Source organism: uncultured Phenylobacterium sp., from assembly GCF_902826855.1.
Lineage (GTDB): Bacteria > Pseudomonadota > Alphaproteobacteria > Caulobacterales > Caulobacteraceae > Phenylobacterium.
In genome coordinates, this window is the sequence record NZ_CADEGK010000007.1 from 1 (window position 1) to 51726 (window position 51726).

Annotated in this window: 53 protein-coding genes and 1 other RNA gene; 22 read left to right on the forward strand and 32 right to left on the reverse strand. The window is 68.8% G+C overall.

Features of this window, described 5'->3' with window-relative positions:
• Window positions 1-2003 (reverse strand): M20/M25/M40 family metallo-hydrolase (locus QZV94_RS02030; protein WP_293676131.1); only part of this gene is annotated, 2003 nt, incomplete at its 3' end.
• A 109-nt stretch (window positions 2004-2112) separates the two neighbouring features.
• Window positions 2113-2814, reverse strand: a complete 702-nt coding sequence (gene ctrA / locus QZV94_RS02035) for a response regulator transcription factor CtrA (RefSeq protein WP_293676132.1) — start codon at window positions 2812-2814, stop codon at window positions 2113-2115.
• Window positions 2815-3093: 279 nt separating this feature from the next.
• Between ctrA and QZV94_RS02040 the strand changes: the two genes are divergently transcribed.
• From QZV94_RS02040 to QZV94_RS02050, 3 genes are all read left to right on the forward strand, one after another.
• Entirely contained in the window at window positions 3094-3495 is a 402-nt protein-coding gene (locus QZV94_RS02040; protein WP_293676133.1) for a hypothetical protein, read from the forward strand.
• A 71-nt stretch (window positions 3496-3566) separates the two neighbouring features.
• Window positions 3567-4904 carry a flagellar protein export ATPase FliI gene (fliI, locus tag QZV94_RS02045; protein ID WP_293676134.1) on the forward strand — a complete coding sequence of 446 codons (1338 nt, stop codon included), beginning with the start codon at window positions 3567-3569 and terminating at the stop codon, window positions 4902-4904.
• The gene (locus QZV94_RS02050) at window positions 4901-5311 is read left to right on the forward strand and encodes a flagellar export protein FliJ (protein ID WP_293676135.1); all 411 of its coding nucleotides are present in this window, start codon (window positions 4901-4903) and stop codon (window positions 5309-5311) included. The genes fliI and QZV94_RS02050 overlap by 4 nt, the downstream gene beginning before the upstream one ends.
• A 21-nt stretch (window positions 5312-5332) precedes the next feature.
• On the opposite strand, the gene QZV94_RS02055 is transcribed toward QZV94_RS02050, so the two are convergent.
• From QZV94_RS02055 to QZV94_RS02090, 8 genes are all read right to left on the reverse strand, one after another.
• On the reverse strand, window positions 5333-5698 hold the full coding sequence (locus QZV94_RS02055; protein ID WP_293676136.1) for a DUF4282 domain-containing protein: 366 nt from the start codon (window positions 5696-5698) through the stop codon (window positions 5333-5335).
• A 149-nt stretch (window positions 5699-5847) separates the two neighbouring features.
• Window positions 5848-7941: a flagellar biosynthesis protein FlhA gene (flhA, locus tag QZV94_RS02060; protein ID WP_293676137.1), complete on the reverse strand. Its 2094-nt coding sequence runs from the start codon at window positions 7939-7941 to the stop codon at window positions 5848-5850.
• Between the two features lie 5 nt (window positions 7942-7946).
• Window positions 7947-9314, reverse strand: coding sequence for a sigma-54-dependent Fis family transcriptional regulator (locus QZV94_RS02065; RefSeq protein WP_293676138.1), 1368 nt, complete (start codon window positions 9312-9314; stop codon window positions 7947-7949).
• A 26-nt stretch (window positions 9315-9340) separates the two neighbouring features.
• Complete coding sequence (gene fliN / locus QZV94_RS02070) at window positions 9341-9679, reverse strand: flagellar motor switch protein FliN (RefSeq protein WP_293676139.1); 339 nt, start codon at window positions 9677-9679, stop codon at window positions 9341-9343.
• A gap of 3 nt (window positions 9680-9682) precedes the next feature.
• Window positions 9683-10333 (reverse strand): flagellar assembly protein FliH, encoded by a 651-nt coding sequence (locus QZV94_RS02075; protein ID WP_293676187.1) that lies wholly within the window; start codon window positions 10331-10333, stop codon window positions 9683-9685.
• A complete protein-coding gene (gene fliG, locus QZV94_RS02080; RefSeq protein WP_293676140.1) occupies window positions 10330-11358 on the reverse strand; it encodes a flagellar motor switch protein FliG in 1029 nt (342 codons plus the stop codon). Before fliG ends, QZV94_RS02075 begins: the two co-directional genes overlap by 4 nt.
• Window positions 11358-13004, reverse strand: coding sequence for a flagellar basal-body MS-ring/collar protein FliF (gene fliF / locus QZV94_RS02085; protein ID WP_293676141.1), 1647 nt, complete (start codon window positions 13002-13004; stop codon window positions 11358-11360). The genes fliG and fliF overlap by 1 nt, the downstream gene beginning before the upstream one ends.
• Window positions 13005-13114: 110 nt before the next feature.
• Entirely contained in the window at window positions 13115-15253 is a 2139-nt protein-coding gene (locus QZV94_RS02090) for a serine hydrolase (protein WP_293676142.1), read from the reverse strand.
• 171 nt (window positions 15254-15424) lie between these two features.
• Here QZV94_RS02090 and QZV94_RS02095 point away from each other — a divergent pair, with 171 nt between their 5' ends.
• Window positions 15425-16174 carry a PEP-CTERM sorting domain-containing protein gene (locus QZV94_RS02095; protein WP_293676143.1) on the forward strand — a complete coding sequence of 250 codons (750 nt, stop codon included), beginning with the start codon at window positions 15425-15427 and terminating at the stop codon, window positions 16172-16174.
• A gap of 3 nt (window positions 16175-16177) precedes the next feature.
• On the opposite strand, the gene QZV94_RS02100 is transcribed toward QZV94_RS02095, so the two are convergent.
• The 7 genes from QZV94_RS02100 to QZV94_RS02130 all read right to left on the reverse strand — a co-directional run bounded on the left by QZV94_RS02100 (window position 16178) and on the right by QZV94_RS02130 (window position 20966).
• Entirely contained in the window at window positions 16178-16939 is a 762-nt protein-coding gene (locus QZV94_RS02100; RefSeq protein WP_293676144.1) for a C13 family peptidase, read from the reverse strand.
• Window position 16940: 1 nt separating this feature from the next.
• Window positions 16941-17441, reverse strand: a complete 501-nt coding sequence (locus tag QZV94_RS02105; RefSeq protein WP_293676145.1) for a PaaI family thioesterase — start codon at window positions 17439-17441, stop codon at window positions 16941-16943.
• The gene (locus tag QZV94_RS02110) at window positions 17441-17932 is read right to left on the reverse strand and encodes an SspB family protein (RefSeq protein WP_293676146.1); all 492 of its coding nucleotides are present in this window, start codon (window positions 17930-17932) and stop codon (window positions 17441-17443) included. The genes QZV94_RS02105 and QZV94_RS02110 overlap by 1 nt, the downstream gene beginning before the upstream one ends.
• 78 nt (window positions 17933-18010) lie before the next feature.
• Window positions 18011-18372, reverse strand: a transfer-messenger RNA (tmRNA) gene (gene ssrA / locus QZV94_RS02115).
• Between the two features lie 17 nt (window positions 18373-18389).
• Window positions 18390-19328 carry a hypothetical protein gene (locus tag QZV94_RS02120; RefSeq protein ID WP_293676147.1) on the reverse strand — a complete coding sequence of 313 codons (939 nt, stop codon included), beginning with the start codon at window positions 19326-19328 and terminating at the stop codon, window positions 18390-18392.
• A gap of 39 nt (window positions 19329-19367) precedes the next feature.
• Window positions 19368-19916 (reverse strand): acetolactate synthase small subunit, encoded by a 549-nt coding sequence (gene ilvN, locus QZV94_RS02125; RefSeq protein ID WP_293676148.1) that lies wholly within the window; start codon window positions 19914-19916, stop codon window positions 19368-19370.
• A gap of 33 nt (window positions 19917-19949) precedes the next feature.
• Window positions 19950-20966, reverse strand: coding sequence for a DUF4262 domain-containing protein (locus QZV94_RS02130; protein ID WP_293676149.1), 1017 nt, complete (start codon window positions 20964-20966; stop codon window positions 19950-19952).
• A gap of 151 nt (window positions 20967-21117) precedes the next feature.
• On the opposite strand from QZV94_RS02130, the gene QZV94_RS02135 reads away from it, so the two are divergent.
• The 5 genes from QZV94_RS02135 to QZV94_RS02155 all read left to right on the forward strand — a co-directional run bounded on the left by QZV94_RS02135 (window position 21118) and on the right by QZV94_RS02155 (window position 25282).
• The gene (locus QZV94_RS02135) at window positions 21118-21432 is read left to right on the forward strand and encodes a DUF6665 family protein (RefSeq protein WP_293676150.1); all 315 of its coding nucleotides are present in this window, start codon (window positions 21118-21120) and stop codon (window positions 21430-21432) included.
• 62 nt (window positions 21433-21494) lie between these two features.
• Entirely contained in the window at window positions 21495-22025 is a 531-nt protein-coding gene (locus QZV94_RS02140; RefSeq protein ID WP_293676151.1) for a DUF1993 family protein, read from the forward strand.
• A gap of 112 nt (window positions 22026-22137) precedes the next feature.
• Complete coding sequence (locus tag QZV94_RS02145; protein ID WP_293676152.1) at window positions 22138-22470, forward strand: DUF6665 family protein; 333 nt, start codon at window positions 22138-22140, stop codon at window positions 22468-22470.
• A gap of 120 nt (window positions 22471-22590) precedes the next feature.
• Entirely contained in the window at window positions 22591-23142 is a 552-nt protein-coding gene (locus tag QZV94_RS02150; protein ID WP_293676153.1) for a biliverdin-producing heme oxygenase, read from the forward strand.
• Window positions 23135-25282 (forward strand): histidine kinase dimerization/phosphoacceptor domain -containing protein, encoded by a 2148-nt coding sequence (locus tag QZV94_RS02155; RefSeq protein ID WP_293676154.1) that lies wholly within the window; start codon window positions 23135-23137, stop codon window positions 25280-25282. Before QZV94_RS02150 ends, QZV94_RS02155 begins: the two co-directional genes overlap by 8 nt.
• On the opposite strand, the gene QZV94_RS02160 is transcribed toward QZV94_RS02155, so the two are convergent.
• The 3 genes from QZV94_RS02160 to miaA form a co-directional block, all read right to left on the reverse strand.
• On the reverse strand, window positions 25283-26062 hold the full coding sequence (locus QZV94_RS02160; protein ID WP_293676155.1) for a VOC family protein: 780 nt from the start codon (window positions 26060-26062) through the stop codon (window positions 25283-25285).
• 97 nt (window positions 26063-26159) lie between these two features.
• Window positions 26160-27950 carry an acetolactate synthase 3 large subunit gene (locus QZV94_RS02165; protein WP_293676156.1) on the reverse strand — a complete coding sequence of 597 codons (1791 nt, stop codon included), beginning with the start codon at window positions 27948-27950 and terminating at the stop codon, window positions 26160-26162.
• Window positions 27951-28130: 180 nt separating this feature from the next.
• Window positions 28131-29060, reverse strand: coding sequence for a tRNA (adenosine(37)-N6)-dimethylallyltransferase MiaA (gene miaA / locus QZV94_RS02170; RefSeq protein WP_293676157.1), 930 nt, complete (start codon window positions 29058-29060; stop codon window positions 28131-28133).
• Between miaA and serB the strand changes: the two genes are divergently transcribed.
• Entirely contained in the window at window positions 29059-29955 is an 897-nt protein-coding gene (serB, locus tag QZV94_RS02175) for a phosphoserine phosphatase SerB (protein WP_293676158.1), read from the forward strand. The genes miaA and serB overlap by 2 nt on opposite strands.
• A gap of 54 nt (window positions 29956-30009) precedes the next feature.
• Window positions 30010-30696: an HAD family phosphatase gene (locus tag QZV94_RS02180; RefSeq protein WP_293676159.1), complete on the forward strand. Its 687-nt coding sequence runs from the start codon at window positions 30010-30012 to the stop codon at window positions 30694-30696.
• Here the strand turns inward: QZV94_RS02180 and hflC are convergent.
• Window positions 30662-31552 (reverse strand): protease modulator HflC, encoded by an 891-nt coding sequence (gene hflC, locus QZV94_RS02185; protein WP_293676160.1) that lies wholly within the window; start codon window positions 31550-31552, stop codon window positions 30662-30664. The genes QZV94_RS02180 and hflC overlap by 35 nt on opposite strands.
• Window positions 31549-32553, reverse strand: coding sequence for an FtsH protease activity modulator HflK (gene hflK / locus QZV94_RS02190; RefSeq protein ID WP_367253747.1), 1005 nt, complete (start codon window positions 32551-32553; stop codon window positions 31549-31551). Before hflK ends, hflC begins: the two co-directional genes overlap by 4 nt.
• Window positions 32554-32815: 262 nt before the next feature.
• Here hflK and QZV94_RS02195 point away from each other — a divergent pair, with 262 nt between their 5' ends.
• A complete protein-coding gene (locus QZV94_RS02195; protein ID WP_293676162.1) occupies window positions 32816-33994 on the forward strand; it encodes an Mrp/NBP35 family ATP-binding protein in 1179 nt (392 codons plus the stop codon).
• Here the strand turns inward: QZV94_RS02195 and QZV94_RS02200 are convergent.
• The 4 genes from QZV94_RS02200 to QZV94_RS02215 all read right to left on the reverse strand — a co-directional run bounded on the left by QZV94_RS02200 (window position 33987) and on the right by QZV94_RS02215 (window position 38626).
• Entirely contained in the window at window positions 33987-35366 is a 1380-nt protein-coding gene (locus QZV94_RS02200) for an MFS transporter (protein ID WP_293676163.1), read from the reverse strand. The two genes, QZV94_RS02195 and QZV94_RS02200, sit on opposite strands and share 8 nt — an antisense overlap.
• 38 nt (window positions 35367-35404) lie before the next feature.
• On the reverse strand, window positions 35405-36829 hold the full coding sequence (locus QZV94_RS02205; RefSeq protein WP_293676164.1) for an MFS transporter: 1425 nt from the start codon (window positions 36827-36829) through the stop codon (window positions 35405-35407).
• Between the two features lie 146 nt (window positions 36830-36975).
• A complete protein-coding gene (locus QZV94_RS02210) occupies window positions 36976-37881 on the reverse strand; it encodes an SDR family NAD(P)-dependent oxidoreductase (protein ID WP_293676165.1) in 906 nt (301 codons plus the stop codon).
• Between the two features lie 133 nt (window positions 37882-38014).
• On the reverse strand, window positions 38015-38626 hold the full coding sequence (locus QZV94_RS02215) for a glutathione S-transferase N-terminal domain-containing protein (RefSeq protein ID WP_293676166.1): 612 nt from the start codon (window positions 38624-38626) through the stop codon (window positions 38015-38017).
• A 90-nt stretch (window positions 38627-38716) separates the two neighbouring features.
• Between QZV94_RS02215 and QZV94_RS02220 the strand changes: the two genes are divergently transcribed.
• On the forward strand, window positions 38717-39364 hold the full coding sequence (locus tag QZV94_RS02220; RefSeq protein WP_293676167.1) for a TetR/AcrR family transcriptional regulator: 648 nt from the start codon (window positions 38717-38719) through the stop codon (window positions 39362-39364).
• A gap of 30 nt (window positions 39365-39394) precedes the next feature.
• Here the strand turns inward: QZV94_RS02220 and QZV94_RS02225 are convergent, their stop codons facing one another.
• From QZV94_RS02225 to QZV94_RS02235, 3 genes are read right to left on the reverse strand one after another with little or no spacing between them, the layout of a single operon-like run.
• A complete protein-coding gene (locus QZV94_RS02225; protein WP_293676168.1) occupies window positions 39395-40366 on the reverse strand; it encodes an HlyD family efflux transporter periplasmic adaptor subunit in 972 nt (323 codons plus the stop codon).
• A 5-nt stretch (window positions 40367-40371) separates the two neighbouring features.
• Window positions 40372-41121 carry an ABC transporter ATP-binding protein gene (locus QZV94_RS02230; protein ID WP_293676169.1) on the reverse strand — a complete coding sequence of 250 codons (750 nt, stop codon included), beginning with the start codon at window positions 41119-41121 and terminating at the stop codon, window positions 40372-40374.
• Window positions 41118-42260, reverse strand: coding sequence for an ABC transporter permease (locus QZV94_RS02235; RefSeq protein WP_293676170.1), 1143 nt, complete (start codon window positions 42258-42260; stop codon window positions 41118-41120). Before QZV94_RS02235 ends, QZV94_RS02230 begins: the two co-directional genes overlap by 4 nt.
• 273 nt (window positions 42261-42533) lie before the next feature.
• Here QZV94_RS02235 and QZV94_RS02240 point away from each other — a divergent pair, with 273 nt between their 5' ends.
• The 4 genes from QZV94_RS02240 to QZV94_RS02255 all read left to right on the forward strand — a co-directional run bounded on the left by QZV94_RS02240 (window position 42534) and on the right by QZV94_RS02255 (window position 46252).
• On the forward strand, window positions 42534-43334 hold the full coding sequence (locus QZV94_RS02240) for a hypothetical protein (protein WP_293676171.1): 801 nt from the start codon (window positions 42534-42536) through the stop codon (window positions 43332-43334).
• A 74-nt stretch (window positions 43335-43408) separates the two neighbouring features.
• Window positions 43409-44689 carry a nucleoside transporter C-terminal domain-containing protein gene (locus QZV94_RS02245; protein WP_293676172.1) on the forward strand — a complete coding sequence of 427 codons (1281 nt, stop codon included), beginning with the start codon at window positions 43409-43411 and terminating at the stop codon, window positions 44687-44689.
• Window positions 44690-44748: 59 nt separating this feature from the next.
• Window positions 44749-45381 carry a glutathione S-transferase family protein gene (locus tag QZV94_RS02250; RefSeq protein ID WP_293676173.1) on the forward strand — a complete coding sequence of 211 codons (633 nt, stop codon included), beginning with the start codon at window positions 44749-44751 and terminating at the stop codon, window positions 45379-45381.
• A 58-nt stretch (window positions 45382-45439) separates the two neighbouring features.
• Window positions 45440-46252 carry a hypothetical protein gene (locus QZV94_RS02255; protein ID WP_293676174.1) on the forward strand — a complete coding sequence of 271 codons (813 nt, stop codon included), beginning with the start codon at window positions 45440-45442 and terminating at the stop codon, window positions 46250-46252.
• A gap of 16 nt (window positions 46253-46268) precedes the next feature.
• Here QZV94_RS02255 and QZV94_RS02260 read toward each other — a convergent pair whose 3' ends face one another.
• From QZV94_RS02260 to QZV94_RS02270, 3 genes are all read right to left on the reverse strand, one after another.
• Entirely contained in the window at window positions 46269-46625 is a 357-nt protein-coding gene (locus QZV94_RS02260; RefSeq protein ID WP_293676175.1) for a GFA family protein, read from the reverse strand.
• A gap of 91 nt (window positions 46626-46716) precedes the next feature.
• On the reverse strand, window positions 46717-47136 hold the full coding sequence (locus tag QZV94_RS02265; protein ID WP_293676176.1) for a DUF2147 domain-containing protein: 420 nt from the start codon (window positions 47134-47136) through the stop codon (window positions 46717-46719).
• Between the two features lie 53 nt (window positions 47137-47189).
• Window positions 47190-47657, reverse strand: coding sequence for a PaaI family thioesterase (locus QZV94_RS02270; RefSeq protein ID WP_293676177.1), 468 nt, complete (start codon window positions 47655-47657; stop codon window positions 47190-47192).
• 104 nt (window positions 47658-47761) lie between these two features.
• On the opposite strand from QZV94_RS02270, the gene QZV94_RS02275 reads away from it, so the two are divergent.
• The 5 genes from QZV94_RS02275 (at window position 47762) to QZV94_RS02295 (ending at window position 51704) form a co-directional block, all read left to right on the forward strand.
• Window positions 47762-48058, forward strand: coding sequence for a hypothetical protein (locus tag QZV94_RS02275; RefSeq protein WP_293676178.1), 297 nt, complete (start codon window positions 47762-47764; stop codon window positions 48056-48058).
• Window positions 48059-48071: 13 nt separating this feature from the next.
• Complete coding sequence (locus QZV94_RS02280; protein WP_293676179.1) at window positions 48072-49220, forward strand: acyl-CoA dehydrogenase family protein; 1149 nt, start codon at window positions 48072-48074, stop codon at window positions 49218-49220.
• A 3-nt stretch (window positions 49221-49223) separates the two neighbouring features.
• Window positions 49224-49463 carry a DUF3253 domain-containing protein gene (locus QZV94_RS02285; protein WP_293676180.1) on the forward strand — a complete coding sequence of 80 codons (240 nt, stop codon included), beginning with the start codon at window positions 49224-49226 and terminating at the stop codon, window positions 49461-49463.
• A 72-nt stretch (window positions 49464-49535) separates the two neighbouring features.
• Window positions 49536-50567 (forward strand): alpha/beta fold hydrolase, encoded by a 1032-nt coding sequence (locus QZV94_RS02290; protein WP_293676181.1) that lies wholly within the window; start codon window positions 49536-49538, stop codon window positions 50565-50567.
• A gap of 60 nt (window positions 50568-50627) precedes the next feature.
• A complete protein-coding gene (locus QZV94_RS02295; RefSeq protein ID WP_293676182.1) occupies window positions 50628-51704 on the forward strand; it encodes a Glu/Leu/Phe/Val dehydrogenase in 1077 nt (358 codons plus the stop codon).
• Window positions 51705-51726 lie beyond the last annotated feature (22 nt).

The following is a 51726-nucleotide window of genomic DNA, read 5'->3' on the forward strand; positions in this document are numbered from 1 at the left end:
GGCAGAGGCGTGGCCGCCGCTGCCATCACCGGCCGCCGCCAGGCCCAATGCGTGCGGAGCGCCTTGGCCCCGCCGTCGGCGCCCAGGACCGTGTCGGTCCAGACGCTGCGGTCGTCGTCCTGGGCGAAGCGCCAAGCCTTCCCGCTGTCCTGATCCAGGTGATAGCCCACGTGGGTCACCGCCGGATAGCGCGGCGTCCACGGGTCGGCGGACCGGACGACCAGGGTCAGGGCCAAGCCGGCGGCCAGGACAAGGATGCCGATGTACCGTGACGGCGAGCGGCCCGGGTCCGGCTGCGCCAGCGGCCAGAGAACGAACGCCGCCGTCACCATCTGGAGGCCGAACACCGGCATCAGGTCCATCGCCTCGAAAGCGAAGTGGGACAGCCCGCCTTGCCAGCCCAACCCGACCGCGGCCAGCACCGTCAGCAGGGCCAGAGGCAGGAGCGCGCGACGCGCGCTCAGCGAGGTGGCTGCCGCGCCGACGGCGCCGACCAGGAGCGGCCAGGCCAGGACGTAGGCCGCGGCGGGCGCGGCGATCTGAACCGCCGCCGCCAGCACCCAGCCAAGGATCAGGATCCCGGCCCAGGCCCCCTTGCGGTTCACCGGCTTGCCGTAGGTGAAATAGCCGACCGCGCCGGCGACGAGGCCACTCACCGCGCCGATCAGATCGTACCAGTGGAAGATCGAGCAGGCGAGGCCGGCAGCGATCGGCAGCAGCACCACCCACCGCCGGTTCCGCGACAGCTCGGCCGCCGCGATCAGCATGACGCCGAGCGAGATCAGCATCACCGCCCACTCCCAGCGCGTCACCTGGGCCAGCAGGAAACGCTGCTCCAGGAACCCGACCTCCGCTCCGGTGAGCCGGCGCGCGAACTGCAGCACGGCCACGGCCCCGAAGCCCACGAACAGCAGCGCGCCCATGCCGCGGGCGATGTCCTTGGCCTCGAACTCGCCGGCGTGGCGCGCCCAGCGGACGGCCAGGGCGATGAGCAGCGCAATCACGCCCAGCAGCACCCAGCCGCCCCACGCCGGGTAGGCCGCCACGACGTCGCCGAAGAGGCTCGAATAGACCAGCGAGGGCGAGCGGCTCGGCAGTTCTGTCGAGAAGGCCACTTCGGAGGCGATCGCCAGGACCTGCGTCCCCATGTCCTGCAGCGAGCCGCGATCCAGGTTTTCCGGCGTGGATGTCGCGCTGTGGTAGTCGAACTGGCGGCCAATGATGGCGTAGTTCAGCCCTGCGATCCCGGCCTTCAGCGACTCCGTCAGGTCGGTGTCGTTGGGCATCTCCTCGTAGAGCAGCACGGACAGCGATGACGACGCCGGCCGCTGGGCGGTGCGCTGGAAGAGGCGGATCAGGTCGCCGTTCTGCGGACTGGTTTGGAACATCTGCACGCGTCCGCTGGATCCTCGCGCCTCCAGGTTGATGACCAGCCCGATGCGGGTGGCGAGGGGATCGCGGCGGAAGAAGTGGTTGGCGCCCAGGAGGCCTGCTTCCTCGCCGTCGGTGAACACCACCATCACGTCGCGGGCCGGCGTCCCGCGGGCCTTGATGGCGCGCACCACCTCGAGGGCCGAGGCTACGCCCAGCATGTCGTCGGCGGCGCCAGGTGAGCCGGGCACGCTGTCGTAGTGGGCCATCAGCGCCAGCGCCGGGGCGCTGCGGTCGCGGCCCGGCAGGACGCCCACCACGTTCTCGATCGGACCGGCGACAATCGTGTTCGGGGCCTGCTTCCCGGTCCATACGCCCACGCCTGGTCGCACCTGGGGGCTCAGGCCCAGGCGCAGCATGCGGCCGACCAGGGCGTCGCGGACGTTGGCGTTGTCGGGGGAGCCCACCGGGTGGGGCGCAGCCGCCATGAAGTTCACGTCTGCGAACGCGCGCTCGCCGGCGAACTCCACCGCCGGCGCGCCGGCCGGCTGGGATTCGGGCAGCTGCTGGTCGACGAAGGCGATCCAGGAGCCGGCGACCAGCGCCGCCAGCAAGGCCAAGAGCCGACCCATGTCCGTCCTCCGCGCGCGATCCGCGAGAGAGGCTATCGCGCGTCGCCGGAAACGAAAACGCCCGCCGGTGAAGGCGGGCGTTGCGTTAGCTTCAACCGGATCGGGAAGATCAGGCGGCGACGGTCGCCATGCTCTCTTGCGGGTCGCGCAGGACATAGCCCCGGCCCCAGACGGTCTCGATGTGATGCTTGCCGTCGGCCGCAGCCGCCAGCTTCTTGCGAAGCTTGCAGATGAAGACGTCGATGATCTTCAACTCGGGTTCGTCCATGCCGCCATAGAGGTGGTTCAGGAACATTTCCTTGGTGAGGGTCGTGCCCTTTCGCAGCGAGAGCAGCTCCAGCATCTGGTATTCCTTGCCGGTCAGGTGCACGCGCATGCCACCCACCTCGACCGTCTTGGCGTCCAGGTTGACCACGATGTCGCCGGTCTTAATCACCGACTGGGCGTGGCCCTTGGAGCGGCGCACGACCGCATGGATGCGCGCGACCAGCTCGTCCTTGTGGAACGGCTTGGTCATGTAGTCGTCCGCGCCGCCGGAGAAGGTCTTCACCTTCGTCTCGATCTCGGCGGTGCCGGAGAGGATCATGATCGGGGTGTTGATCTTGCCCACCCGGAGCGTCCGCAGAACGTCCATGCCGCTCATGTCGGGCAGGTTCAGGTCGAGCAGGATGAGGTCGTAGTCGTAGATCTTCCCCAGATCGACGCCTTCCTCGCCCAGGTCCGTCGTATAGACGTTGAAGCCTTCCGACTTGAGCATCAACTCGATGCTCTGCGCGGTCGCGCTGTCGTCCTCGATCAACAATACGCGCATTGGCCTCTCCTGCCGCGTCCCGCATTCCCAGGCCGTTCTGGTGAACCGGCCCCATGGCTCACCGTTAACCTGACCCACCGTTCTTTAAGACCGGTTAATGCTGCTGGCCGCTCCAGGAGAATCGTTAATCTGATTTCGGAATCCGACTCAAGCTGGGCCGCAGAGGCGCAGAGTCGCAGCCCCGATGAATCTATTGTGATTGGACGGTCGTCCCGAAGCGGACGGCGGGAACGCCTTTTGCCGCAAGGGGTTCTCACTAGCCAAGGCAGGAGATTCCCCATGACCGACCTCAGAGAAACGTTGTCACGCTATCGCCTGCCGCTCCGCCGCGACCACTTGAAGCATGCGCAGCACCTCACGGGCCCCGCCATGCGCTACGCCTCGAGGAATCCGATGCTGATGATCGGCGCGGGCCTTCTGGCGCTGGCCGGGGTTCTGGCGTTCACCAACCGCAGGAAGATCGCCAGCACGGCTGGCCCTCTGATCGAGGACGCCCGCGTTCGCGGCCAGGCGTTGATGGAGGAGGCGGCGGTAAAGAGCCATGCCCTGATGGGCGAGGCGACGGCCAAGACCCACGAACTTCTGGAAACCGCCCGTGCGAAGGGCGAAGCCGTGGCCGAGAAGGTCTCATCAGTGCGTCGCGGGGCCGCAGGCCGGGCAGCTCCCAACGACGTACACTGACGCTTGTTCTTCACGACCCCTTAAGCGTGCGCGCGCGATGGTGCGCGCGTCGGGTTTAGGGGTTTCACTTCTTGAAAAGTCTGGTTGCCGCGGTCGAGCGGCTGGATCCACTGACGGTGTCCGGCCGTGTGGCGGCCGTCAATGGCCTGCTGATCGAAGCCCGCGGCGGTCTGTCCCGCCTCGCGATCGGCGCCCGGGCCGAGATAGACCGACTCGCCCACAACCCGGTGGCGGCCGAAGTCGTGGGATTCCGCGAGAACCGCGCGCTCCTAATGCCGTTCGGCCCGGTCGAGGGCGTGGCGCCCGGGGCTGAGATCCGCATCCAGCCCCTCGGCTCGGCGGTTCGGCCCACCAAGGCCTGGCTTGGTCGGATCATCGACAGCTTTGGCGAACCCATCGACGGTAAGGGTCCGCTGCCGCAGGGAATCGTGGGCTATCCGCTGCGCGCCTCGCCGCCCTCCGCTCACGCCCGCGCCCGCGTCGGCGAGCGGCTTGACCTGGGCGTCCGCGCCATGAACGTGTTCACCACCTGCTGCCGCGGCCAGCGGCTCGGGGTGTTCGCCGGCTCCGGAGTCGGTAAGTCGGTGCTGCTCTCCATGCTGGCCAAGAACGCCGACTGCGACGCCGTCGTGGTCGGCCTGATCGGCGAACGCGGCCGTGAGGTCCGCGAGTTCATCGAAGAGACCCTGGGCGAGGAGGGCCTGCGCCGCGCCATCGTCGTGGTCGCCACCTCCGACGAGCCGGCGCTGAAGCGCCGCCAGGCCGCCTACATGACCATGGCGATCGCCGAATTCCTCCGCGATCAGGACATGGAAGTCCTGTGCCTGATGGACTCGGTCACCCGTTTCGCCATGGCCCAGCGCGAGATCGGACTGGCCGCCGGCGAGCCGCCCACCACCAAGGGTTACACGCCAACCGTCTTCACCGAACTGCCGAAGCTCCTGGAGCGCGCCGGCCCCGGCCCGATCCGCCCGGACGGCACCAAGGCGGGGCCGATCACCGGCCTCTTCACCGTGCTGGTTGACGGCGACGACCACAACGAACCCATCGCCGACGCCGTACGCGGCATCCTGGACGGACATATCGTCATGGAGCGGGCCATCGCGGAGCGAGGCCGGTTCCCGGCCATTAACGTCCTGAAGTCCATCAGCCGGACCATGCCCGGCTGCCAGGAGCCGGACGAGCGGCTGGTGGTGAGGCAGGCCCGTGAGGCGATGAGCGCCTACGCCAACATGGAAGAGCTGATCCGCATCGGAGCCTACCGCGCCGGCGCTGACCCGCTGATCGATCGCGCCATCGCCCTCAACCCGTCCATCGAAGCCTTCCTGGGCCAGGACAAGGACGAGGCCACCAGCCTTGAGGCCTCCTTCGCCGGCCTGTCCGACATCCTGAACGGAGCCGCCGCATGAGTTGGGCCCATTCCCTGATCAAGCTGTCACGCTATGAGGCCGAGGTGCTGCAGAAGCGTCTGGCCGACATCGTGGATCGCCGCATGGATGCCGAACTCAGGCTGACGATGCTCGAGGCCGAGGGCGAGGTGGAGGCCCTGTTCTCTGCTCAGGAGACCGCCACTGGCTTCTACCGGGCCGGGTTCCTGGAAGGCCTGCGAATCCGCAAGGCCAGGATCCAGTCGGAGATCGAGGTCATTCTCGTCGAGGAGCAAGGCGCTCGCGACGCGTTGGCCGAGGCCTTCGAGGCCCAGAAGAAGTATGAACACATCGCCGAGAGCCTGGCGGTCGCCGAACGCAAGGAAACCGGCCGACGCGAGACCGCCGCCCTGGACGAACTCGGTCTTCGCCGCAAGGTCGCGCGCTAGGTCATCGCTGGGATGAGCGGGCTATTCTGACCGCCGGCCCCGCTCAGCTTCGACGTCCTGGCGCAGGACGTGCAGGTCTTCGCTGATCTTGAAGACCGTCACGTAGAACTCGCAGAAGGCGCGCCACAGGAGCGCCGCGGCGCCCACGCCCAGCAGGCCGATGCCCAGCACGCCGAGCGCCAGCAGGATGCCCAGGAAGATGTTCCCCTCGCGGATCGCCACGCCCACCGTCGCGCCCAGCACGCCGAAGGCCATGATCCCGATGATGCCGAGACCGGCCCAATAGACGAGGTGGATCAGCGGACCGGTCACCAGGCGCTCGAAGGTCAGCAGGTCCCACAGGAACTGACCGCCGGGGCCCTGGGGTCGCTGTGGGGGTCGCCGCATCCGAAATCCGAGACTCAAGTGTCGGGCGAAACGCCCGCGAGGTCGAAGGGCTATCAGCCGGGGCGGCGCCCTGCAACGGCGCAGAATCCATTAGCCAAACCGCTTCGGCCCGCCCATGGCGCGCACGCCCGAAGTTAGGCTGGCCTGACCTATATCGCCCCGACCGTCTTCAGACGGGCTCGCGGGTGGATCTCGTTCTGGCTCATCACCGGCGTCTGGCCGCGGAAGCGCTCGATGATTGAGCGGACGTAGGGCCGGATCGTCGGGCTGGTGAGCAGCACCGGACTGTCGCCCGCCATGGAGGCCCGCTCGAAGGTCTCACGGACGTTGCGGATGAATTCCTGCAGGCGCGATGGCGCCAGCGCCAGCTGCTTCTCCTCGCCCGAACCCACCAGGGCGTCAGAGAAGGCGTTCTCCCACTCGGCCGACAGCGTGACGATCGGCAGGGCGCCGTCATCGCCGCGGTACGAATAGCAGAGCTGCCGCGCCAGGCGGCCGCGAACCTGTTCCACCAGCAGCGTGATCGAAGCTGTGTGCGGCGCCGCTTCGCCGATACCTTCCAGGATGGCCCCGAGGTCGCGGATCGACACCTTCTCGCGCAGCAGCGCCTGCAGGACGCGCTGCAGCGTCGTCGCGGATACAGTCGCGGGTATCAGGTCGTCGGCCAGCTTCTTCTGCTCGGCCGGCAGGTCCTTGATCAGCTTCTGGACCTCGGCGTAGGTCAGGAGATCCGGCATGTTCTCCTTGAGGATCTCGGTCAGGTGCGTGGTCAGGACCGTCGCCGGATCGACGATGGTGTAGCCGCGGAAGGTCGCCTCCTCGCGCAGGCTGTCCTCAATCCAGGTCGCGGGCAGGCCGAACGCGGGCTCCTTCATGTGCTCGCCGGGCAGCTCGACCTGGCCGCCGCGCGGGTCCATGGCCATCAGCGAGCCGATGCGGACCTCGCCCTGGCCGGCCTCCATCTCCTTGATCCGCAGGCAGTAGCCCTGGGAAGGAAGGCGCATGTTGTCGAGGATGCGCACGGAGGGCATCACGAAGCCGAAGTCGGCGGCCAGTGTGCGGCGCAGCGCCTTGATCTGGTCGGTGAGCCGGCGGCCTTCCAGGTCGTTGATAAGCGGCAGGAGCCCGTAGCCCAGCTCGATCTTGATCTCGTCGATGGCCAGGGTCTGGGCGATCGGCTCGTCCTCGGCCTCGGCCGGCGCCTCGACGATCTCAACGGGCGCGGGCTGGGAGGCGGTCTTGGAGCGCTTCCACGCCAGCACGCCGGCGCCGATCGACAGTGCGGCGAAGGGGATGATCGGCATGCCGGGGACCACGGCTAGTATGCCGGCGACCGCGGAGACCATGCCCAAGCTGATCGGGTTCATGGCCAGCTGGGTGACCAGCGCCTTGTCGGCCGCGCCCTCGACCCCGGCCTTGGACACCAGGAAGCCGGCGGCGATCGAGATGACCAGGGCCGGGATCTGGGTGACCAGGCCATCGCCGATCGACATGATCGTATAGGTCGAGAAGGCCTCGCCCAGCGGCACCTTGTGCTGCGCCACACCGATCACGATCCCGCCGATCACGTTGATCGCGAGGATCACCAGGCCAGCCACAGCGTCGCCGCGCACGAACTTCGACGCGCCGTCCATAGCGCCGAAGAAGGTCGACTCCTGCTCAAGATCCTTGCGCCGCTTCTTGGCCTCGTCCTGCTCGATCAGGCCCGAGCTCAGATCCGCGTCGATGGCCATCTGTTTGCCGGGCATGGAGTCCAGGGTGAACCGCGCCGCGACTTCGGCGATCCGGCCGGAGCCCTTGGTGATCACGACGAAGTTCACCACCACCAGGATGGCGAACACGATCACCCCGATGGCGAAGTTGCCGCCCATCATCAGCTTGCCGAAGGTCTCGATCACCGCCCCGGCGCCGTGCGCGCCCTCGTGGCCGTGGGTGAGGATCAGGCGCGTGGTGGCGATGTTCAGGCTGAGGCGGAACAGGGTCGCCACCAGCAGGACCGTGGGGAAGGATGTGAACTCCAGCGGCTTCTTGATGAGCAGCGAGGTCATCAGGATCAGGACCGACATCAGGATGGACACCGTCAGAAGCCCGTCCAGGACGAACGCCGGGATCGGCAGGATCATCAGGACCACGATCCCGACGACGCCCACGGCGAGCATCACCTCGCCGCGAGCGACCCAGCTCCACATGTCCCTGGCGGAGGGTGCGGTATCGAAGCGGTAGGAGGAGCCGGTGTCCGCCATTCAGCTCACGCTGCGCTCTGGCCCATCTGGGGCGCCGGCACCGTGACGCCGGCCTCGGTGTATTCCTTCAGCTTGTTGCGCAGCGTGCGGATCGAGATTCCCAGGATGTTGGCCGCATGCGTGCGGTTGCCGAAGCAGTGCTCCAGGGTCTCGATAATCAGCTGTTGCTCCATCTCCGACACGGTCTGACCGACGAAGGCGCGGGTGGCGACCTCGGCGGCGCTGGCGGCGATGTGGGCCGTGCGGGCGTGGGCGTCGGCCGGCGCGAGCGGCTGGCCGTCGGGCAGGCGGATGGCGTTCTCGTCGATCTCGGCGCCGACGGAGAGCAGCACCGCGCGGTGCATGGCGTTCTCCAGCTCGCGGACGTTGCCGGGCCAGCGGTGGGCGGTCAGCCGGCGGCGCGCCTCCTGGCTGAGCGGCTTCTCGGCCATGCCGTTGGCGGCGGCGTACTTCTTGATGAAGAATTCTGACATGGCCACTACGTCGCCCGGCCGCTCGCGCAGCGGCGGCAGGCGCAGGTTCACGACGTTGAGGCGGTAGAACAGGTCCTCGCGGAACGTCCCCTCCTTCACGGACTGGGCCAGGTCGCGGTTGGAAGTGGCCAGGATGCGGATGTCGATCTTCACCGGCTTGGAGCCGCCGACGCGGTCGATCTCGCGTTCCTGCACGGCGCGCAGCAGTTTGGCCTGCAGGCGTGTGTCCATCTCGGAGATCTCGTCCAGCAGCAGGGTGCCGCCGGTGGCTTCCTCGAACTTGCCGATCCGCCGGGCGAGGGCTCCCGTGAAAGCCCCTTTCTCGTGGCCGAACAGCTCGCTCTCCAGCAGGTTCTCGGGGATGGCGGCGCAGTTCACGGAGATGAACGGCCGGTTCGCCCGGCGCGACTTCTGGTGGATGTACCGGGCGATGACTTCCTTGCCGACGCCGCTCTCGCCGGTAATCAGGATCGAGGCGTCCGAGGCGGCGACCTGGTCGGCCAGGTTGATCACAGCCTGCATGTTGGGATCGCGCACCACCATCGGGCGGTTGTCGTCGCTCACCGCGGCCAGCACCGCGGCAATAAGGGCCGCCTCGGGGGGGAGCGGGATGAACTCCTTGGCGCCGGCGCGGATGGCGTCGGCGGCGCGCTTGGGATCGGCGGCGATGCCGCAGGCCACCACGGGCACGCGAATGCGCTCAACCTCGTTGGCGGCGATCAGGCCGGCGATGTCCAGGTCGTAGTCGACCATCAACAGGTCCGCGCCCTGGCCGGCGCGCAACGCGTGGGTCGCCGCCTCGATGGACTCGACGTGGCTCACCTTCGCGCCCGCGCTCATCGCCATCTTCACGGCGGTGGAGAGCTGTCCGCTCAGTTTTCCGACGACCAGAAGCCGCATGTTCTACTCCTTCAGAAGGGCGGGCTTCAGCCCTGGCCTTCGCCGTCCTTGATGATTTCCGTCATGGTCACGCCCAGGCGTTCGTCGACGATGACGACCTCCCCGCGGGCCACCAGGCGGTTGTTCACATAGATGTCGATCGCCTCGCCGACCTTGCGATCGAGCTCCAGCACGCTGCCCTGGGTGAGCTGCAGTAGCTGCGCCACCGACATGGTGGAGCGTCCCAGCACCGCGGAGATCGCCACCGGGACGTCGAACACGGGTGCGAGGTCCGTGGCGCTGCGCTGTTCATCGCCGCCGGGGTCGGCCAAGGCAGCGGCTTCCTCCGGCGCGAACTCGTCGAGTTTCAGGTCGTCATCAGCCATGGGTCAGCTTTCTGAGCCGGGGATCAAGGGTTCGGCGTGCAGGCCCTCTGAGGCGAGCGCCGCCTTGAGGGCCTGGGCCACGCGGTCGGCGGCGGCTTCGGGGTCGAACGCGGCTTGCCCGTCGCCGAAGTCGAGGGTGAACGCGTGGCGGCCGAACTCGCCGTCCGGCCGCACCACGATGGCGCCTTCGAAGCCGAGGGCGCGGGCGGCCTCGGCGAGGGTGGCCTGCAGGGTCTCGACGATCGCGGGGTCGCAGCTGACCACCAGGCGCGGCTGGGCTTCGATCTCGCGGGCGAGGGAGTCCAGCGCAGCCTGGGCCGGCGCGCCGGGGAAGAGGTCCAGCGCGGTGTCGGCGATGGCGCGCGCGCAGGCCATCGCCAGGGCGGCGGAGCCCTCGCGGTGCTCGTGGGCCACTTCGGCAAGCTTCGGCAATGCCTGGTTGCAGGCCGCTGCGATCTGGCTGAGTGCGTTCGCCTGCTGGGCGGCGAGGCTGGCCAGGGCGGCGCGCTCGCCTTCGCTATGAGCAAGCGCGCGGATCTGCTCGACCTCCTCGACCGGGTAGAGGCGCTTCGGCCGCGGCGTGGACGCGGTGACGTCGCCGGCCCCGTCGAACACCGTGTCGAACCTGAATCGTTGAGCGGGTTGCGACATCAGTAGATCAGCTCATCTTCGTTGCCAGCGCCGGCCAGCATGATCTCGCCCTTGTTGGCGAGGTCCTTGGCGACCTGGACGATGTTCATCTGGGCCTGGTCGACGTCGCGCAGGCGCACGGGGCCCATGCTGTCCATGTCCTCGCGCATGATCTTGGCGGCGCGTTCGGACATGTTGGAGAAGAACATTTCCCGGAGTGAATCCGAGGCGCCCTTCATCCCCAGCGCCAGCTGGTCCTTCTCGACCGTGCGCAGCAGGGTCTGGACGCCGCCCGGGTCGAGCTTGGAGAGGTCTTCGAACACGAACATCAAGGCCCGGATACGCTCGGCCGCCTCGCGGTTGCGCTCTTCCAGCGCGGTGATGAAGCGCGCCTCGGTCTGGCGGTCGAAGGCGTTGAAGATGTCGGCCATCATCTCGTGGCTGTCGCGCTTGGACGTTCGCGCCAGGTTCGACATGAATTCGTTGCGCAGGGTCAGCTCGATCTTGTCGAGGATCTCACGCTGCACCGGCTCCATGCGCAGCATGCGCATGACGCACTCCAGCGCGAAATCTTCCGGCAGGGATGAGAGCACGCGTGCGGCGTGGTCCGACTTGATCTTGGACAGCACCACCGCGACGGTCTGCGGGTATTCGTTCTTCAGGTAGTTGGCGAGCACGGCCTCGTTCACGTTGCCCAGCTTGTCCCACATGGTGCGACCCGCCGGACCGCGAATCTCCTCCATCAGGGTGTCGACCTTCTCGCCGGGCATCATCGAGGCGAGCAGCTTCTGGGTCTGTTCGAACGAGCCCATGATGGCGCCGGTGCCGGCCATGCCGGAGACGAACTCGACCAGCAGGTCCTCGACCACGGCCGAGGTCACGTTGCCGAGGCTGGCCATCGCCTGGGAGATCTCCTTGATCTCCTCCTCATCAAGCGCCGCCCAAACCTTGGCGTGCTCTTCGCCCAGCGCCAGCAGGATGACTGCGCACTTCTCCGCGCCGTTCAGGCGCGAGGCGTCGACGATGTTCTTGGAGGCCCCGCGCGCCATCAGGTCGTCTCATGCAGCCAGGAGCGGAGGATCGCGACGGACTCGTCGGGATGGGCCTCCACGAATTCGGACACCTTCTTGACCGCGCTCTGGCGCACCTGGCCGTCGACCCGCGCCATGTCGACGCGGGCGGAGCCGTCGTCCTGGCCCGGTCCGGGCAGGGCGAGCTGCGAGATCGAGCCGTCGGCGGCGATCTGCATCTGCTGGCCGTCGGGGGTGACCATGATGCGGGTGACCGGCGGCTGGGCCGCCGCCCCGGCGACGCCCTTACCCTTCTTGCCGCCACCGCCGCCGATCAGCGGCCGGGCCACGAAGAAGATCATCAGGATGCCGACGACCGCGAGGACGGCCAGTTCGGCAGCCCGCATGATGTCGTTCTTGTCGAAACCCATCAGCGGGCTGGCCGCGGCCACGCCGCCGGTATCCTCTGCGGTAGGGAAGCGAACGTTGAGGACGCTCATCTGGTCGCCGCGGTCGCTGTTGAACCCGACGGAGGCGCGGACCAGCTGCTCGATGCGCTGCATCTCCTCGGCTGAGCGGGGCGTGTAGGCGCCGGGCTTGCCGTCCTTGCCGATGGCGGTGACCCCGTCCACGGCGACGGCGACCGACAGGCGCTTCACCGCGCCGGGCTCCAGCACCTCGGTGCGGATCGACTTGGAGATCTCGTAGTTGGTGGTGGATTCCTGCTTGCCGGAGGAATTGGTGTTGGCATTGGTGTCGGCGCCGGGGCCGCCGGGGATGTTGGCGGCGACCGAGGCCTGGCCTGCGCCATCGGCGGAGGCTTCCTTGCTGTTCTCGTCGGTCGTGCTCTCCGAGCGGATCACCTGGCCGTCCGGATCGTACTTTTCTTCCTGGGTGGTGACCCGGGCCATGTCGACGTCGGCCGAGACGTTCACACGCGCCTTGCCAGCGCCGACGATGCCTTCGACGAGGGTCTTCACCTGCTTGGCGATGCGCTGCTCGACCTCCGACTTGCGGCTGTCGGCCGCGGCGGCCATGCCGATTTCGCCGCCGGAGAGGGTCTTTGCGTGCTGGTCGATCACGGTGACGCGGTCGGGCTTCAAGTTGGGCACAGCGCCCGCCACCAGGTTCTGCATGGCGCGCACCTGGTCGGCGTTGGGCTCGCGCCCGCCGACCCCGATGCTGACGGAGGCCGAGGGCAGCTCGGCCTCTTCCTCGAACAGCTGGCGCTTGGGCAGCACCAGGTGGACGCGGGCGGAGGTTACGCCGTCGAGCGCGCGGATGGTGCGGGCCAGTTCGCCTTCGAGGGCGCGCTGACGGTTCAGTTGCTGGACGAAGTCGGTCTGGCCCAAGGCGCTGGCTTCGTCGAAGATCTCGTAGCCCACCGAGCCGGCGGTCGGCATGCCCTTGCTGGACAGCATCAGGCGCGTGGATGCGACCTCGTCGCGAGGCACCAGGATCGTGGAGCCGTCACCCTTGACCTCGTACTTGACGCCCGCCTGGTCGAGGGCCTGGGTGATGTTGCCGGCTTCCTTGAGGTCGAGGTTGGAATAGAGCAGGGCCTTGGGCTGGCCGAGGTTCATGAAGATCGCCGCCATGACCGCCGCTGCGCCGGCGGCGATGCCGAGGATGGCGGCCAGGCGGCCGATCCCGAATCTCTGCAGGGCTGCGGTCAGCGAGTTCAAAACTGGGCGTCCCTTCAAACCAGTCTGAGGGCCGCGCGATCGCGGTTCCGCCCCCAAGCTAGGCAGGAATTACCCAGTCCTTGGTTAAGGCGCGGTTTAGAGGGGGTGCGTCATCCGCTCCAGGGCTCCAGCGCCCCGCCCAGCGCCAGCAGCACCGAGAAGCCAGCGTAGATGAGCACGGTCAGCGTAAAGGACACCTTACGCAGGACCGGCCAGGAATCGACCCGCCGACCGCCCTGCCAGATGGCGGGGGTCGCCACGATGGTCACCAGGGTGAGCGCCGCGGCCACGAGCGCGCAGGCCGAGGCGGTGACGACCAGCGGGCCGGGCCAGCGGTACATGATTGCCTGGACATCGGAGGCGCCGGCGCCCCACAGGGCGAACAGGCCGATGGCCGCAATCCACAGTCCCGCCTGGATCGTCTGGACCAGGGACGCCCGCGCCTGCATCTGGTTCTGTCGCAGATCGCGGCGATTGCGCACGGCCAGTCCGACAAGCGTCGCCACCGCCGCCAGCAGGGTCAGCACGGCGCCGGCGATCAGGGTGGACACCCGTTCGCCAAACGCGGCGCGCTCGAGGGTCTCGATGTTTGGACCGGATCGGAAGCTGACCGGGTGGCCGTCGCGCATGCGGAACGCGATGCGCTCTTCGCCGACGGTGGAGATGAACCGCCCTTCGCTGACCGGGCCCTCCGGCACGAAGGCCATGGACTCGCCGTTGCGGGCGACGACCAGCCGGCCCCCGGAGGTCACGTCCACCTCGGCCTGGCCCTGCAGCAGATGCACGAACGCTTCCAGCCCGCCATGGGCCCGCCGCGTGGAAATGTAGTCGCCCTCGAAGATCTCGCCGGCCTCAACCAGGTCCCGTGAGCCCGGACGAGGGAAGATCGGCGGGGCCGTATAGAAGTGCCTCACCACCGCGGCTGGCAGGACGTCGGACAGCTTGCCCCCCCGCTCGCCGTTGGTGCTGATGAACACGCCAAGGCCCAGCTCGGGAACCAGGGTCATGTTCGTGTGGAAGGCAATGGTGTGGCCCAGGTGGCCGTAGCCGCGCCGGCCGCCCGGCAGGTCCATCATGATGAAGCCGTGCGCCCAACCGTTGATGCCCGGCGGGGTCTTCTGGATGGGACTGCGGAAGGCGCGCGCCGTCTGCGGTCCGAACACGGTCGTCCCGTTCCAGGCGCCGTCGCCCAGCAGCATCAGCATGAAGCGCGACATGTCGCCGGCGGTGGACGACGCCGAGCCCGCGGGAGCGATATGGCCGATGTACTCGTAATCGTCAGCCATGAAGCCCGCCGCGCGCCAGCCGTAGCCGGTGGCCACGTCGCCGCGCAGCCGCGCTGGCATCGCCCCAGGCAAGCCGCGCCGCTCCGGCCGGGGTTCGCGGAAGGTGGTGTGGTTCATGCCCAGCGGGCCGGTGATCAGGTCTTCCACCCGTCGCTCGAAGGTCTTGCGGGACACGAATGCGGTGGCCGCCCCCGCCAGTCCGACGCCGTAGTTGGAGTAGCTCGACAGCACGCCGGGCGCGCGCACCCGATCCGGCCGTTCCTGGCGCAGGTACAGGTCCAGCGGCCGCACGCGCCGCGGATCGTTCTCGAAGAGCTGGCCCAACGCGCGGTCCTCGAAACCGGCCGAATGGTCCATCAGGTTCCGCACCATGATCTCGCCCCCCTTGCCAGGCAGGCGCACCTTCTCGGGGAGGTACAGGTTGATCGGCCGATCCAGGCGGATGCGGCCGGCCTCGACCTCCTTCATCAGCAAGATCCAGGTGAAGGTCTTGGACACCGAGCCCAGGCGGAAGAGCGACCGGTCCGGGTCCACCCGGCGGCGGTTGGCCAGATCGGCGAAACCGTAGCCTTTCTTCAGGATCACCTGCCCGTTCTGCACCACGGAGATGGTGGCGCCCGGCACATGCTCGCGGGCCATGGCGTTGGCGATCCAGCCATCCATGAAGGCCTCGAGCTCCGCCGGATCGAGCGCCTGGCCGACTGCCTGGCGCGCGCCGTTGGGCTGACGCGGGATGGCCGCCGCCGGAGCGGGGGCGGCCGGCGCTGGCCGCAGCCGGGTGGAGGGGATCGGCCGCTTGGGCACGGCCGCCGCGGGCGCGCTCTCGGCCGGAGGCGTGTTCTGGGCGGGGGACGTGTCCTGGGCCACGGCGGCGGGGGCAAGGGCGACCGGTGCGAGAAGCAGCATCATCGCCGCCAGGATCGCCTTGCCGGGGTTGCGCATCTTCGACCGCCCACGCCTCATCAGGCGACCATATCACCTCGGTTGAGTCGCGGCGCCCCGTCTTGCGCCTGGGTGGAGCGCCGCCGGCGGCTGTTGCAGTGCGATCTTGCCCCTCCAGGGCGAGCGGTCTGGCGAAGCAGGCGCCAGACGCTATGCTTGGCCGTGCGGCGCCGTGCGCGTCGGGGGAGCAGCATGCACTTCAAGGCTCTGATCGTCGCCGGCGCCATCGCCCTCGCGGGGCTCCTTGCGCCAGTGTCGGCGTCGACCGCCGAACTTCTCGCCAACGGGAGCTTCGAGCACGGGCTGGACGGCTGGACGCCCAGCGACGAGGCCGACACGTTCCCCGTCGAACTTCGAGGTCTGTTCATCCAGACCACCGGTGTTACGACGCACTTCGACGCGGTCGGCGAGCCCACGCCGTACCATGCGGCCGACTACGTGGCGACGGGGACGCCTCCCCCGTCCGATCCGAGCGAACACCTGTTGTTTGCCGTCCTGAACGGCGACCAGACGGACATCCCGATCACCCTGCGCCAGTCGTTCACGCTGGTGGGGCAGGGGACGTTGAGCGGCTGGGCCGCCTTCCTGGGCGGCGACTACCAGCCCTTCGGCGATTTCGGCTACGTCCGGCTGCTCGATGGCGACGACAACCTCCTGTTCAGCCTGTTCGACGGCACGATCGCCGATCCGGGCTACAACGCTACCCCGTGGACCTTCTTCAGCCGCGACCTCATCGCCGGCGACTACACCATCGAAGCCGGAATCGTGAACGTCGGGGACGGCGACCAGGCCAGCAGGCTGATCGTCGACCGGTTCAGCGTCACCGCCGTCCCTGAGCCGATGACCTGGGCCCTGATGCTCAGTGGGTTCTTCGGGATGGGCGCCATGCTGCGCCGGCAGCGCCGCCCGCTGGCCGCCCGCATCCACGTCCGACGAGGCTGATCCTCAGTCGAGGTTCGGCGGCGCGTCGAAGGCGTACAAGGGCAGCAGAGGTCGTAGCTGAGCGCCGACCCAGAACTGTGGCTCGGACGGAGGCGATACCTTCTCGGTGATCTCGCGCCGGCGTACGCATTCGCGAACCGCGCCGGCCAGGCCGTTGAAGTCCCGCGTCCGCGGCATGGAAGACAGGAAGCAGTCGTCGAAGAACGGATACTTGTTGTCCTGGCCGCAGCCGAACGAGGTGCGGTCCGGTCTGGCCGCGGTCAGCACCATGCGGTTGGGCCTGGCAAGGGAGTTGACGAATACGCCCGAATAGCAGGCAGAGATCACCACCACCGTGGGCCGCGGCCCGCAGCTCTGATCCAGCATGGTGGCCAGCGCCCCGGGCGGCAGGATGCCCTGGTCGAGTTGCGCCCCCGCGGGGGCCCCGTGGGACGATAGGTAGAACAGGCAGCCGCCGGGCGTCTGCGCCGACAACTGCTTCATGGCCTCGGCGATGGCCCTCGGCTCAGCCTTCTGCGGGTTGGTGTCGGCATAGCGTTCGGGTCGCACCGAGAACTGGCGGATATGCCGGGCCTGGAATCCTGCCCGCGCCAGCGCCGCGCTGACGTCGCGCCGCGCATTGTCGAAGGCTTCGGTGGGGCCACCGTCGTGCGCGTGGAAGTCGCCCGCCACCACCACCGCCGACCAGTCCGAGAAGGCCGCCGCCGCCGCGCCCGCGCCCGCCAGCCAGACCGCCGCGGCCAGGGCTAGGAGACGGGCCGCCATCCTACTTCTTGTAGTTCGCGAAGGGCGTCGGCATCGCCGTCCCTGTCGCCCGGGCCAGGGTGCGCCCCTGATCGTCGAACAACTCGCCTTCGGTGAACGCCACCTGCCGGCCCCAGCGGACCACCCGCCCTATGGCCTTGATCTTCCCGGGCATGCCTGGCCGGAAGAAGCTGGTCTTCATCTCCAGCGTGGGCGCCACCGCGGTCATCCCGGAGGCGACCATGCAGGCCACGCTCATGGCCTCGTCCAGCATGGCGCATAGATAGCCGCCCTGGATCTGCTTCATCGGGTTCAGCAGCAGCTCGGCCTTGGCGTCGAACTCGACCTCGACCGACTTGTCCGCTTGGCTGACCGCGACCATGCGGAAGCCGAGCGTCTGGGAGCCGGTGGGCTGGTTCTTGCTGCGGAGGAACCGCTGCAGGATGGCCTCGTCGCTCAGCGCCCCATCTTCCGGGCCCCCGGAGGGTTCCGCCTTCGGCTGGGAAGCGGCGACGTCGGTCATCATTTCTTCCGGAACTGGTCGAGGGAGACGATGGTGGCCTCGGCCGGCTTGGCGGGCGCGGCATCGGCCTTGTCCGGCGCTGCGGCCGGCAGGGCCTTGGCCTCCCCGGGCGCGGCCGGTGGCGCCTCGAACTGCAACAGGAATTGCACCGAGGGATCGTAGAAGCGTGTGACGGCGGCGTAGGGGATCGACAGCCGCTTGGGCTGGCCGCCGAACTGCAGGGTTACGGAGAAGAAGGTCTCCCCCGGCGCCAGGTCCCAATACTGGTGCTGCAGTACGATGGTCATTTCGTCAGGGTACTTCGACAACAGGTCGTTGGGCCCGGACACTCCGGCCGCGTCAGTCTTGAAGGTGATGTAGAAGTGGTGCGAGCCCGGCAGGCCCTCGGGCGCCGCGGCGCGCTTCAGCGCAGCCTTGGCTACGCCGCGCAGAGCGTCCTGCGCCAGCGCCTCGTAGTTCATTAGATCCTGGACCGGCGGATCCTGGGCCACACCACACTCCCATGCACGCTAACGGATCGAAGGTAACCGCTGGGCGGGCGGGCGCAAGGGATGACGCTGAAACAAGGAAGTGGTGGGGTTCTGTTGCCAGGCCCCCACCGAGCCCCGCCTAAGGATCTGAACCCCTAGGGCTTAGGTCGGAATTCTATCGCGCTGCATTACGCGGCGAGACGGATTTCCTCAGCGAAGTTATCGTTCGCATTTAGTTTAAAGACCCGGAGCGGTGGGTCATGCCGAGAGAAAGCAACACCTTTAGACGTCTGTCGATGCTGATCGGCCCCGTACTCCCCGGCGATAACCCGGAAGGATTTTGGTGGAGCCGCCGGGAATCGCACCCGGGTCCAGTCCGCTTATTACGTGCGCGTTTATCTCCATAGTCGGGCGAACCCGACAGTTCACATATAGGGGCTTGGGGTTGAGAATCCAAGAATTCCAGACCCTTTGCCGCTCACCTCGCCGGCACGGGCGCAGGCGGCTGATCGCTGGCGGGTGAGGCGGCGTCGACATCGGCGGCCGGCGCCGGCTCGGAGCCGACCGCGGCGCGCCGCGCGTCCGGGTTGACCTTCAGCCGCCCGCCGCCTGCGATGAGCTCGCGATAGGCCTCGCGCGCCGCGGCGTAGTTGGCGCCGCCCGGAAAGATCACGTCGAAGCGCGGGTCGTGGCCGAGGGCGGCGCCCAGCACCGCCTCCAGCACATCGGCGGCCTCGCCCACCTCCGCCGGGTCGCAGGCCCGGTGCAGGGTCACCGCGCGGCCGGGCAGGGCCAGGGTGAGGTCATAGGCCGTGCCGTCGAGGCACAGCGAATCCGCGGATTCGGTCTCGGCGACCCGCACATCACGCGGCGAACGCCACAGCGGCAGGGACCGGAGGGCCAGGAAACGCGGCGCCGAGCCGGACGGCAGCTTCGTATCAAAGCCCATCCGCCGCCCGATCACCGCCTCGCAGCAGGCCAGGCCGGCGCGGCCCTGCACAAAGGCGTCACCGTCGCCGCGGACGGTGAGCCGCACCACGCTCTGGCGGACACTGGTGGAGGGTCGAACCCAAACCTCCAGCACCATCTCCCCGCCGCGCACGAGCTGCCACTGCAGGGGCATCAGGCCCCACAGGCGGTAGGCCGAGGCGTCGACTCCGTTGTCAGGCTCCACGAGCCGCTCGCCCTTGCGCAGTCGCCGCCCTCCCAGGGGATCGGCCGCCTCGCCGGCTTTCGGTCGCTTGTCATCCCACCAGCTCTTGGGGTCGGGGGCGGGGAAGGGCCAGATTTCCGCCGCCAGCGGCGGCGTGCCCGGCGGGGGCCCGGCGTCTTTCGGCTTCAGCTTGACCAACTGTCCATGGGCCGCCCCGGCTATGGCCATGGTGAAGAAGGCAGCCAGGATGAGGCGTGCATACACAGGTGGGAAAGAGCTCGGCGGACCGGGCAGTTCCCGAACCTAGAAGACCTCGACGCCACGCTGCAGCGACAACACCCCGGTGCGCGACACTTCCACCAGCCCCAGCCCGCGCATCAGGTCCACGTACTTGTCGATCTTCGAGGGCGCGCCTGTCAGCTCGAAGACGAAGCTCTCGTGAGTGGTGTCGACCACCTTGGCGCGGAAGATGTCGGAGACCCGGAGCGCCTCGACCCGTTCGACCCCGGTCCCACGCACCTTCACCAGCGCCAGCTCGCGCTCGATGCCGTTGGGGTCCTTGGACACGTCCTGGACGTGCCGCGTCGAGACCATCTTCTGGAGCTGCGCCTCGATCTGGGTCAGCACCTGCGGGGTGCCGCGGGTGACGATGGTGATGCGGCTGGTATGCGAGGTGCGGTCGGTCTCGGCCACCGTCAGGCTGTCGATGTTGTAGCCGCGCGCGGCGAACAGCCCGACCACCCGGTGCAGTACGCCGGGCTCGTTATCCACCAGCACCGCGAACGTGGCCCGGCTCTCCTCCTGCTCGGCATGGGAGAGGTCGTAGACGGAGGCGGGTTGAGTGTCGGTCATGGGGCGAGTCCGTGGCGGTCGGCGCGTCAGGTCTCACATGCGCATCAACGCCGCAAGCGGTCCGCGCCGCATCTGCTCAGGGACGAAGGGCTGGAAGAGCAGGGGCTGACTGTCGCGGTTGGCTTTGTGACACTCAGGCTCCCACGGATACCGCCCGTTCCGATCGGGCAGGAAAAGCTGGTACGCCGCGACGGCCTCACATCGCCCACGTCTTCGCTCATGCCAAAGCTTCGTCAGGAAAAACACGTTCAGCGCCCGGTACTGGCTCTCGTGGACGCGGCGCCAGCAGCACTCGAAGCCCAAGCCGTTCCAACGCAGGCCGTCCTCGAGAACAAGGTCGCCGCGCGCGATGTGGTCCTGCGCCTCGTGGAGCATGTTGGCAGCCGCATCCGCCGAGAGCAGGAAGGCAATCAGTTCGGGCCGTCCGGCGTCCGCCAGCCCGATCGAGTAGGCCCACTTCAGCAGCGGGGCGTCGATGAGCCTCAGCGCCCAACCACGCTCCCGGGTGACGCGCAGCGCCTCACGATCGCCGGGCGACAGCGGGACGTCGCCGTAGTCTTCGGCCGGCAGGTATAGCGCGGCCTGCCTGTGCCTCAGATGTTCGTTGTATCCGTCTTCCCAGGGATACCGATGCGCATCGTCCGGAATCACCAGCTGGAAAGCTCGGAGGCCGTCACGCCGCCCGGTCCTGCGCTGCCGGCGGTTGACTGCGGCGCCCAGCCAGGCGTCTTCAGTGTCGATCTGGCTGGCGTGGACCTCGCGCCAGACGCCGAACACTTCGTCCTCCAGCGCCCACGCTTCCCCGTCCCGTAATTCGAGGCTACCGGTCCTGAGCGCTTCATGGGCCATCCAGAGGAGGGTGTTTGCATCCATCTGCGTGGCGTCGAACAAGACGATCTCGGGCTGCCCCAGGGTCTCATCGAAGCCGACGGTGTAGACCCAGGTCGGCGCGCTCCTGTAGTCGCCGACGTAGATCGCCGTCCAGCCGCGCTTCGCCACGCGCCGATCGATACCGCGCTCATGCCACGCGCGCCGGAGTCTTTCGAGCATCCCAACCCCACCCTTGATTGGAACAATTGTAGAACACAATTGGGCTGTCAAGACCTGCGGGACGACGACGAGCCCCTGAGGACATCGCGGAGACGCAGTTCCACCGCAACAGCTCTTGCGACGATCGCGTGCGCCTACGACATTCGCGGCGATGTCGTCACTACGCCCGCCACAGAGCCTCGTAGCCCGTCTCAAGCCCGAGACCGGGGATGCGGTGCTGCATTACGAGCTCATGCAGGAGCAGGCCTACTCGCTGGGCCGGGCTGGCGCGAAGGTGGAGGCCGCGCTGGCCGCGTTGCGCGACCACCCTGGCGGCGACGGCCGGGCCGAGCTGGTGAAGGCGGCGGCCGACGCGGTGTGGGGCTTCCTGGTGCAGCGGGAGGTCATGGGCCTGCGCGACCGGGCCGCGATCATCTCCCACTACGGCATTCCGCGCGAAGTGTTGGTCCGGATCGGCGCTCGCTAAGGCTTGGCTTCCCCGAAGGCCGGTGCGACATGCTAGTCGCAACCACCACACGGGGACGGATCATGGCTCTCACCCTCTACGACGTCAGCGTCACCAGCTTCCTGCAGACCCTGGGGCCCGTCTCCGGCTACCTGAACAAGGGGTTGAAGTGGGCCACGGAGAACGGCCACGATCCGGAGGCGATCGTTGAGACGCGACTGTGCGGCGATATGCTGCCCTTCCGCTTCCAGATCCTGTCGGTGTGCCACCATACGCAGGGCGCCATCGAGGGTGCGAAAGCCGGGCTGTTCCTTCCGCCCGGCGCGGTGGGTGACGTGGACTATGCCGGCCTGCAGGCGCACGTGGCCGAGGCAATCGCCTACCTGAAGGCCGAGACCCCCGACGCCATCAACGCGCTCGAGGGCAATGACATGGTCTTCCAACTGGGCGAGCGGAAGATGCCGTTCACGGTGGAAGGCTTCCTGCTGTCCTTCTCGCTCCCCAACCTGCATTTTCACGCCACTACCGGCTACGACATCCTTCGCCATAAGGGCGCGCCCCTGGGCAAGCGTGACTACATGGGCGCTATGCGCCTGACCGGCCCCATCGCCTGAAGCGGGCCATCACTTAAACGGGCCATCACTTAAGCGGGAGCGCCCGCCCCACGCTCGCCATGGTGCTATGATCCCTTCGTCCAAAGGGGACCATGAGAGCGAAGGAGACGGCATGGCCGCGCTCAGACTGCCTCAGCATCTCGCCGACGCGGCGCATGTCGACTCCGGCGAGGCCCATCTCAAGTTCGAACTCCTGGAGGAGATCGACGGCGCCGTCGGCGACACCGAGCGGCAGGTGGAGCGCGCTATCCAGGCGTTGCGCGCCTACGACGCCGCCGGCGCGCGCGATCCCAGGGTGCGCCGGCTCCTGCTGGAGGTCGCCGTCGAGGCGGTCTGGCGGCTGGTTGTGCAACACGAGGCCAATGACCTCACCGACCACTCCAGCTTGATCGAGCGCTTCGCCATCCCCAGCGAGGTCCTTGCCCGGATCGGCAGCCTCCACTAGCTCGGCGTTCCGCGACGGCGGCCGGCCGCCGGGATGAGGAACCACCGGCGTCTGTCGGCTACCCTACTGAGCCACTGCGCTGACGCGCTATGCTTCACCGGGACCCCTGCAAGAGACGCTATGATCAGCGACAACCACCGCCGCCTGCGTGAGGCCACGCGGGCGCATCACGAGCGACTCGAGACGCGGGTGGATATCCTCACCCAGATCGCAGACCCGATCCGGCGGCGCGCCCTTGTCGAGCGCTTCTTCGGCCTGCACGCCGCGGCCCACCGGGCGCTGGAGCCATGGCTGGCCGAACTGCCCGGCTTGGATTTCGAAGGTCGGCTGCGCGCACGCCGGTTCGCAAGCGATCTCGCGCTGGTCGGCGGCGCACCCCGCGGGGCCGGAGTGATCCGTGTGGACGGGGTCGGCGAGGCCTTGGGCCTGTACTACGTGCTGGAGGGCTCGACCCTTGGCGGGCGCGTGATCCGGCGGCAGGTGGAGACGGCGGGCGGCAGCATGGCCGGCCTGAGTTTCCTGGATCCCTACGGTGAGGCGGTCGGCGAACGCTGGCGCAGCTTCCTGGCGATCCTCCAGTCGGAGCGTGATATCGACGCCATGATCCGTGGCGCCGTGGCCGGCTTCGGCCATGCCGAGGCGCGGCTCTGCGCGGCGCCCGCCCATGGCTGACGCTGATCTCGGCATCGACGCCTGCGCCCGCGAGCTGATCCACGTCCCCGGATCAATCCAGCCGCATGGAGTCATGCTGGTCGCGGACCGCACGACCCAGGAGGTCAGCCACGCGGCGGGGGACGTTGCGCGCCTGCTGGGTCGCGAGGCCTGGGTCGGCCGCACCCTGGGCGAGGTGCTGGGCGACGGTCTGGCGGCGCGCATCGCCCAGGTCACCCAATCCGGCGCCGACGGTGGTTTCGCCGGACGCCTGGACGCCGACGCCGGGGCCCTGGACATCTCGGCGCATCTGGATGGCGAGCGCCTGATCGTCGAGGCCGAGCCGGCCCCGCCCGTGGTCCTTCCCGCGGTGCTGCTGCTGGCGCAGCTGGAGGCGGCGGGCGCCGCCTTCGAACGCGCCCCGAATGTGCGGGCCCTGTGCGAGCGCGCCGCCATCGAGTTCCGCCGCCTGACCGGGTTCGACCGCGTGATGCTGTACCGCTTCGTCGATGATCAGGCCGGCGAGGTGCTGGCCGAGGACGTGGTCGAGGGCATGCCCAGCTTCCTCAACCACCACTTCCCGGGCTCCGACATTCCATCCCAGGCGCGGGCGCTCTACGTGCGCAATCTGGTCCGCGTGATCCCCGACGTCAGCTACGAGCCTGCGCCGCTGACGCCCGCGTGGCGCGACGAGACGCCCCTCGACATGAGCGATTGCGCCCTGCGTTCGGTCTCGCCGGTGCACATGCAGTACCTGCGCAACATGGGCGTCGGCGCTTCAGCGTCGGTCTCGATCGTGAAGGATGGGGTGCTGTGGGGCCTGATCGCCTGCCACCACCGCGAACCGAAGCTCATGCCGTACGACGTGCGGGCCGCGGCCCGCGCTCTGGCCGGCGGTCTCGCCCGCCAGATCCGCGCCAAGGAGGAGACCGAGACCTATCGCGAGCGCCTGCGGCTGCGCGGACTTGAGGACGAAGTCACGTCGCGCTTCGTCCGCGCGGGCGGCCTCGAGGCCAACCTCGCCGAGGGCGTGGGGGAACTTGCCCGGATGCTGGCGGCCGACGGCGTAGCCGCAATCCGCGGCGCCGCGGTCCACCTCCATGGCGCCTGCCCGCCGCAGGACGATGTCCTCGCGCTGTCCGAATGGGTTCGCAAGCGTGCGTCCGACCCCGTCGCAACCGACCGGCTGTCCGAACACTTCGCCGCCGCCGAAGCCTTCCGGGAACATGCCAGCGGCCTCCTGGGCCTGGTCGTCGCCGACGACGAGCCGTTCGTCGTCCTGTGGTTCCGCGCCGAGGCGCCGCAGGTGGTCAACTGGGCGGGCAATCCGCACAAGGCGGTCTCGCTCGGTCCGGGCGAGACGCTCACCCCGCGCGCCTCGTTCGAGGCGTGGCGGGAGACCGTGCAAGGCCGCTCGCGCCCCTGGACGCTGGCCGAGATCCACGCCGCCGTACGCCTTCGCGAGGGCCTGCTGGAATCCCGCAACCACCGCCGTCAGGTGGAGCTGAACGCCCGCCTGAGCGAGGCCCTCGGCGAGAAGGACGCCCTCCTTCAACAGAACGATATGCTGGTGAAGGAGGTGAACCACCGGATCCAGAACAGCCTCCAGCTGGTCTCCAGCTTCCTGGGGCTGCAGGCCCGGGCGCTGGCCGACCCCAACCTGCACGAAGCGTTCGAGGAGGCGCGGCGGCGCCTGCAGGCCGTCGCCCTCGTGCACCGTCGCCTGTACCGTGGCGACCAGATCGGGACGATAGACTTCGGACGCTATGCCGAGGAGCTCATCGCCGACATGGCCGACTCCATGGGCCCCGAGTGGGCGGGCAAGGTCACCATGGATGCGGCGTTGGTGCTGGTCCCTACCGACCGCGCCGTAACGCTGGGCCTAGTGATCACTGAGCTGGTGATCAACGCCAACAAGTACGCCTACGGCGGCGCGCCCGGGCCCATCGAGGTCTCCGTCGAGGACCACCGGGCGAACCTGCGGGTCATCGTCGCCGACCACGGCAAGGGTAAGCACGCGCCCGGCGAGGGCTTCGGGAGCCGGATGATGACGGCGATGGTCCGCCAGCTGGGAGGGACGCTGACCTTCGGCGACAACAAGCCCGGCCTGCGCGCCATCCTGACCTGTCCCGCCAATCGCACCGGCGCGCAGAGGACGTAGTCAGGCTTTCTTGGCGACAATCGAAAACACGGCGCCCTGCGGGTCGGTGGCGTTGATGATCCGGTCGTCGCCTGGCACGTCCATCGGCCCGTTCAGCACCTGGCCGCCACCGGCCCTGATCTTGGCGGCCGCGGCGTCGATGTCGGCCACCCGGAAATAGAAGCCCCAATACGGCATCGGCATGTCGGCGGGCTTCTTCATCATCGCCCCGACCTGGCCGTCCTGGTTCGAGTACAGCTGGTAGGTCCCAACGGGGCCCATATCCATGGCCTCGTCCTTGGTCCAGCCGAACATCTGGGCGTAGAAGTCGAACCCCGTCTCGGGCGCGGCGCCCATGAGTTCGTGCCATCCGCACTGGCCGAGCGCGGTGGAGTCAGGCGCCGGGCGACCGCCGTCGGGAGGCGTCGGTTTCATGATCGCGAAGACCGCCCCGGCCGGGTCGGCCACGATGGCGATGCGGCCGATGCCCGGGATGTCCCACGCCTCGCGGCGCACCGATCCGCCCAGGCTCTTCACCTTCGCTGACGCCGCGTCGCAGTCGTCGACGCAGATGTAGCCGGTCCAATTGGGGGGCATGCCCTCGGCCTTCATGGCCTCGCCCAGGTTCATGATCCCGGCCACGCCGTTCCCGTCAGCGCTCAGCACAGCGTAGGGCTCGCCGTCGGCCATCGGCGGCAGGTCCTGCGCTGTCCAGCCCAGGAGGTCGCCGTAGAAGCGCTTCGCCCCGTCCATGTCGGGGGTTATCAGCTCGTACCAGATCCAGCGGCCATGGTCGGACATCGCGGTGTCTCCTTAAACACAGGGAGCCCCGGCGCTTCCAGGGCTATGCCCTGGAAGACGCGCCAGCACGGCCTGATCCTACAGAGGCAGGCGCGGCTCAGACCAGGCCCTTGCCGGCGTCGTCGATGATGTCGCCGAGCGCACGGGTCTCGTCGGCCATGATCATCTCGTTGTGGGCCTTGCCGGAGGGGATCATCGGGAAGCAGTTCTCTTCCTTGGTGACCCGGCAGTCGAACAGCACCGGCTTCTTCACGGCGATCATCTCGAGGATCTTGTCGTCCAGCTCGTCCGGATGCTCGGCGCGGAACCCGACGCCGCCGTAGGCCTCGGCCAGCTTCACGAAGTCCGGGAGGCTGGAGGAATAGGTGTGGCTGTAGCGCTCGCCGTGCAGCAACTGCTGCCACTGGCGCACCATGCCCATCCACTCGTTGTTGAGGATGAAGATCTTGATTGGCAGCTCGTACTGAATGGCCGTCGAGATCTCCTGCATGGTCATCTGCACGCTGGCGTCGCCGGCGATGTCGATGACCAGGCTGTCCGGGTGCGCCATCTGCACGCCGACTGCCGCTGGCAGGCCATAGCCCATGGTGCCCAGGCCGCCCGAGGTCATCCAGCGGTTCGGTTCGTCGAAGTGGTAGAACTGAGCCGCCCACATCTGGTGCTGGCCGACTTCGGTGGTGATGTAGGTGTCGCGGTCCTTGGTCAGCTCGTAGAGGCGTTGGATGGCGTACTGCGGCTTGATCAGCTTGGCGTCCGGTCGATAGCCGAACGAGTTGCGCGCCCGCCAGCCGTCGACTTGCGTCCACCAGGCCTTCATGGCGGCCTTGTCGGGAGAAAGGTTGCGGCCCTTCCAGGCGGCGATCATGTCCTCCAGCACGCTTGCGGCGTCGCCGACGATGCCGATGTCGCAGCGCACGTTCTTGCCGATCGAAGACGCGTCCACGTCGATGTGGATCTTCTTCGAGGTGGGCGCGAAGGCGTCCAGGCGGCCGGTCACCCGATCGTCGAACCGCGACCCGATGGCCACCATCACGTCGCAGTCGTGCATGGCGTTGTTGGCCTCGTAGGACCCGTGCATGCCGACCATGCCCAGCCACTGCGGGTTGGACGCTGGGAACGCGCCCAGGCCCATGAGGGTCGACGTCACCGGCGCACCGGTCAGGGCCGCGAACTCACGCAGCAGGGCCGAGGCGCGCGGCCCGGAATTGATGATGCCGCCGCCGGTGTAGAGGATCGGCTTCTTGGCGCCGGCGATCAGCGCGACGGCCTCGGCGATCCGGCCGGCGTCGCCCTTGAAAGCGGGCGTGTAGTGGTGGGCGTGCTTCACCTCGTTCGGGCCCTGGTAGACGCCCTTGGCGAACTGCACGTCCTTGGGGATGTCGACGACCACGGGGCCGGGCCGGCCGGAGGTGGCGATGTGGAAGGCCTCGTGCAGAATCCGCGGCAGGTCCTCGATCGAGCGGACCAGATAGTTCTGCTTGGTGCAGGGCCGGGTGATGCCGACCGTGTCGCACTCCTGGAAGGCGTCGGTGCCGATCAGGTGGGTCGCCACCTGGCCGGTGATCACCACGAGGGGGATCGAGTCCATCAGCGCGTCGACGATGCCGGTGACCGCATTCGTCGCCCCCGGCCCCGAAGTGACCAGCACCACGCCCGGCCGGCCGGTGGAGCGCGCATAGCCCTCAGCCGCATGGGTCGCGCCCTGCTCGTGGCGGACCAGCACGTGCTGCAGCTTCGGCTCGTTGAACAGCGCGTCGTAGATCGGCAGCACCGCGCCGCCCGGATAGCCGAACAGGACGTCGACGCCTTGGTCGAGGAGGGCGCGCACGACCATCTCCGCGCCGGAGATCGTGGTCGCTTCAGCTTCGATGGTCTGGTGGGCGGTCATGGGATGGGCCTGATCGGGTTTCGGTTTTCGGGCAATAAAAAAGGCCCGCTAGGGGCCTGGATGAGCGACCGGACGGTCCTGACGGTAAGGTCAGTCCGCTACGGTCGCCCTACGAGTACGAGAGTGCTGCGCACGAGATTTGCCTTCAGAGTTGCGGAAACGGCATGTCGCATGCTGGACCTAGGGCGTCAAGGCCGGGTTAAGGGCAAGAAACTGCCGCCATTGGTCATCGGGGGTCGTAGCCGCGAGTCTGGGCCAAGCCGCCATCTGGCCGCGCATCCAGGTCATCTGGCGCTTGGCGTAGCGACGGGTCTCCTGCTGGGCGGCGGCAAGCGCCGCTTCCAGCGTCGTTCGTCCGGCCAGGTAGGCGGCGAACTCGCGCACCCCCACCGCCTTCATCGCCGGCAGCTCCGGATCGAGCCCGCGGGCTATCAGCGCCCGGACCTCCTCCAGCGCCCCCGCCTCGATCATCGCAGCCAGCCGCGCGTCGCAGCGGGCGTAAAGCGCCCTGCGCGGCGGCTCCAGGGCCACCGCGGTCCAGGCCCCGGGCGCCAGCGCCGGCTCGCCGGCCGCCTGCCACTCGGAGAGGGCCTTGCCCGTGGTCGCATAGACCTCCCAGGCCCGTACCAGCCGCTGTCGGTCGCCCGGCGCGATGCGGCCCGCGGCGGCCGGGTCGGCCTTGGCCAGCCGGTCGCGGAACCCCGTTTCGCCCAGTGTTGCGAACTCGCCCTCCGCTGCGCGCCGCACCGAGGGTGGGACCGGCGGCACATCGGCCAGCCCCACGGTCATCGCCCGGAAGTAGAGCCCCGTGCCGCCCACAATGATCGCGTCGCGTCCCCGCGCCGCGATCTCCGACAGCGCCTCGGTCGCCGCCCGCAACCAACGGCCCGTCGACCAGCCGTCGGCCGGATCCACCGTCCCGAACAGATGGTGCGGCGCGCGGGCCGTCTCCGCTGCGCCCGGCGCGGCGCTCAGCACACCCAGGCCTGCGTAGAGCTGCATGGAGTCGGCATTGACCACTTCGCCGCCCACCGCCTCCGCAAGCCGCAGGGCCAGCGCCGACTTGCCGCTTGCCGTGGGTCCGGCGATCAGCCAGATGCGGCCGGTCATGGAACTCGTTCTCACCCTCGTGGCGCCGCCGAACGCCGGCGCCTTCTCGATCAATCTACGCGAAGTGTTCGCGGGAGCCGGCGCCCGCGGCAAGCAGTCTAGCAAGATCGAGGCGGGGGACATGGCCGTCACCGATGTGATCCTGGAAGCCGATGACCTCGCCGCCGTCCGCGCCGCCGTCGCAGCGCCGATGGCCGGGCAGTCAGTCGACTGGTGCGTCCAGCCACTCGAGGGCCGCAGGAAGCGCCTGCTCATCGCCGACATGGATTCCACCATCATCAACGTCGAGTGTCTCGACGAATTGGCCGACTTCGCGGGCCTGAAGGCCGAGATCAGCGCCATCACCGAGCGGGCCATGCGCGGCGAACTGGCCTTCGAGGGCGCGCTGCGGGAACGGGTCGGCATGCTGAAGGGGCTGCCCGCCACGGCGCTGCAGCAAGCCTACGATGAGCGTGTCCGCCTCAATCCGGGCGCGCGGACGCTGGTGCGCACCATGGCCGCCAACGGCGCCCGCTGCGCCCTGGTCTCCGGCGGCTTCACCTTCTTCACCAGCCGGGTGGCGCAGGCGGCCGGCTTCCACGTGAACCGCGCCAACACCTTGATCGAGGCCGACGGCGCGCTCACCGGCCAGGTCGCCGACCCGATCCTGGGCAAGGAAGCCAAGCTCGCGGCCTTGCGGGAGGAGGCTGCAGCCCTCGGAATCCCGCTCTCGGCCACCCTGGCGGTTGGCGACGGCGCCAACGACCTTGCCATGATCGAGGCCTCGGGCCTGGGCGTCGCCTACCGCGCCAAGCCCATCGTCGCCGCGCAGGCACACGCCAAGGTCGACCACGCCGACCTTACCGCGCTGCTGTACTTCCAGGGCTACCGGGCCGACGAGTTCGTCATCGACTGACCCGCGATCGGACACGCCGGTTACCGCACGGGCCGGACTCGGCTACATGGCCCCATGTTCCTCCCACGCCCCGTGAAAGCCGTCGTCTTCGACATGGACGGCCTGCTCGTCGACACCGAGACGGTGGTGTTCGCCGCCATGCAGCGCGCCGCGGCCGGCATCGGCGGCGAGATGCCCTTCGCCACCTTCCAGCGGATGGTGGGCCTGCAGCACGCCCACTCCGACCCCATCCTGGTGGAGCACTTCGGCGCCGCCTTCGACCTGGGGGCCTGGACCGAGGCTGTCAGGACCTACTTCCACGAGGAAGCGGCCGCCGGCATCGCGCTCAAGGCCGGGGTCGTGGAGATCCTGGACGCCCTGGACGAGGCTGGATTGCCGCGCGCCATCGCCACCTCCTCTAACCTCGCCGCGGTTCACCACAGCCTGGGGGGACATGGGCTGGTGGAACGCTTCCACGCCCTGATCACCCGCGACGTGCAGACCATGGGCAAACCGCACCCCGAGCCGTTCCTGAAGGCCGCCGAGGCCCTGGGCGTCGATCCGGCCGACTGCCTGGCGCTGGAGGACAGCCACAACGGCGTCCGCGCCGCGTCCGCCGCCGGGATGATGACGGTGATGGTGCCCGACATGCTGGATCCGACGGAAGAGATGCACACCCTCTGCGTGCGCATCGCCCGCGACCTGCACGAGGTGCGCGGCTGGATCTCTACCGCCCGCTCGGGCCCCGTTCGAAGTACTTGAAGAAGGCGCTGTCCGGCGACAACACCATCGTCGTCTCGCCGTCGCCGAAGCTGGCCTCATAGGCCTGCATGGAGCGGAAGAAGGCGGCGAACGACGGGTCCTTGCCGAAGCTCTGGGCGAAGATCCGCGTGCGCTGGGCGTCGCCTTCGCCGGTGATCTGGCCAGACTGCTCCCGGGCGGTGGCCAGGGTGATGGACACCTCCTTGTCGGCCTCGGCAATGATCTCGCGCTTGGCCTGCTCGCCTTGGGCGCGAAGCTGTGCGGCCACCTGCTGGCGGGAGGTGGACATGCGGCGGAAGACCGATTCCCGGTTCTGGGTCGGCAGGTCGGCGCGGCGGATGCGCAAGTCGATGACCTGGATGCCCAGCTTCGAGGCCTCGGCCCGGCGGCTTACGTCGGCCTTTGCCTGCTGCATCAGCTCGGCGCGGCGGCCGGAGATGATATCGGTGGAGCTGGCCGACCCGAGCACCTGGCGCAGCGAGGAGTTCATCAGCCGCTCGATGCGATCGTTCGCCGTCTGCTCGTCGCGCAGGGTGCGGTAGAACTGCAGGGGCTGGTTGATCCGGTAGCGGAGGAAGGCGTCGACCACCAGGCGCTCCTGGCCGGCCGTGATGATTTCTTCCTGGGCCGCCTCCAGCGCGATGTTGCGCCGGTCCAGCTTGAGGACCTGCTCCACGAACGGGATCTTCAGGTTGAGGCCGGCCTGGTTCTTGCCAGGCGGGTTCACCACGCGCACGGGATCGCCGAACTGGACCACGATCGCCTGTTGGCGTTGGTCCACGATGTAGAAGGTCTGGAAAATCAGGGTCAGCAGGAACAGGCCTGCGAGCCCGAGGACGAGGCTGCGGGCGTTCATTGGGCGGCCTTGGGTTGCGGCTCGGCCGGAGCGACGGGGACGGGCGGTGACGCAGCGTTGCCGCGTGGGCGGAACACGTCGGGTGGCAGAATGATCGGGGCGGAAGCCCCCTTGGCGTCGATCACCACCTTGTTCGAGGATTGCAGAATGCGCTGCATCGTCTCGATGTAGAGGCGGTCGCGGGTCACGGAGGGTGCGCGGCGGTACTCCGTGTAGATCTGGTTGAACCGCGCGGCCTCGCCGGTGGCCTCGCGCACGGCCTGCTCGCGGTACGCCTGGGCGGCGTTGGTGATCCGCGAGGCGTCGCCCTTGGCCTCGTTGATCACGCGGTTGCGGTAGGTGTTGGCTTCGTTCTCGGCGGACTCTGCGTCCTGCTGGGCGGTGTTCACCTCCCGGAAGGCGGCGACGACCTCGGGCGGCGGACCAGCCGAACGGATTTGCACTTCGACGATGTTGATGCCGGCCTGCCAGGAGTCCAGCGTCTTCTGCATCAGCTCGGCGGTCTGCAGTTGCACCTGGCCGCGGCCGGTGGAGATGATGGGCTGCAGTTGGGTCTTGCCCACGACCTCGCGCATGGCGCTTTCGGCCACCGCCTTGACCGCGCCCTCGGGGTCCCGCGTCGCGAACAGGTAGCGGGAGGCGTCGGCCACCCGCCAGGTGACGCTGAAGTCGATGTCGATGATCTGCTCGTCGCCGGTGAGCATCTGGCTCTCGGCCGGGGCGTCGGCGTCACCCCCGGCGCCGCCTACGTCCGTGCGCTTCAGGCTGGTGACCGGCACCTTCTCCACCCGCTCGATCGGCGAGGGGATGTGGTAGCGGAGGCCCGGGGTCTCCGAGCGCGAAAAGGCTCCGAAAGTCAGGACGATGGCCTGCTCGTTGGGCTGGACGACGTAGAAGCCGGACGCCAGCCAGGCGACGACGGCGCCGCCGGCGATCAGGGCCACCATGCCCCGCCGCGGCCGCCCGCCCGGCCCGCCCATCATGTCGCGCAGCCGCTGCATCAGGCGCTCGAGGCCTGCGCCGAGATCCGGCCCGCCGGGGCCTCGGCCGCCGCCGCCAGGACGCCGTTGTGGCGGATCGCGCCGGTCGTCATTACCCCCACCGGGAGCGCCCCACGGGCCGGGATTGCTATTGTCGTTCCAGGGCATGGGCGGCGGTGCGCAGTCCTTTGCGTCGCGATCGCCTCAAACCCCCTGCGGGCTTGTAAACCGACGCTGTCAGCCGGATATGAGACCCCCAACCCGGCATAGCAAGACAAAGCGCATGAGCGAAGGCCCCGACAGAACGGCGATCCTGACCGCCCTGGACCAGGTGATCGACCCCAAGTCGGGCAAGGGCCTGACCAGCGCAGGGCTGGTCCGGGGGCTGGTCCTGCGCGGCGGTCGTGTCGCCTTCATGCTCGAGGTGGCCCCGGCGGACATCGAGGCGTACCGCCGGGTCCGTGACCAGGCTGAGGAGGTGCTGGCCGAGGCTGACGGGGTGGAGACCGCCCAGGTGGTGCTGACCACCGAGTTGCAGGCCCCTTCCGCGCCCCAGATGCCGCAACTTCGGGTCACCCCGCGCCGCCCCGTGCCCGGCGGCGCCTCGAATCCTCAGCACCGGGCAGCGCTCCCGGAATCGCCGTCCCAGCGCCGCGCTCGCGTGGTCGAGGACCCCGGCGCCCAGTTGCACCCCATGGTCGACGCGGTGAAGCCGCCGCACGTCCTGAAGGTCATCGCCGTGGCCAGCGGGAAGGGCGGCGTCGGCAAATCCACCGTCTCGGTCAACTTGGCCGCAGCCCTCGCGGTCCTCGGAAAACGTGTGGGCCTGCTGGACGCCGACATCTATGGCCCCTCGGCCCCGACGATGCTGGGCGTCGACGGCGACCCCACCTTCGACGAGGAGAAGCGCCTCAATCCGATGGTCGCCTGGGGCGTCAAGGTGATGTCGATCGGCTTCATCGTCGAGCCTGGCACGGCCAACATCTGGCGCGGCCCGATGGCGTCGTCGGCGCTGCGCAGCCTGTTGAACTCCAACTGGGGCAGTGAGGCCGAGCCGCTGGACGTGCTGGTCATCGACCTGCCCCCCGGCACCGGCGACATCCAGCTCACCCTGGTGCAGAAGCTGAAGATGGACGGGGTGATCATCGTCTCCACGCCCCAGGAGATCGCCCTGATCGACGCCCGCCGCGCCGCCCAGATGTTTGAGAAGACCGGCGCGCCGATCCTCGGCGTCGTCGAGAACATGGCCTACTTCGCCGATGCGTCCGGCGCGAAGGTGCCGATCTTCGGTACCGGCGGGGCCCGGGCCGAGGCCGAGCGCCTGGGCGTGCCGCTGTTGGCCGAGATCCCGATCGAGGTTGCCCTGCGCGAGGCCTGCGACGCCGGCGCGCCCCTGGTCGCCACCACTCCCGACAGTCCGGCCGCGAAGGCCTTCCTCGAGCTCGCAGCGCGGCTCAGCTAGCGTGCTGGGCGTCGCGCTCGTCCAGCAGGCGGCGGGTCTCGGTGGCGCGCTCGGCGGTCAGCTTGTAGCCGATGAAGCAGGCCGCCCCCAGCGCCAGGAAGCCGATGGGCCCCGCCAGGAAGGCGATGGTCAGGCCCTCAATCGCCTCGGGTGAGTTCTTCGGCCCCAGGGTCGGGTCGTAGCCGATGCTCGCCAGCACCGGGTAGGTGATGATGATGGCCGCCGCCAGCGCCACCTTGCTGGTCGAGGTGATCAGCGCATAGAGCAGCCCGGCCCGTTCCTTGCCCTGGGTCAGCCGGACGTCGTCCGCCACGTCGGCCACCATGGCCCGGATTAGGGCGGTGAAGCCTGCGGCGACGAATCCGGTGGCGAAGTTGGTCGGCACGGACGCCCACACATTGCCCCGCGGCAGGAACAGCAGCGTCACCAGCGCCAGGGAGTAGATCGCGCTGGAGAGCATGGCGGCGCGGTGCTTGCCGATCTTGGAGGCCACCCAGCCGGTGGTCGGCGCGCCCACCAGGCCCGCGACGATGTAGACGACCAGCAACAGGTTCGCCTGGCCCGTGGTGAACAGCATTCGGTCGCGCGAAAAGAACAGGAACAGGGCCGCCATCCAGCCCGGCCCCAGGGTCAGACAGAGGTCGGCCAGCAGGATGCGCGCCATGCTCGGGTGCGTCACCAGCTCCAGGTAGTCACGCAGCCGGAACTTCTGGCCCGGCGCTTCCGGCGCGATGGTCTCGGGCGTTCGCCAGACCACTATCGCCACCGCGATCGGGGCAAGGGCGATGATGTACCAGACCATGGCCCGCACGCCCTGCGCGTCGGAATAGCCGTTGGCCTCCATGATGATCGGGATCGCCAGCACGCCCAGGGAGCCGATGACGCCGACGCCGCCCATGATGCCGAAGATCCGCGCCCGCTGCTCGTAGCTCCGGGCCAGGGTCGAGCCCCAGGCGGCGTGCGCGAGGCCCAGGATCGAAAGCCCCAGGTACATGACCATCAGCCAGGTGATCAGGTAGCCCGTGCCCACCCCACGCCCCGCGTTCAGGAGCATGAACAGCCCGCCCATCAGGAGCGGGGCCCCGAGCACGGTCCACACGCGATAGCGGCCCCAGCGCGTGCGGGTGCGGTCCATCGCCATGCCCAGCGCGGGCTCGACGGGGATGTCGATGGTGCGGCAGGTGGCGAAGGCGGCGGCCACCGCGACCAGCGGCACGCCGAGGCTCGCGGCGAAGTAGGCCGGCAGGTGCACGGTGATCGCCACGGCAAGCGCTGCGATAGGCAGGCTGGTCGCCGAGAACGCCAGGGTCCGGCCCAGCGACAGCGGCTTGCTCGAACTTGCCGACATCGCGGCGGCGGTCGCGGCAGTCATCGGCTATCTCCCCCCGAGCTCTCGATCGTGCGTTGTCGTCAGCTTCTGGCGGGCGGGAACTGCGGGTCGCCGGCCAGCGTCTCCGCCAGGTTGGCCCCCGCCGCGATCGCGTCCCGCTCGGCCAGCTGGCGGCGGATGTCCTCGTGGCGTGACGGGCTCAGCCGGTAGCCGAGGAAGCAGCTGCCGGCGATCATCACGAAGACCACGGGCCCCACGACGTAGGCCAACTCCAGGCCGCGGATGGCCTCCGGCGTGTTCACCGCCCCTGCCTTGGCCTGGTAGCCCACCGCGGTCAGCGCGAAATTGAACGTGAACAGCACCGCCCCGGCCTGCGCCAGCTTGGTGGTGGCGTTGATGACGGCGTAGACCAGCCCCATCCATTCGCGCCCGCTCTCCAGCCGCAGCTCGTCGGCGATGTCGCCAGCCAGGGCGCGGATCATCACGGTGAATCCGGATTGCATGGCCCCCAGGGCAAACATGAACGGCACGAACACCGCGAAACTGCCCGGCGGCAGGAACGGCAACGCGCTCAGACCGATCGAATAGACCGTGGTGTTGAGGATCAGGGCGCGATGCTTGCTGATCCGGTTCGCCATCCAGGCGGTAAACGGGGCTCCGGCGAAGCCTGCGGCCACATAGACCATCAAGAGGATGTTGGCTTCGGCGATGCTGAAGCCGCGGCTGTCGCGGAAGTAGAACAGGTAGAGCGCGGCCATCCAGCCCGGCCCCAGGGTGACGAAGAAGTCGGCGGCGAGGATGCGGAGAACGTTGCCCCGCGTGAGCAGGCTGATGTAGTCGCGCGCCTTGAAGCTGGCCGAGTGGTCCTTGGCGATGGTCTCGCGGGTGCTCGCCAGCACCACGAACGCGGTGACCGGCACGGCGGCGATGATGAACCAGATCATCGCCCGCACGCCCTCGGCCTCGGAGTAGCCCGCCTCGCCCATGACGATCGGGATCAGCAGCACCGCCATGGCCCCGACGACGCCGAGACCGGTCACCCCGCCGAACACGCGCGATCGTTGGTCGTAGGTCGGCGCCAAGCGGCCAGCCCAGGCCAGGTGGGCGAGGTAGACGCCCGAGTAGCCGAGGTACATCACCAGCAGCCAGACCACGAGGTATCCGAGCCCCACGCCATCCGGCGCGGCGAGCAGCATGTAGAGCCCGATCATCAGGATCGGCGCGCCGCCCAGCATCCAGACCCGGTACCGGCCGAACGCCGTGCGGGTGCGGTCCATGGCCACGCCGATGCCGGCGTCGATGGGAATGTCGATCAGGCGGACCAGGCCGAAGGCGGCGCCGACGACCGCCAGTTCGATGCCGATGCTGGAGGCGAAGTACCGCGGGAGGTGCACCGAGATCGCCAGCTGCAGCGCCGCGATCGGGATGCTGACCGAAGCGAACGCTAGGACGGCGGGGAGGGAAAGGACGCCAACGGCGACGGTCGGTTTGCCTTTGGTCGCCAAACTCCGCTCCTCCCGATGGCGTCTATCAAATGACGCTTGGGCGCACGTTAGCCGCGACCCGCGGGCCGGGAGCAAGAGGAAATGAACGACAAGCTGGAAACAGCGCCTTGCCTCCCCTCGCGCCGCGGGGGAGGCAAGGCTGGATCTTAGCCGCCCGCCATCTTGCGGAAGAACTTGGCGCTCTGCTCACCGCCGTTGAGATAGGCCTTGGCGCCCGTCTCGTCGGTGATCTTGGCCCAGTTGTCCCGCACGCTCTCCACGGTGGCGTTGGGGCCCAGGTAGGCGCCCTCGGTCTCGTAGATCCGGGCGAGCGCGAAGGCGCCGGCGCCGGCGGTCAGGATGTGGCCGGTGGGGGCTTCCTCGGAACAGAGGAACACCACGCCCGGGGTGACGAATTCCGGCTTCAGCTGCTCGAGGACGTCCGCCGGCATGCCCAGGTTCTCGGTCATGCGCGTGGCGGCCAGCGGGGCGATCGCATTGACGTGGACGTTGTTCTTCTGCCCCTCCAGCCGCAGCGTGTTCATCAGGCCGATCAGGCCGAGCTTGGCCGCGCCGTAGTTCGACTGGCCGAAGTTGCCGTAGAGCCCGGACGAGGACGTGGTGACCACGATCCGTCCGTAGTTCTGGGCGCGCATGATGTCCCAGACCGCTTTCGCGGCCTTCACGGTCCCGTTCAGGTGGACGTCGACCACGATGGAGAAGTCGCCGAAGTCCATCTTGGCGAAGGTCTTGTCGCGCAGGATGCCGGCATTGGCGATCAGGATGTCGACGCGGCCCCAGGCGTCGACGGCGTCCTTGACCATCCGCGCCACGCCGGCGTCGTCGGTGACCGATGAGCCGTTGGCGATGGCCTCGCCGCCGGCAGCCTTGATCTCGTCCACCACCTTGTTGGCCGCGTCGGAACCGCCGCCGGTGCCGTCCGCCGCACCGCCCAGGTCGTTGACCACGACCTTGGCGCCGCGTCGGGCGAGTTCCAGCGCATGCTGCCGGCCCAGGCCGCCGCCCGCGCCGGTCACGATCGCCACTTTGCCGTCGAAGCGGATGTCCGCCATTTCGTATCCCCTCTTGGAAACCGGTCCGGATTTCGGCGCGCGTTGTGCGGCGCACGCGTCGAAGCGTCAAGCTGGCGAGCGGCGAGGGGAATCCGCCGGCCTGGTCCGCATCCGCTGCAGCGCGCCGGCGAGGCTAGCGCAGCGCCGCTTCCTCGGACACCGCGCGGGCCACCGCGGGCCGACCGAGCAGCCGCTCGCGGTAGGCCTGGAGCACCGGCCAGTCGGAGAGATCGACGCCGGCGGGGGCGGCCCAGTTGAGCGTCGTGAAAAGATAGGCGTCGGCGACGGTGAAGCCGTCGAGGAGATGTTCACGCTCTGCAAGGTGCGCCGACAGGTAGGCGTAACGCGGAGGCAGCAACGCATCGCGAGCAAAGCCTTTCGCCTCGACCGGGGTCGCCGGGTTGAACAGCGTGTAGAAGATCCCCTTGTGCACCTCGGTCGCGATGTAGTTCAGCCACTGCTGCAACCGATAGCGGTCCAGTTCGCCGGCGACCGGCGCCAGGCCCGAGTCGGGCGCGAGGTCGGCGACATACTGCAGGATCGCCGGGCCCTCGGTGAGGATCTCGCCGCCGTCGGTCCGGAGCGCGGGGACCTGCCCCTTGGGGTTGACGGCAAGGTAGTCCTGGCCGTCGGCCAGCGTCTTCGTGGACAGCGTGACCTGATGGAATCGCGCCGGCAGGCCGGCTTCATAGATGGCGATGCGAGTGGCCAGCGAGCAGGAGAGGGGGGCGAAATAGAGATCCATGGGATCCTCGTGAGGCGACTTGAATTTCCCTATCAATTGGTACGAAAATGCGCCCGTCAACCAATTTCGTACCAATAGGTAGTAAATAGCATGGCGAGAACGCGCGGCCGGCCCCGGTCGTTCGACGAAGCGAAGCTGCTGCAGGCGTTGACCGGTGTGTTCTGGGACAAGGGCTACTCAGGCGCCTCGCTGGACGACCTGCAGGAGGCCGCCGGGGTCAGCCGCCCCAGCCTGTACACGGCATTCGGCGACAAGCGAGGCATGTACCATCGGGTGCTGCAGGCTTTCACAGCGGGATTCGAGACTCATCTGTCGCAACTGGCGAACGGGGGCGGAGACCTCCGCGGTGACTTGGCGAAGTTCTATGGCGCGGCCATTGACCTGTACGTGACCGGCGCGCGGGGCCCCAGAGGGTGCCTGGTGCTCTGTACGGCCACGGCGGACGCGATCGACCTCCCCGACGCCAAGGCGGCGCTTGGCAGCGTCATCCATGGCCTCGACGACGTGCTGATCGCGCGTTTCCGCGGCGCGGCGGCTGGACGTGACAATCCCGCAGGGCCATCGCCCGACGCGAGGGCTCTGCACGCGGCGGCCATACTTCACAGCCTCGCTCTGCGGGCGCGCGCAGGCCAAAGCCGGAACGAGCTGCTGGGCTTCGCGGAGTCCGGCCTTGCCCTGCTGTTCGAGACGTCCGGAACCGGGCCGCACCCGCCGCGGTCGACGGTCCCCTCGCGCTGAGCGCGGCGGGGGTGGAGCGGGAGCGACGTCTCAGACGGGCGGCGACGCAGGCGCCACGGCCGCCTGCCGGGCGCGGACGAACTTCACCAGGACGCGCTGGCCGATCAGGAACGGGGCGCCGCTCGAATCCACCACCACTTCGACCACGCGGTCGTCCGCGCGCTCGTTGGGGTCGTCCGATTGCAGCTTTCGGGCTCCGAACACAGCGGCGCGGCGCAGCACCTTGCCCGGATAGACCTTGGTCGGGTCGCTCTCCGGCGACATCTGCACGCCTTGGCCCACGTCGACATACGACAGCGACCCTTCGGCGATCTCGGCGCGCACGATGCGGCCCGACTGCGGCTCGAGGTCGAACATGTTGGAGACGTTCAGCGTCGAGGCGCCTGCCCCGGGATTGGCGTATCGCCGCACGATGCGGCCGTCGGCCGGCGCGCGGATGACCGAGAGTTCCTGGTCGTAGCGCGCCTCGTTGGCCCGCGCCTGGGCGGTGTCGACGGTGGCCCGTTGGGCCATAATCCGGGCCTCGGCCTCGCGCACCGCGTCGCGGGCCTGGTCGAGCCTTTGGGCAGCCACGAAGTTGCTCGGCGCCAGGCCCTCCAGCCGCCGAAGTTCGCGCTGGGTGGCCGACAGCTGCACCTGCAGCAGCGCCAGCGCCGCGTGCGCCTGGCGCACCTCGGCCTGCGACCGCGCCGCCGCCAGCCGCGGCTCGTCGTCCTCTAGCCTCGCCAGCACCTGGCCCTTGGAAACGATGTCGCCCTCCTGCGCCAGCACCTCGTCGATCACGCCGGCGCGCCGGGCGGCCACCTGGATGATGCCGCCTTCCACGTCGGCCTTGCCGTTGGCGATGGCGGCATAGGGGCTGGGCCGGACGGCCGCAGCGGACTTGGCGGCTTCGGCCTTCTTCGCCGCGGCGTGGGTCTGCATGAACAGTCCCCCGCCGCCGACCAGGGCGACGATGGCCAGGGCGATCCAGACGAAACGGTTGTGGAACAGGGCGGCCATGGACTTCAGGCTCCAGCGAGCGCGGGTTGTCGGTGATGGTCGAGGTCGGCGGCGGGGCTATGGATCACCCGCCGGTCGTCCGTGATCAGGCCGTCCTCGAGATGGATGACCCGATCGGCGTAGGCTTCCAGCCGCGGGTCATGGGTCACGCAGATCACCGCCGCGCCGAACTGCTTGGCCGCGCGCTGGATAAGCTTGATGACCACCTGACCGTTCTCGCCGTCGAGCGCGCTGGTGGGCTCGTCGGCGAACATCAGCTGCGGGTCCTTGGCGATGGCGCGGGCAATGGCGACGCGCTGTTTCTCGCCGCCGGACAGTTCGGAAGGGCGCTGGTTCAGCTTGGCCTCGAGGCCGACTTCCATCAGCGCGTTGGCGGCCCGCTCCCGGGCGTCCTTGCGCGAGTAGCCCTGGTATTTCAGCACGATCTCCACCTGCTGCAGGGCGGTGAGCGCCGAGAACAGATTGAACCCCTGGAAGATGAACCCGCAGTGGTCGAGGCGGAAACGGTCCAGCTTGCCCGAGCGCAGGCCCCAGATGTCCTGGCTCAGCGCCCGTACCGTTCCTTCGTCAGGCCGCATCAGGCCCGAGAGCGCCGCCACCAGCGTCGACTTGCCCGAGCCGGAGGGGCCCATGACCATGGTCACCTCGCCATGATTGGCGACGAAGTCGACGCGCTTCAGCACCTCGATGTGGCTGCGTCCGGTCTTGAAACGCTTGTAGAGGCCGCGCGCCTCGATGGCGGTCGGGTTGGTCATCGCAGCAGGTCCGCAGGTTGGCTCTTCTTCAGGATACCGAGGGCCAGCAGGCCCGAGGCGCCGGAGATCACGAGCAGAAGGATGGAGACTCCGATGATCCAGGGCGTCGGAAACCCCATGGGCACCGACATGTTTTCCGCCGCGAAGTAGACCGCGGTGACGGAGACGGCGGTGGCGGCAAGCCCCGCCAGGCCGACCCACCAGCTCAGCTCCATCACGATGATCCTCAGTGAGCCCATGCCGACGCCCAGCGCGCGCAGGGAGGCGAACTCCTTGATCGAGGATAGGATCGCGCCCCGCAGCGTCTGGGAGGTGATGCCGACCCCGATCAGGAACGCGAGGAACAGAGAGAAGGTCAGGAACACGCCGATGATCTGCTGCTCCATTACGGCGCTGCGGTTCTTCTCGCCGAGCTCCTCGCGGGTCCAGGCGCGGTAGACCCCGCGCGAGGTCGCGTTCAGCTGGTCGCGCACGATCTCGGCCCGGGACGGGTCCTTGATCTGCACCATCAGGGGCCCGGTCTCGTCGGTCTTGGTCGCCATGCCCACCAGGCGCATCGAGTCACGGCTCATGGTCACCGAAGGGTTGTTGATGTCGGGATAGCCGTGAAGGATCGCGCGGACGCGCACCGTCTTTCCGTTGAGCGAGGCGGAGTCGCCGAGCCCGACCCCCAGCCGCTTCAGTTGGCTCTCGTCGATGGCGATGGCGTACGGCTCGAGCAGCGCCGCGCGGATGGACTCCGGATAGTCGACCGGAAGGGTCGCAGCGCCCGGTCGAGTATCGACCATGTTGACGTTGATGAAAGTGTCGATCGCCTTCCCGCCGTCCTTCGGCCGGTTCACCCACCGGCCGCCGCCGTTGTTCCAGGACGCCACCTCGACCACTTCGGGATGCATATAAATCTGCGGCTGCAGGCGCGCCGGGAGCGCCCCGCCGCCGGAGTTGACCAGGCTTTCCATCTTGGCCGGCAGGATCATGATGCTGGCGCGGCTGCGGTCTATGGGCGCGCTGATGCCGATCACGATCCCGGTGAACATGCCCACCTGGGCCAGGATCAAGAGACCCGAAAAGGCCAGCGCCACGATCGCCGCGGTGTAGCGTCGCCACTCGTAGATCAGTGTCGCCAGAGCCAATGACATCGTGACTGCGCGCCCTCGCCTTCAAGCGCGGATGTCGTCGTGTGCAACCTCATGAAACCAGTTAAATCGCCGTAAGGCGGAGCAACCGGAGGTCGTGCGGACGCCGTTCATCGCGCTCAGTGCAGAGAGGCGCGGGCTCGCGTCGGCAGATGCGGCGGGGCCGATTAAACCTTTGTAATGCGGCGGCGCGGCCTGGCCGGAGCCGAAGCGGACAGTTTCTTAAGCCTCGGGGCGTAGTGAAGGCTCTCGCCAGCGCGATCAGCCCAGCCGAGCATGGATCCCATCAGCCCCGCCACCTCCGCCTACGTCGCCCCGGTGGCGGCCGTTCGCGCCGTCGCCAGCCGGGCGTTGCCGGACTATGCCGAGCGGATGGCGCGCTTCGACCTCCTGGCCACCACGGTGCTGGACGGCAAGGCCGGCGAGGAGCAGCGGCTGGCGGCCTACCAGGACCTGCAGGCGATGTCGGCGAGCGGTCAGCTGATCGGCGCCGAGGACGAGCGTCGCAAACTCCTCGACCGGGCGACATTCGACAGCGACATCGGCCAGCGCGCGCAGCAGCTGTCGTCAACCTTCCTTCGTTCGGTGAACGAGGCCGGCCGGTCCGGCGGCGCCGCAGGCGCTCTGAGGGCGGCGACCTCGGCGTTCGATGGCCTGTCGGCGTCCGACCAGAAGGTCCTCTTCGCCACCACGCTCAACGCGCCCGATCGCCTGGGGGCCCGCCCATACTCGGACGCGCCGGCCTGGCGCGCCAACGCCGAGGCGCAGAGCCGCATGGTCGACTACATGCAAGCCGCCGGTGTCGTCGGCGCCAACGGCCAACTCGACTACCGGGCCGCCGCGGCCCGGTCCGACGACGCCAAGCTCTCCGCCGCCGTGAAGCTGTCGCAGCGGCGCGACAACACCTCGCCCGACTGGACCCGCTCGGTCCTTCAGCTCTTCGGCGCCGCTCGGGCCCCCGACCGCCTCGACCTGTCCCCCGCCGCCCGGAAACTGGTCGACGCCGCCCCTGCGCCGGCCGCGGCTCCCCAGGCGACGCCCTACCGTGCTGGCGCCCTCGTCTCGAGGACCGCCTAGCGCCTTGCGCAGCGCCGTGATCTGGCGCCCTTAATGGCTCGGGCCGGCAAGTTCGGCGGCGCGTCGGGGGACGAATGTTCGGTCTGGAAAACGCCCAGAGCCTCGTGGGGATCGCGGGCGTGCTGCTGCTGTGCTGGGCGATCTCCGAGAACCGCGCGCGCTTCCCCTGGAAGCTGGCCCTCGGGGCGACGGCCACCCAGGCGCTGCTGGTGCTTCTGCTGTTCGGGGTCCCGGCGCTGCGCGAAGGCCTGCAGGCCGTGGGTGTCGTCGTCGACGGGCTGGCGACCTCCACCCAGACCGGCGTCGCCTTCGTGTTCGGCTTCCTGGCCGGGACGCCGGGCCAGCCCTATCCGCTGACCGACCCCGGCGCCCTGTTCGTGTTCGCCTTTCGTGTGCTGCCGGTGATCCTGGTGGTCTGCGCCCTGGCGGCGCTGCTCTGGCACTGGAAGATCCTGGTCTGGGTCACCCAGGCGTTCGGCGTGGTGTTCGAGAAGACCATGGGGCTGCGCGGCCCGCCGGCGCTGGCGACGGCGGCCACCGTGTTCATGGGCCAGGTTGAAGGCCCGATCTTCATCCGCTCCTACCTCCCCAGTCTGTCGCGCTCGGAGCTGTTCATGCTCATCGCGGTCGGGATGGCGTGCGTGTCGGGCTCCACCATGGTGGCCTACGCGACGATCCTGGCCGGCGTGCTGCCGCAGGCCGCCGCGCACGTGGTCACTGCATCCATCGTCTCGGCGCCCGCCGGCGTGCTGCTGGCGCGCATCATCGTGCCGCGCGACGACGCCATCGAGCAGACCACCGCCTACGATCCGCTGGCCGCGAAGAAGTACGACAGCTCCATCGACGCCCTGATCAAGGGCACCACCGACGGCCTGCAGATCGTGCTCAACGTCGGCGCGACGCTGATCGTGTTCGTCGCGCTGGTGGCGATGCTGAACCTGATGCTGGGCGCGGTGGGCGACCAGTTCGGCTACGTCTTCTCGGTGGAGGAGGGGCTGGGCGTGCTCTTCGCGCCGCTCGCCTGGGCCATCGGGATCCCCTGGCACGACGCGCCGGCCGCCGGCGCGCTGCTGGGCGTGAAGCTGGTGCTGACCGAGTTCACCGCCTTCATCCGGCTGGGCGCGATCCCGCTGGACGCGATGGACCCGCGCAGTCGCGTGCTCCTGACCTACGCGCTATGCGGGTTCGCCAACGTCGCCTCGGTGGGCATCAACCTGGCCGGGTTCTCGGTCCTGGTGCCCGAGCGGCGCAACGAGGTCGTCGGCATGGTCTGGAAGGCCATGATGGCCGGCTTCCTGGCCACCTGCCTGACCGCCTCGGTCGTAGGCCTCCTGCCAGCCGGGCTGTTCGGCTAGCGCTTGCCTGACGGGCGGGGAAGGTCGCTACGTGTCCGGGATCTTGAGGGAACGCTGACATGAAAGTCTACGATACCCCGCTCGCGCCAAACCCGCGCCGGGTCCGCTGGTTCATGGCCGAGAAGGGGATCACCGACGTCGAGGTGATTACGCTCAACCTCATGGAGGGCCAGCATAAGACGCCGGACTACCTCGCCAAGGCCGGGCTCGCCAACGTGCCGATGCTGGAACTCGACGACGGCGTCTGCATCACCGAATCCATCGCCATCTGCCGCTATCTGGAGCATCGCTATCCCGAGCCGAACCTGTTCGGGCGCGATCCCGAGGAGACTGCGGTCATCGAGATGTGGATGCGCCGCGCCGAAATGATGGTCGCCACGCCGCTGATGATCGGCGTGCGCCACACCCATCCCGCCATGGCGGCGCTGGAGCAGCAGGTCCCGGTCATCGGCGAGCACAACATCGCCAGCGGCACGGCCGCCCTGAAGGTCCTGGACCGGCGGCTGGCGGAGAGCGAATGGCTGGGGGCCGATCGGCTTACCATCGCCGACATCGTGGCCTTCATCGGCATCGACTTCGGCCGGATGATCAAGTTCCGGGTCCCTGACGAGCTGCCCAACGTCGCCCGTTGGGCCGAGGCGATGCGGGCGCGCCCCGCCGCCCAGGCTGGCATGCCGCAACGGGCGGCTTGACCGCGTAGGGGTTTCTTCAGGGCGGCGCGGTAACCAGGGACCCCCTGGGGAGATCGCCATGACCGCCTTCCGCACCGCCGTACTCGCGCTTCTGCTGATGATCGCAGGCCCGGCCTTCGCGCTCGATCCTGGCGTGGCCAGCGGTCGCTACGAGGGCGACGAGGGGAAGCTCAGCTTCTCCCACGCCATCGCGATGGCCATGGACGTGGTGGAAGACTCGCCGGTGAAGAAGCAGGTCCGCGTCGTGCTGTCGGACGTCGAGCTGCCCGCCGCCGTCCTGACCGGTCGCGCCTTCCCGCCGGTGTGGAAGATGGCGCGGGACGGCGAGGTGAAGGGGCTCCTGCTGGAGTTCGATCCAACCGACCCGAACTCGCTTCAGGTCACGGTCCTGGCGCGCCCGGAGCCCGGCTATTCCCTCGCAAACGTCTCGCTCAGCAACAGCGCGGGCCTGTGGGCGCGGCTGCAGGTGAACGCCACCCGCGCCGACGGCGAACTCAAGGCCGAGGCCAGCGAGAACATGAGCTTCACGTTCAGCGCGCCGGTCTTCACCGACGCCGTCACCGCCGACCTCAAGGGCGCGGCCGCCGCCGCCGCGGAGCCGACCAGGGTGCTGCTGGCCCGCGCCGAGGCGATGGCCAAGGGCGACATGGCGACCGTCGCCCAGCTATCGACCGCCGCCGTTGCCGCAGACCTTGCCGCCATGCCGCCCGAGGCGCTGAAGATGGCGCGCGCCCAGCTGATTCCGGAGCTGATCCGTGGCCTGAAGGCGCCCAGCCGCGTCGTCGTGCGCGAACAGACCGCTGCCGTGATGATCGGCAAGGGGACCTGGGCCAACGCCCGCAAGGTCGATGGAGCCTGGAAGGCCGACTAGCGCGGCGACCTGCTTCTCAGGCCTCGTCCAGGTAGCGCCAGGTGTCGGCCCCGTCGAACTGGCGGATACGCAGGCTGGTCCAGTCCACGCCGTCCACCAGCCGCGCGTTGACCGCCATCCGGTCGCGGCTTCCGTCCAGGCTCTGCCAGTGCGTGGCCACGCCGCAAGATTTGCAGCGGTGGAAGGCCAGCATGCGGTCGCCCCAGACGTAGAGCTGCGTCGTTTGCGGATCCGGCAGGGTGACGTCCTTGGGGCTGTAGTGGGCCCAGCGCGCGCCGAGGCGGCGGCAGATCGAGCAGTTGCACTCCGTCACCTCGGCGAATGCCGGCGCGGTCAGCCTGGCGGCCCCGCAGTGGCACACGGCCTGGATCATTGGGCGCTCTCCCGTCACTGAACTGACATAGCTGGGGCCGTCCGGCCGGCGTGTCCAGTCTCAGAGGCGGCGGAGTGTGTCGGCGCGCCGCTCAGCTCGGGGTGTCGATCCGGGTCCAGACCTGGGTCTTGCATAGGACGCCCGCGAACAAGCAGCCCTTGGCCAGCAACGTACGTTCGCTGGTCATCGTCGCCGAGCCGGTGAAGACCTTGTTGAGGTCGGGCACGAAGACCTTGCCGCGCCCGACGCCATGCTTGTCGACCACGAAGCCGCGCATCAGCTGCTGGCCGACCAGGTTGGGGGTGCCGCCCTTGCGGGCCTTCGCCTTGGCCTTGTCGCTGGCCCACACGACGAAGCCGCAGATCTCCTCGCCGCATGGGCGGAGCGCGATGTGCACGCTGTCCTTGGGGTTGCGCCAGACCCCCACGGCGGTGAGCGGCGCGGCCGCCCAGGTCGGGACGGCCGTCAGGGCAATGGCGGCGGCCAGGATCAAGGACGAAAAGCGACGCACGACGGCTCCCTTAGGCAACAGCGGCGGCCACTATCAGGACGAATGTGAACAATTCAGGACGCGCGTATCGTGGTCTTCTTCAGGACGGATGAGAAGCTCATCAGCGGCTCGCCCTTGCAGGAGATGATGCCGCGCACGAACACCATGCTGCGCCCGGCCTTCACCACGTCGCCCCGGCACTCGACGAAGTCGCCCTCGTGCGCCGTGCCCACCAGCTCGCCGTTGAAGGTGGCGGTGACCGTGCGGCTGCCGTCGATCACGTCGCGCGCGATCACGAACAGCGCGAAGTCGGCGAAGGTCATCACCAGCCCGCCGTGCAGGAAGCCGCCGCCGTTCAGGTGCTTCTTCTCGGCCCGGAAGGCGCAGACCGGCACGCCGTCGTCGCCGATGCGGAAGTAGAACGGCCCGGCCAGGTCCTCGAAGGGATCGCCGCCTGGATAGCACTGCCACCCGGCCCACTCGCCGTCGCTGACCGTGATCAGCTTGGAGATGTAGGTGTTCTCCACCACGCCGCCGTCCATCACCCCTCCCGATCTCCGCGAACCGTTTGCCGCCCGCGGATTCGACCCTTAGTTTGTCAGACGCTTAAGCCTCATCGAGGACCCACCATGCAAGGGCAGACCACGTGATCGGCCTTCTCGCCGCCCTGTTCCTCGCCGCTCAGCCGGTGGAGTCGGCGGCCACGCCGCCGCCGCCCGAGGCTTCCGAAATCCAGACGCCCCCGAAGCCGCCGGCCAACATCGAGAACGCCGTCGACGCCAACGGCGTGCCTGCGTGGGCCAAGCGCAAGCGGCTGGCGCCGGTGCAGAACTGCACGGGCCGGCCGAACATCGGGGTGGACACCTGGCGCGCAGAACTCGACCCCACCAGCAAGACCGGCGCGCGCCGCAACGTCCCCGTCAAAGTCACCTGCAAGCACTAGAGGATCAGACCGCATGGCGCTCGACGCCGAGACCCGTGACCAGCTGATCGACACGGTCCGCCGCTTCGTCTCCGAACGCCTTCGCCCCCTCGAGGCGAGAGTGGCCGAGGACGACGCCATGCCTGCGGACCTGGTCGACGAGATGAAGGCGCTGGGCCTCTTCGGCCTGTCGATCCCGGAGGCCTACGGCGGCCTCGACCTCTCCATGGAGGACGAGTGCCTGGTGGTGATCGAGCTGGGCCGGACCAGCCCGGCCTTCCGCTCCACCTTCGGCACCAACGTCGGCATCGGCTCGCAGGCCCTGGTGATGTTCGGGACCGAGGACCAGAAGCAGAAGTACCTCCCCGCCATCGCGTCGGGTGACATCGTCACCTCCTTCGCCCTGACCGAGCCGGAGGCGGGTTCGGACTCGGCCGCCGTGCAGACCCGCGCGGTCCGCGACGGTGACCACTACGTTTTGAACGGGTCGAAGCGGTACATCACCAACGCCAACAACGCCCACCTCTTCACGGTGATGGCGCGGACCAACCCGGAGATCAGGGGCGGGGGCGGGGTCTCGGCCTTCCTCGTGCCCCGCGACCTGCCGGGCCTCAGCGTCGGCAAGCCCGAGAAGAAGATGGGTCAGCAGGGCGCCCAGATCTGCGACGTCAACTTCGACAACGTCCGCGTTCCTGCCGAGAACCGCATCGGCCAGGAGGGCGAGGGCTTCAAGGTGGCAATGCAGGTGCTGGACAAGGGCCGCCTGCACATATCGGCGCTGTGCGTGGGCGTGGCCGAGCGCCTGATCGCCGACTGTGTGGCCTACGCCACGGAGCGCAAGCAGTTCGGGCAGCCGCTGTCCGGCTTCCAGCTGATCCAGGGCATGATCGCGGACTGCAAGACGGAGGCCCTGGCGGCCCGCGCACTCACCCTTGAAAGCGCTCGCAAGCGCGACGCCGGCGAGAGCGTCACCATGGAGGCGGCCGCGGCCAAGTACTTCGCCTCCGAGATGGTCGGCCGCGTCGCCGACAAGGCGGTGCAGATCTTCGGGGGCGCCGGCTACATCGCCGAGTACGGGATCGAACGCTTCTACCGCGACGTGCGCATCTTCCGCATCTACGAGGGAACCAGCCAGATCCAGCAGGTGATCATCGCCCGCGAGACGCTGAAGCGGGGCGGGTAGGGCGTGTCGCAAGCCGTTGAGACCGCGATCTTCGACCTTCTGGCCAAGGCGGCGACGGGCAAGTCGATCGCGCCCGAGGAGGTCGCCCGCGCGGTAGAGCCCGAGCGGTGGCAGCGCGCGCTGGGCCATGTCCGCGCTGTGGCCCGTGGGCTGGCGCGCGAGGGTCGGGTGGTGATCCTGCGCCACAACAAGCCTGCCGATCCCGATGACTTCAAGGGCGTGTACCGGCTGCGTCTGCCCTGACGCCGTCGGCGCCGGGACACATCGTCCCCTTTTCCCAGGCTTCACGGCGGGCTCATATAGTCTCACCTCGACATGATGCGCCTGATCCCTGCCCTCCTGTTGCTGCTGACGCTCACGGCTTGCGCCCCGATGCTGCGCCAGCAGGCCTCGTTGCCGCCGGTCGGGTTCGTCGGGCCGCACTTCGAGGCCGACCGGGTGGTCAGCTTCGACGGCGCGCGCCTGGGCCTGCAGACCTGGGCCGCCGCGGAGGAGCCCTGGGCGGTGGTCGTGGCGGTCCACGGGATGAACGACTACGCCAACGCCTTCCACATCGCCGGCCGCCGCTGGGCCGAGGCGGGCGTCACCACCTACGCGTACGACCAGCGCGGGTTCGGCCGCTCGCCTTTGCGCGGCGTCTGGGCCGGGGAGGCGCTGCTGGCGGAGGACCTGCGCACAGTCGTGGCGCTCGCCCGCGCGCGGCACCCGAACGCCGTCCTGGCGGTGGTGGGCGAGAGCATGGGCGGGTCGGTGGCCGCCACGGCGTTCGCCTCGGAGAACCCCCCGGCGGCCGACCGGCTGGTGCTGCTGTCTCCCGGAGTCTGGGGCTTCAAGACCCAGCCGCTACCCTACAGGACCGCGCTCTTCCTGGCCGCCAACCTCACCGCCTCGAAGGTCTATACCCCGCCGAGGTTCGTCACTGACCGCATCTACCCCACCGACAACATCGAAGAGTTGCGGGCCATGGGCCGCGACCGGCTGATGATCTGGGGCGCGCGGTCAGACACCCTCTACGGCCTGGTCAAGCTGATGAGCCGCGCCGCCAGCCAGGTGGGCGAGGACGAGGTGCCGACCCTTTACCTCTACGGCGCCAGGGACGACATCATCCCCAAGAAGGCCGCGTTCGCGGCGGCGAAGCGGCTCCAGCCCGCCGACCGCACCGCCTACTACGCCGCCGGCCACCATCTGCTCACCCGCGATCGACAAGGCCCGGTGGTGATGGCCGACGTCCTGGCCTTCCTGCGCGATCCGGAGGCGCCGCTGCCGTCGGCCGCCCCGCCAATCCCGGGCGCGCCGAAGCATGTGCCTGCCTCGAGTTCCGACTCGCGTCGTTCGGCGGGGTTGTGACTTGCCCTGAACCGCCCTATTTTCTGATAAAATCGTCCCTTAGAATATCGAGTTTCAGGCATGACCTTGTTCGATTCTCCAAGCTTCGAGGGACACCAGGGCGTCCACGCCTTTTACGACGCGGCGTCGGGCCTGAAATGCATCATCGCGATCCACTCGACGGTCCGCGGCCCCGCCGCGGGCGGCTGCCGGATGTGGAACTATGCCACCGCCGAGGACGCGCTTGAGGACGCGCTGAAGCTGTCGCGCGCCATGTCCTACAAGAACGCCATGGCCGACCTGGAGCTGGGCGGCGGCAAGTCGGTGATCATCGGAGACGCGCGCACAGCCAAGACACCCGCATTGTTCGAAGCCTTCGGCCGCGCGGTCGAGGACGTGGGCGGCAGATACTGGACAGCCGAAGACGTGGGCGTCTCGCCCGCAGACCTGGCCCACGCACGCAAGCACACCCGCTACGTCGCCGGGCTCGACGGCCATCCCGCGGCCTCCGGCGACCCCAGCCCGATCCCGGCCGAAGGGGTGTTCCGGGGCGTCCGGCTCTGCGTCGAGCGCGCCCTGAAGCGTGACCTGGACGGCGTGCGCGTCGCCATCCAGGGCGTCGGCCACGTCGGCGCACATCTGGCCGAGAAGCTGCACGCGGCCGGCGCAAAACTGATCCTGACCGACGTCAACGCCGAAGCGCTACGCCGCGTCGCGGCGGCGACGGACGCCGAGATCGTCGCTCCCAGCGCCATATTCGATGTCGACGCCGACGTCTTCGCGCCCTGCGCCCTGGGCGGCGCGATCAGCCTGGACACCCTGCCGCGCCTCCGCGCCCGGGTGATCGCCGGAGGCGCCAACAACCAGCTGGCCGATCCGGCGGCGGGCGTCGAGCTGTTCAGGCGCGGCATCCTCTACGCTCCCGACTACGTCATCAACGGCGGCGGCATCATCAACGTCGCCGGCGAGATCCGCGCCTTGGAGCGGGACGAGGCCTTCGATCCGGAATGGGTCGACGCCAAGCTCGACCGGCTGGCGCTGACCCTCGAGGAGGTCCTCGAGCAAGCGCTCCGCGAACACCGCCCGACACATGAGGTGGCCAACGAGATCGCCCGGTCGCGCATCTCTGGGGTCGCCGAGAAGCGCGCAGCGGCCTGAAGCGCACCTTTATCCACACTGG

Coding starts and splice junctions, on each gene's coding strand:
- ctrA (WP_293676132.1), bottom strand. CDS start 2,814: ATGCGCGTATTGTTGATCGAGGACGACAGCGCGACCGCGCAGAGCATC.
- QZV94_RS02040 (WP_293676133.1), top strand. CDS start 3,094: ATGACCGACCTCAGAGAAACGTTGTCACGCTATCGCCTGCCGCTCCGC.
- QZV94_RS02050 (WP_293676135.1), top strand. CDS start 4,901: ATGAGTTGGGCCCATTCCCTGATCAAGCTGTCACGCTATGAGGCCGAG.
- QZV94_RS02055 (WP_293676136.1), bottom strand. CDS start 5,698: ATGCGGCGACCCCCACAGCGACCCCAGGGCCCCGGCGGTCAGTTCCTG.
- flhA (WP_293676137.1), bottom strand. CDS start 7,941: ATGGCGGACACCGGCTCCTCCTACCGCTTCGATACCGCACCCTCCGCC.
- QZV94_RS02065 (WP_293676138.1), bottom strand. CDS start 9,314: ATGCGGCTTCTGGTCGTCGGAAAACTGAGCGGACAGCTCTCCACCGCC.
- fliN (WP_293676139.1), bottom strand. CDS start 9,679: ATGGCTGATGACGACCTGAAACTCGACGAGTTCGCGCCGGAGGAAGCC.
- fliG (WP_293676140.1), bottom strand. CDS start 11,358: ATGGCGCGCGGGGCCTCCAAGAACATCGTCGACGCCTCGCGCCTGAAC.
- QZV94_RS02090 (WP_293676142.1), bottom strand. CDS start 15,253: ATGAGGCGTGGGCGGTCGAAGATGCGCAACCCCGGCAAGGCGATCCTG.
- QZV94_RS02095 (WP_293676143.1), top strand. CDS start 15,425: ATGCACTTCAAGGCTCTGATCGTCGCCGGCGCCATCGCCCTCGCGGGG.
- QZV94_RS02100 (WP_293676144.1), bottom strand. CDS start 16,939: ATGGCGGCCCGTCTCCTAGCCCTGGCCGCGGCGGTCTGGCTGGCGGGC.
- QZV94_RS02105 (WP_293676145.1), bottom strand. CDS start 17,441: ATGACCGACGTCGCCGCTTCCCAGCCGAAGGCGGAACCCTCCGGGGGC.
- ilvN (WP_293676148.1), bottom strand. CDS start 19,916: ATGACCGACACTCAACCCGCCTCCGTCTACGACCTCTCCCATGCCGAG.
- QZV94_RS02130 (WP_293676149.1), bottom strand. CDS start 20,966: ATGCTCGAAAGACTCCGGCGCGCGTGGCATGAGCGCGGTATCGATCGG.
- QZV94_RS02135 (WP_293676150.1), top strand. CDS start 21,118: ATGTCGTCACTACGCCCGCCACAGAGCCTCGTAGCCCGTCTCAAGCCC.
- QZV94_RS02140 (WP_293676151.1), top strand. CDS start 21,495: ATGGCTCTCACCCTCTACGACGTCAGCGTCACCAGCTTCCTGCAGACC.
- QZV94_RS02145 (WP_293676152.1), top strand. CDS start 22,138: ATGGCCGCGCTCAGACTGCCTCAGCATCTCGCCGACGCGGCGCATGTC.
- QZV94_RS02150 (WP_293676153.1), top strand. CDS start 22,591: ATGATCAGCGACAACCACCGCCGCCTGCGTGAGGCCACGCGGGCGCAT.
- QZV94_RS02155 (WP_293676154.1), top strand. CDS start 23,135: ATGGCTGACGCTGATCTCGGCATCGACGCCTGCGCCCGCGAGCTGATC.
- QZV94_RS02160 (WP_293676155.1), bottom strand. CDS start 26,062: ATGTCCGACCATGGCCGCTGGATCTGGTACGAGCTGATAACCCCCGAC.
- QZV94_RS02165 (WP_293676156.1), bottom strand. CDS start 27,950: ATGACCGCCCACCAGACCATCGAAGCTGAAGCGACCACGATCTCCGGC.
- serB (WP_293676158.1), top strand. CDS start 29,059: ATGGAACTCGTTCTCACCCTCGTGGCGCCGCCGAACGCCGGCGCCTTC.
- miaA (WP_293676157.1), bottom strand. CDS start 29,060: ATGACCGGCCGCATCTGGCTGATCGCCGGACCCACGGCAAGCGGCAAG.
- QZV94_RS02180 (WP_293676159.1), top strand. CDS start 30,010: ATGTTCCTCCCACGCCCCGTGAAAGCCGTCGTCTTCGACATGGACGGC.
- hflC (WP_293676160.1), bottom strand. CDS start 31,552: ATGAACGCCCGCAGCCTCGTCCTCGGGCTCGCAGGCCTGTTCCTGCTG.
- hflK (WP_367253747.1), bottom strand. CDS start 32,553: ATGCAGCGGCTGCGCGACATGATGGGCGGGCCGGGCGGGCGGCCGCGG.
- QZV94_RS02195 (WP_293676162.1), top strand. CDS start 32,816: ATGAGCGAAGGCCCCGACAGAACGGCGATCCTGACCGCCCTGGACCAG.
- QZV94_RS02200 (WP_293676163.1), bottom strand. CDS start 35,366: ATGACTGCCGCGACCGCCGCCGCGATGTCGGCAAGTTCGAGCAAGCCG.
- QZV94_RS02210 (WP_293676165.1), bottom strand. CDS start 37,881: ATGGCGGACATCCGCTTCGACGGCAAAGTGGCGATCGTGACCGGCGCG.
- QZV94_RS02215 (WP_293676166.1), bottom strand. CDS start 38,626: ATGGATCTCTATTTCGCCCCCCTCTCCTGCTCGCTGGCCACTCGCATC.
- QZV94_RS02220 (WP_293676167.1), top strand. CDS start 38,717: ATGGCGAGAACGCGCGGCCGGCCCCGGTCGTTCGACGAAGCGAAGCTG.
- QZV94_RS02225 (WP_293676168.1), bottom strand. CDS start 40,366: ATGGCCGCCCTGTTCCACAACCGTTTCGTCTGGATCGCCCTGGCCATC.
- QZV94_RS02230 (WP_293676169.1), bottom strand. CDS start 41,121: ATGACCAACCCGACCGCCATCGAGGCGCGCGGCCTCTACAAGCGTTTC.
- QZV94_RS02235 (WP_293676170.1), bottom strand. CDS start 42,260: ATGTCATTGGCTCTGGCGACACTGATCTACGAGTGGCGACGCTACACC.
- QZV94_RS02240 (WP_293676171.1), top strand. CDS start 42,534: ATGGATCCCATCAGCCCCGCCACCTCCGCCTACGTCGCCCCGGTGGCG.
- QZV94_RS02245 (WP_293676172.1), top strand. CDS start 43,409: ATGTTCGGTCTGGAAAACGCCCAGAGCCTCGTGGGGATCGCGGGCGTG.
- QZV94_RS02250 (WP_293676173.1), top strand. CDS start 44,749: ATGAAAGTCTACGATACCCCGCTCGCGCCAAACCCGCGCCGGGTCCGC.
- QZV94_RS02255 (WP_293676174.1), top strand. CDS start 45,440: ATGACCGCCTTCCGCACCGCCGTACTCGCGCTTCTGCTGATGATCGCA.
- QZV94_RS02260 (WP_293676175.1), bottom strand. CDS start 46,625: ATGATCCAGGCCGTGTGCCACTGCGGGGCCGCCAGGCTGACCGCGCCG.
- QZV94_RS02270 (WP_293676177.1), bottom strand. CDS start 47,657: ATGGACGGCGGCGTGGTGGAGAACACCTACATCTCCAAGCTGATCACG.
- QZV94_RS02280 (WP_293676179.1), top strand. CDS start 48,072: ATGGCGCTCGACGCCGAGACCCGTGACCAGCTGATCGACACGGTCCGC.
- QZV94_RS02290 (WP_293676181.1), top strand. CDS start 49,536: ATGATGCGCCTGATCCCTGCCCTCCTGTTGCTGCTGACGCTCACGGCT.
- QZV94_RS02295 (WP_293676182.1), top strand. CDS start 50,628: ATGACCTTGTTCGATTCTCCAAGCTTCGAGGGACACCAGGGCGTCCAC.